General features: G+C 46.0%; 49 protein-coding genes and 1 tRNA gene (2 of these 50 cut by a window edge). 22 read left to right on the top strand and 28 right to left on the bottom strand.

Translation table 11 applies throughout. The features are described 5' to 3' along the window. Positions 1-233: the 3' portion of a hypothetical protein gene (locus tag CSH92_RS08345; protein ID WP_100657149.1), read on the top strand. 175 nt of this gene lie to the left of the window's left edge; 233 of the gene's 408 nt are visible here — the last part of the coding sequence; the start codon falls outside the window, past its left edge; its stop codon occupies positions 231-233. Between the two features lie 10 nt (positions 234-243). Here CSH92_RS08345 and CSH92_RS08340 read toward each other — a convergent pair whose 3' ends face one another. After that, a complete protein-coding gene (locus tag CSH92_RS08340; protein ID WP_100657148.1) occupies positions 244-711 on the bottom strand; it encodes a DUF2919 family protein in 468 nt (155 codons plus the stop codon). A gap of 81 nt (positions 712-792) precedes the next feature. On the opposite strand from CSH92_RS08340, the gene rimO reads away from it, so the two are divergent. Next, positions 793-2205, top strand: coding sequence for a 30S ribosomal protein S12 methylthiotransferase RimO (gene rimO, locus CSH92_RS08335; RefSeq protein WP_100657147.1), 1413 nt, complete (start codon positions 793-795; stop codon positions 2203-2205). A gap of 56 nt (positions 2206-2261) precedes the next feature. On the opposite strand, the gene CSH92_RS08330 is transcribed toward rimO, so the two are convergent. The 7 genes from CSH92_RS08330 to CSH92_RS08300 form a co-directional block, all read right to left on the bottom strand. Beyond that, a complete protein-coding gene (locus CSH92_RS08330) occupies positions 2262-3293 on the bottom strand; it encodes a Kelch repeat-containing protein (protein ID WP_100657146.1) in 1032 nt (343 codons plus the stop codon). Then, the gene (locus CSH92_RS08325; RefSeq protein ID WP_100657145.1) at positions 3287-3946 is read right to left on the bottom strand and encodes an SDR family oxidoreductase; all 660 of its coding nucleotides are present in this window, start codon (positions 3944-3946) and stop codon (positions 3287-3289) included. The genes CSH92_RS08330 and CSH92_RS08325 overlap by 7 nt, the downstream gene beginning before the upstream one ends. 2 nt (positions 3947-3948) lie before the next feature. Further along, on the bottom strand, positions 3949-4716 hold the full coding sequence (gene kdsB / locus CSH92_RS08320; RefSeq protein WP_100657144.1) for a 3-deoxy-manno-octulosonate cytidylyltransferase: 768 nt from the start codon (positions 4714-4716) through the stop codon (positions 3949-3951). Continuing rightward, entirely contained in the window at positions 4709-4909 is a 201-nt protein-coding gene (locus CSH92_RS08315) for a Trm112 family protein (RefSeq protein WP_100657143.1), read from the bottom strand. Before CSH92_RS08315 ends, kdsB begins: the two co-directional genes overlap by 8 nt. Then, positions 4899-5924: a tetraacyldisaccharide 4'-kinase gene (gene lpxK, locus CSH92_RS08310; protein WP_100657142.1), complete on the bottom strand. Its 1026-nt coding sequence runs from the start codon at positions 5922-5924 to the stop codon at positions 4899-4901. Before lpxK ends, CSH92_RS08315 begins: the two co-directional genes overlap by 11 nt. After that, positions 5921-7684 (bottom strand): lipid A export permease/ATP-binding protein MsbA, encoded by a 1764-nt coding sequence (gene msbA / locus CSH92_RS08305; protein WP_100657141.1) that lies wholly within the window; start codon positions 7682-7684, stop codon positions 5921-5923. The genes lpxK and msbA overlap by 4 nt, the downstream gene beginning before the upstream one ends. A 65-nt stretch (positions 7685-7749) precedes the next feature. Continuing rightward, entirely contained in the window at positions 7750-10179 is a 2430-nt protein-coding gene (locus tag CSH92_RS08300; protein ID WP_100657140.1) for a DNA internalization-related competence protein ComEC/Rec2, read from the bottom strand. A 23-nt stretch (positions 10180-10202) separates the two neighbouring features. On the opposite strand from CSH92_RS08300, the gene CSH92_RS08295 reads away from it, so the two are divergent. Beyond that, complete coding sequence (locus CSH92_RS08295; RefSeq protein ID WP_100657139.1) at positions 10203-10733, top strand: DUF2062 domain-containing protein; 531 nt, start codon at positions 10203-10205, stop codon at positions 10731-10733. A gap of 9 nt (positions 10734-10742) precedes the next feature. On the opposite strand, the gene ligA is transcribed toward CSH92_RS08295, so the two are convergent. Genes ligA through smc form a run of 3 tightly spaced genes read right to left on the bottom strand, consistent with a single transcriptional unit; the run spans position 10743 to position 17589 of the window. Next, a complete protein-coding gene (gene ligA, locus CSH92_RS08290) occupies positions 10743-12776 on the bottom strand; it encodes an NAD-dependent DNA ligase LigA (RefSeq protein ID WP_100657138.1) in 2034 nt (677 codons plus the stop codon). Between the two features lie 7 nt (positions 12777-12783). After that, positions 12784-14112, bottom strand: coding sequence for a cell division protein ZipA (gene zipA, locus CSH92_RS08285; RefSeq protein WP_100657137.1), 1329 nt, complete (start codon positions 14110-14112; stop codon positions 12784-12786). An 18-nt stretch (positions 14113-14130) separates the two neighbouring features. Next, the gene (gene smc / locus CSH92_RS08280) at positions 14131-17589 is read right to left on the bottom strand and encodes a chromosome segregation protein SMC (protein WP_100657136.1); all 3459 of its coding nucleotides are present in this window, start codon (positions 17587-17589) and stop codon (positions 14131-14133) included. 213 nt (positions 17590-17802) lie between these two features. Here smc and cysZ point away from each other — a divergent pair, with 213 nt between their 5' ends. Continuing rightward, positions 17803-18564: a sulfate transporter CysZ gene (gene cysZ / locus CSH92_RS08275; RefSeq protein WP_100657135.1), complete on the top strand. Its 762-nt coding sequence runs from the start codon at positions 17803-17805 to the stop codon at positions 18562-18564. Here cysZ and CSH92_RS08270 read toward each other — a convergent pair. Then, positions 18561-20078 (bottom strand): M64 family metallopeptidase, encoded by a 1518-nt coding sequence (locus tag CSH92_RS08270; RefSeq protein WP_164084692.1) that lies wholly within the window; start codon positions 20076-20078, stop codon positions 18561-18563. The genes cysZ and CSH92_RS08270 overlap by 4 nt on opposite strands. A gap of 24 nt (positions 20079-20102) precedes the next feature. Then, positions 20103-20990 carry a lipoprotein NlpI gene (nlpI, locus tag CSH92_RS08265; RefSeq protein ID WP_100657486.1) on the bottom strand — a complete coding sequence of 296 codons (888 nt, stop codon included), beginning with the start codon at positions 20988-20990 and terminating at the stop codon, positions 20103-20105. Between the two features lie 93 nt (positions 20991-21083). On the opposite strand from nlpI, the gene CSH92_RS08260 reads away from it, so the two are divergent. Beyond that, positions 21084-21491 (top strand): cytidine deaminase, encoded by a 408-nt coding sequence (locus tag CSH92_RS08260; protein ID WP_100657133.1) that lies wholly within the window; start codon positions 21084-21086, stop codon positions 21489-21491. On the opposite strand, the gene CSH92_RS08255 is transcribed toward CSH92_RS08260, so the two are convergent. From CSH92_RS08255 to nhaR, 8 genes are all read right to left on the bottom strand, one after another. Further along, a complete protein-coding gene (locus CSH92_RS08255) occupies positions 21488-21790 on the bottom strand; it encodes a DUF1244 domain-containing protein (protein WP_100657132.1) in 303 nt (100 codons plus the stop codon). The genes CSH92_RS08260 and CSH92_RS08255 overlap by 4 nt on opposite strands. Positions 21791-21810: 20 nt before the next feature. After that, on the bottom strand, positions 21811-24723 hold the full coding sequence (locus CSH92_RS08250; protein ID WP_100657131.1) for a TonB-dependent receptor plug domain-containing protein: 2913 nt from the start codon (positions 24721-24723) through the stop codon (positions 21811-21813). 287 nt (positions 24724-25010) lie between these two features. Then, positions 25011-26066, bottom strand: coding sequence for a FecR family protein (locus CSH92_RS08245; protein ID WP_100657130.1), 1056 nt, complete (start codon positions 26064-26066; stop codon positions 25011-25013). Continuing rightward, positions 26063-26632, bottom strand: coding sequence for an RNA polymerase sigma factor (locus tag CSH92_RS08240; protein ID WP_100657485.1), 570 nt, complete (start codon positions 26630-26632; stop codon positions 26063-26065). The genes CSH92_RS08245 and CSH92_RS08240 overlap by 4 nt, the downstream gene beginning before the upstream one ends. A 166-nt stretch (positions 26633-26798) precedes the next feature. Beyond that, positions 26799-29366, bottom strand: a complete 2568-nt coding sequence (locus CSH92_RS08235; RefSeq protein WP_100657129.1) for a TonB-dependent receptor plug domain-containing protein — start codon at positions 29364-29366, stop codon at positions 26799-26801. A gap of 393 nt (positions 29367-29759) precedes the next feature. Beyond that, complete coding sequence (locus tag CSH92_RS08230; RefSeq protein WP_100657128.1) at positions 29760-30353, bottom strand: HD domain-containing protein; 594 nt, start codon at positions 30351-30353, stop codon at positions 29760-29762. A 185-nt stretch (positions 30354-30538) separates the two neighbouring features. Continuing rightward, positions 30539-32674, bottom strand: a complete 2136-nt coding sequence (gene pnp, locus CSH92_RS08225; protein ID WP_100657127.1) for a polyribonucleotide nucleotidyltransferase — start codon at positions 32672-32674, stop codon at positions 30539-30541. A gap of 87 nt (positions 32675-32761) precedes the next feature. Then, a complete protein-coding gene (nhaR, locus tag CSH92_RS08220; protein WP_100657126.1) occupies positions 32762-33664 on the bottom strand; it encodes a transcriptional activator NhaR in 903 nt (300 codons plus the stop codon). Positions 33665-33813: 149 nt separating this feature from the next. Between nhaR and hpf the strand changes: the two genes are divergently transcribed. Then, complete coding sequence (gene hpf / locus CSH92_RS08215; protein ID WP_164084691.1) at positions 33814-34143, top strand: ribosome hibernation-promoting factor, HPF/YfiA family; 330 nt, start codon at positions 33814-33816, stop codon at positions 34141-34143. Between the two features lie 28 nt (positions 34144-34171). Here the strand turns inward: hpf and CSH92_RS08210 are convergent. From CSH92_RS08210 to ftsH, 6 genes are all read right to left on the bottom strand, one after another. Continuing rightward, a tRNA-Leu gene (locus CSH92_RS08210) sits at positions 34172-34257 on the bottom strand. An 8-nt stretch (positions 34258-34265) separates the two neighbouring features. Further along, positions 34266-34619, bottom strand: a complete 354-nt coding sequence (gene secG / locus CSH92_RS08205) for a preprotein translocase subunit SecG (protein WP_100657124.1) — start codon at positions 34617-34619, stop codon at positions 34266-34268. A gap of 24 nt (positions 34620-34643) precedes the next feature. Continuing rightward, entirely contained in the window at positions 34644-35402 is a 759-nt protein-coding gene (gene tpiA / locus CSH92_RS08200; protein WP_100657123.1) for a triose-phosphate isomerase, read from the bottom strand. A gap of 128 nt (positions 35403-35530) precedes the next feature. Further along, the gene (glmM, locus tag CSH92_RS08195) at positions 35531-36874 is read right to left on the bottom strand and encodes a phosphoglucosamine mutase (protein WP_100657122.1); all 1344 of its coding nucleotides are present in this window, start codon (positions 36872-36874) and stop codon (positions 35531-35533) included. A 14-nt stretch (positions 36875-36888) separates the two neighbouring features. Beyond that, positions 36889-37704, bottom strand: coding sequence for a dihydropteroate synthase (gene folP / locus CSH92_RS08190; RefSeq protein ID WP_100657121.1), 816 nt, complete (start codon positions 37702-37704; stop codon positions 36889-36891). An 88-nt stretch (positions 37705-37792) separates the two neighbouring features. Further along, positions 37793-39739, bottom strand: a complete 1947-nt coding sequence (ftsH, locus tag CSH92_RS08185; RefSeq protein WP_240612763.1) for an ATP-dependent zinc metalloprotease FtsH — start codon at positions 39737-39739, stop codon at positions 37793-37795. Between the two features lie 451 nt (positions 39740-40190). Between ftsH and yhbY the strand changes: the two genes are divergently transcribed. Beyond that, entirely contained in the window at positions 40191-40487 is a 297-nt protein-coding gene (gene yhbY / locus CSH92_RS08180; RefSeq protein WP_100657120.1) for a ribosome assembly RNA-binding protein YhbY, read from the top strand. Positions 40488-40522: 35 nt separating this feature from the next. Further along, on the top strand, positions 40523-41302 hold the full coding sequence (locus tag CSH92_RS08175) for an SDR family NAD(P)-dependent oxidoreductase (RefSeq protein ID WP_100657119.1): 780 nt from the start codon (positions 40523-40525) through the stop codon (positions 41300-41302). Positions 41303-41317: 15 nt separating this feature from the next. Here CSH92_RS08175 and CSH92_RS08170 read toward each other — a convergent pair whose 3' ends face one another. Further along, the gene (locus CSH92_RS08170; protein WP_420807499.1) at positions 41318-43714 is read right to left on the bottom strand and encodes a Lon protease family protein; all 2397 of its coding nucleotides are present in this window, start codon (positions 43712-43714) and stop codon (positions 41318-41320) included. A gap of 342 nt (positions 43715-44056) precedes the next feature. On the opposite strand from CSH92_RS08170, the gene leuS reads away from it, so the two are divergent. The 14 genes from leuS to ansA all read left to right on the top strand — a co-directional run. After that, positions 44057-46666, top strand: a complete 2610-nt coding sequence (leuS, locus tag CSH92_RS08165) for a leucine--tRNA ligase (RefSeq protein ID WP_100657118.1) — start codon at positions 44057-44059, stop codon at positions 46664-46666. Positions 46667-46680: 14 nt separating this feature from the next. Further along, a complete protein-coding gene (locus tag CSH92_RS08160; RefSeq protein WP_100657117.1) occupies positions 46681-47202 on the top strand; it encodes an LPS-assembly lipoprotein LptE in 522 nt (173 codons plus the stop codon). Positions 47203-47206: 4 nt separating this feature from the next. Then, positions 47207-48226: a DNA polymerase III subunit delta gene (holA, locus tag CSH92_RS08155; RefSeq protein ID WP_100657116.1), complete on the top strand. Its 1020-nt coding sequence runs from the start codon at positions 47207-47209 to the stop codon at positions 48224-48226. Then, positions 48223-48876: a nicotinate-nucleotide adenylyltransferase gene (gene nadD / locus CSH92_RS08150; RefSeq protein ID WP_100657115.1), complete on the top strand. Its 654-nt coding sequence runs from the start codon at positions 48223-48225 to the stop codon at positions 48874-48876. Before holA ends, nadD begins: the two co-directional genes overlap by 4 nt. A gap of 24 nt (positions 48877-48900) precedes the next feature. Next, positions 48901-49218, top strand: coding sequence for a ribosome silencing factor (gene rsfS, locus CSH92_RS08145; protein ID WP_100657114.1), 318 nt, complete (start codon positions 48901-48903; stop codon positions 49216-49218). Then, complete coding sequence (rlmH, locus tag CSH92_RS08140; protein WP_100657113.1) at positions 49219-49689, top strand: 23S rRNA (pseudouridine(1915)-N(3))-methyltransferase RlmH; 471 nt, start codon at positions 49219-49221, stop codon at positions 49687-49689. Positions 49690-49691: 2 nt separating this feature from the next. Next, positions 49692-51596: a penicillin-binding protein 2 gene (gene mrdA / locus CSH92_RS08135; RefSeq protein WP_100657112.1), complete on the top strand. Its 1905-nt coding sequence runs from the start codon at positions 49692-49694 to the stop codon at positions 51594-51596. Further along, positions 51593-52708 (top strand): rod shape-determining protein RodA, encoded by a 1116-nt coding sequence (rodA, locus tag CSH92_RS08130; protein ID WP_100657111.1) that lies wholly within the window; start codon positions 51593-51595, stop codon positions 52706-52708. The genes mrdA and rodA overlap by 4 nt, the downstream gene beginning before the upstream one ends. After that, positions 52708-53580 (top strand): septal ring lytic transglycosylase RlpA family protein, encoded by an 873-nt coding sequence (locus tag CSH92_RS17315; protein ID WP_100657110.1) that lies wholly within the window; start codon positions 52708-52710, stop codon positions 53578-53580. Before rodA ends, CSH92_RS17315 begins: the two co-directional genes overlap by 1 nt. 178 nt (positions 53581-53758) lie before the next feature. Next, on the top strand, positions 53759-54919 hold the full coding sequence (locus CSH92_RS08120; RefSeq protein ID WP_100657109.1) for a serine hydrolase: 1161 nt from the start codon (positions 53759-53761) through the stop codon (positions 54917-54919). A gap of 32 nt (positions 54920-54951) precedes the next feature. Continuing rightward, positions 54952-55215 (top strand): DUF493 family protein YbeD, encoded by a 264-nt coding sequence (gene ybeD, locus CSH92_RS08115; RefSeq protein ID WP_100657108.1) that lies wholly within the window; start codon positions 54952-54954, stop codon positions 55213-55215. Between the two features lie 3 nt (positions 55216-55218). Next, positions 55219-55881 carry a lipoyl(octanoyl) transferase LipB gene (gene lipB / locus CSH92_RS08110; protein WP_100657107.1) on the top strand — a complete coding sequence of 221 codons (663 nt, stop codon included), beginning with the start codon at positions 55219-55221 and terminating at the stop codon, positions 55879-55881. Then, complete coding sequence (gene lipA / locus CSH92_RS08105; RefSeq protein ID WP_100657106.1) at positions 55874-56836, top strand: lipoyl synthase; 963 nt, start codon at positions 55874-55876, stop codon at positions 56834-56836. Before lipB ends, lipA begins: the two co-directional genes overlap by 8 nt. Positions 56837-56906: 70 nt before the next feature. Then, positions 56907-57671, top strand: the 5' portion of a protein-coding gene (gene ansA, locus CSH92_RS08100) for an asparaginase (RefSeq protein WP_100657105.1). The gene runs 240 nt beyond the window's last position; only the first 765 of its 1005 coding nucleotides appear in the window; the start codon lies at positions 56907-56909; the stop codon falls past the right edge of the window.

The following is a 57671-nucleotide window of genomic DNA, read 5'->3' as shown; positions in this document are numbered from 1 at the left end:
TGGTATTCACCCTGTGTAATATATACGGTGCTTTTATCGGCGAGGTTTTCAAAAGAGTACTCGGCGGCGAATGGCGTTATGATGTCAGTGACCCGACGGCGCCCTATGTAGTGCTGGATTATAATGGGCATTCGTACGCGTTTGCAGGTATCTGTTACGAGCGTTTAGTCAACGATAGTACCGTTAGCGTGTTTGCCTATTTTGAACAAGCGCTCAATAACAATAAGCAATAATTCCAAATATTTACTTATCTCTTAGATACGCACCTACTCGTCGGCTACGCAATAAGTAGCCGATAAGCAAAAAGCTCATCATAAGTGACAGTGCATGAGACCAACTAAATAGTCCTTGATTGTTAGCGATCGCCAGACTTTGAATGCTTATCGTTAATAGCAGTCCGCCGAGTAAAAGCAAGCGGACGCTCCCCTGCCAATTAAACGTATACTGCCGCAACTTATCGCGTAAACTCAGCAATACAAAACCCGCTAATCCAACGATTGCGGGTATTGCATTTACATACCATTGCTGACTATCTGGATAATACAATTTGATCAATGCACTAGGATTTTCTCGCATCGATACCGATATCAACATCAAAAGTAATGCTTTCGCCAACCAAACGCACGTCACATAAAGCAGTAACGGGGGCTTTAAATGCCCGGCTTCATCGTAACAATGCAATGGAAACGGTAGCTTTTTAGCAGTCGACACAGAGGCTCCTTAACGCTTTTGTTTCGCCAAATGGTTTCGGGCAGTATAATAGCGCCAATTTTACCCGAATGGCTCCCTCGTATGACAGTACAAATTGTCGACCCTAAGAAAACAACAACGCTTGAAACGCCGAAGCAAGTCTTGCGTGAACAGGCACAGCAATCTACCTCTAACAGTGGCAGTAAGATTGGTTTTATCAGCCTTGGTTGTCCCAAAAATTTGGTGGATTCTGAGCGGATCCTAACGCAATTGCGCACCGAAGGTTATGACGTAGTCCCGACATACAATGATGCAGACTTAGTCATTGTGAATACCTGCGGCTTTATTGATGCCGCAGTGCAGGAATCGTTGGATACCATCGGTGAGGCACTAGCAGAAAATGGTAAGGTGATTGTTACCGGTTGTTTGGGGATCAAAGAAGATGAAATCCGGGAAGTTCACCCAAATGTGCTGGCAATAACGGGACCGCATGCATACGAAACCGTAGTAGAACAAGTGCATACCCATTTGCCAAAACCAGAGCACAATCCTTTTGTGAATCTGGTTCCGGATCACGGCGTTAAACTCACACCGCGTCACTTTGCCTATTTGAAAATATCTGAAGGTTGTAACCATCGTTGTACTTTTTGCATCATTCCGTCTATGCGTGGTGATCTAGTTAGCCGCCCAGTGGGTGAAGTACTTGACGAAGCCAAGCGCTTAAAAGCGGCGGGCGTGAATGAATTATTAGTCATCTCCCAAGATACCAGTGCCTATGGTGTGGATATCAAACACCGCACAGGGTTTTGGAATGGCATGCCAGTAAAAACTCATATGCAACAATTGTGTGAACAATTAGGTGAACTCGATATGTGGGTGCGCCTGCATTATGTTTACCCTTATCCACATGTGGACGACCTCATTCCGTTAATGGCGCAAGGAAAAATACTGCCGTATTTGGACATTCCCTTTCAACACGCCAACAAGCGCATTCTGCGGCTTATGAAGCGTCCCGGCAGCGCTGATCGCACCATTGAAAGGATCAAGAAGTGGCGCGAACAATGTCCTGAATTAATCATTCGTTCAACTTTTATCGTGGGCTTTCCTGGCGAAACCGAAGAAGAATTTGAAGAATTGTTGCAGTTTTTACGTGAAGCACAATTGGATCGGGTTGGTTGTTTTCCGTATTCAGCAGTTGACGGCGCAAAAGCTAATGATCTGCCTGATCCGGTGCCTGAAAGCATCAAAGAGCAGCGGCTTGAGCGTTTTATGCAAGTTCAAGGAGAAATCAGCGCCGCTCGTCTACAGCAGCGCATAGGGCAGGAATATCAAATCGTTATTGACAGTGTCGATGCCGAAGGTGCTGTGGGACGATGCTATGCTGATGCACCAGAGATAGATGGTGTGGTGCACTTAAATGGCGTGCATGATGTTACGCCCGGTCAAAGGGTCTGGGCTGAAATCATTCATGCTAACGAGCACGATTGTTGGGCCGTATTGTCTGAGGATCAATAAACGTTTAACGTAGGGGCAATTCGATTTGCCCCGTTAAACATATACCCGCAGAATTTTCAGTCTTGTGCAGGCGTAAATACGCTCAAGCGATTAGAGGTTTCTTCACCACCTGCCTTTGCCGCCCCACCCACAACATAAATCCGCTGATCTAACGCAACTGCACCGAGTCCATGTCGAGGAACCGGCATTGTCGAGACCTGCTGCCAACGCTGAAGGTGCAAATCAAAAGCCCAAACATCTGAGTATACCCCCCCTCCTTCAGTAAAAAACTCGCCACCAAACACATAAATCGTTTGTCCGACTGTCGCACATGCCAAACCGCCTTGAGCTTGAGGTAATGGGGGAAGTACAGACCATCGCTGTTGCGCAAAGTCATACACTTCATGGACCGCTAAGTTACCCCCATTAACAGTGCGTCCACCAATCGTATGCCAACGGCCATTGACGTTGACACCGCAGGCACTGTTTCGCGCAGTTGGTGTAGGTGGTAGCTCTTGCCATTTCCCTGTTTCAGGAGAATAGGCAAAGTGGCGATTGGAATCGGTCTGGTCGCGCCATTGAGAATTCTGCTTAGAAGTATGAGGCGTTCTACCGGTCGCTAGGTGAATACGGTCTTGATAAACGCTGATCAATGATTCGGCCAAGGGAATAGGCATTTGTGCGACTTGTTGCCATTCCTCTCCAGTTTCAGGTAGCAACAATACATCAACAGAGTTATGCCATAGTCCGCCATCTCTGGTAATAAATCCTCCAAAAGCGTACAAACCTCCTGCATAGGAGGCTAACAAAGGATGATGCCGGGGTTCAGGCAGGTTAGGACCACTTACCCACTGTTTTGATGCTTCATCAAACAACCATGTTTCATCACTAACACCGATCCATTGTGCCGCCGGATCAGGTGTCAAACCTCCAGCCACCACAATGCGCTGTTGATGCAGCGCAGGATAGATTTCCTGAACCGCGCGTGGCATTGCTGGTAATACGTGCCACGAGTGAGAAACTTGATGATCATCTGCCTGCAACTCACTAACGCAAAGTGCGCTAGTAAGCACTCCGAGCGCAGTTAATATGCGAGCGAAAGCTACCACGGCAAAATTTCCCCGTTGCTATGCCAAAAACTACCAGAGGTTTCCAACGTTAGTTCGTCGAGTCGTTGTTGCAAGCGTTTTGCTGCAGTTGTGGCATCGATATCACCGCCATAGCCAACCATTTCAGTTTGTACATAGCCGGGATGCAATAAAGCAACCGCTATTCCCTGTGCGTGCAGGTCACGAGCCATAGAGACGCCAGCTGCATTTAACGCCGCTTTCGACATACGATAACCGTAGTAACCACCTGAACCGTTATCTTGCATCGAGCCCATGCGCGATGTGATTAGCCCCACTTTACTGCCCGGTGACAAACGCGGCAGCAGAACCTGAGTGACTAACAGCGGTGCCAATGCGTTAACTCGGAATTGTTGTTCAATCGTAGCAGGACTCCAATCCTCTAATGACTCGCGAGCCAAAACGCCAGCATTATTGATCAGCACATCGATCTGAACGCCCCCCAAAGCAGCGAGACGCTCAGGTAAAGCATCGGGATCCAGCATATTGATCCCTTCCACGATGGTGGCTGCAGTATCCTTCAATTCCTCAGAGGCATGACGACATAAGGCATACACGTGATTACCGCGCGCCAAATAGGCTTGTGCTAACGCTAATCCAATACCACGGTTTGCTCCTGTGATCACAACATTCATCGCTATTCTCCAGCTAATAATTGTTGATTTAAACGCGCCAAGTCTGCAGGTGTATCAATGCCCGTCGGGGGTGGTGCCACCGCAACTTCGATGTGAATTTTGTCGCTGTTCCACAGCGCTCGTAATTGCTCCAATGACTCTATCTTTTCCAGATCTGACGCTGGGTAATCAACATAGGTTTTAATGTATCCTGCTCGATACGCATAAATGCCGATATGTCGCAGTGGTGTATAGCCTAAACTCGGCTGTACGTTATCGCGATCAAATGGTATCGGCGCACGACTGAAGTACAAAGCATGTCCATGTCGATCGCTCACAACCTTTACCACATTCGGATTGTTCAGCTCCTCAATACCGTCCAGAGGGGTCGCCAAAGTCGCCATGGCGCATTGTGGTCGCAAAGCTAAATTTTGCGCGACTTGGCGAATATTCGCAGCAGGAATAAACGGCTCATCGCCTTGCACATTAACAATTAGCGAATCCGCAGCAATGCCTTCTGTGTCAATCACCTCTGCGAGGCGTTCAGTGCCTGATTGATGATCACTTCGGGTCATACACACCTCACCACCAAACTGCGTTACAGTCTCGGCAATACGGTTATCATCAGTTGCGACTATAACGCGTGCCGCCTGAGCCTCAAGAGCACGCTCATACACGTGCTGGATCATAGGTTTATTTTGGATATGTGCTAATGGCTTGCCAGGAAATCGTGTTGACCCGTAGCGGGCAGGAATAATAACGATAAACTCAGCAGTATTTGCGCTAGTCATGTTTTAATGCTTCGATTTCATCTAAGGTTAACGACGTAGCTTCATTCTCTAACAATACTGGAATGTTTTCCCTGATTGGGAATGCTAAGCGGTCAAAGCGACAGATCAAGCGCTCCTCGGCACTCCGGTATAACAATTTCCCTTTACAAACAGGACAGGCAAGCACATCAAGTAATTGTTTATCAAATGCCATAATTTTTTCTCTTTAGATTAGTTTCAGCGTGAATTAGGTGACGCATTGTCTGAGTAAAGAATGAATGAGACAATTGTGCATCAATTTGCAAGAACCACCAATCGGGATGCGCAAACGCCTGGCACTTAACCGCGTCTTTTTCTGTCATCACGAGTGCTCCTTGTGGTAAGTCTGACGACCGATAGAGATGGTGGTCATTAAATACCAATTGCCGCTTCAAGGAAATTCCCTGTTCGGCTAACGAATTGAAAAATCGTTGCGGATTACCGATTGCGCACACACCATCAAGCGAAGCATAGCGCTGCTTAAAATCATCCAATGTTAGCGTTAATGAGGAATCGGCAACATTAACCATATGCTGTGTAGTCAATTGCATCGGAATATTTTGCGACACATCCAGCGCCAGTGGCGCTTTTCCATTATGCACCACTCCAGTGACGTGTCTAAGACGCCACACGCCTTCGCGCATAGGCCCTGAAGGTAACAGTCTGCAGTTCCCAAATCCGCGGTCATCAATCACAATCCACTCAATGTCTCTTTGCAACGCATAATGTTGCAAACCATCATCACAAACGATGACATTACAACCTAGTTCAACTAAGTATTTCGCGCCGCGCGTCCGAATTGGATCAATAACCACTGGACACTGTAACCGGCGAGTAATTAACAAAGGTTCATCACCCACTTGTGCCGCCCTATCGTTTGCCTGAACGCAATAAGGAAACTCAGCCTGTTGGCCACCATACCCGCGGCTAAGCACACCTACTTTACGTCCGTGCTGCAGCAAATAATTAGCCAGTGCAAGTACCAATGGTGTTTTACCGTTACCGCCAACTGTAAGATTGCCTATTACGATTACAGGCACACCTGGGTGGTTTGATTTGATTAGCTTGAATCGATAAAAAACGCGACGCAAAGCACTCAGTAACGCAAATAACACACTCAACGGCCAGAGCACCCAAAGCCAAGGCTTATTTTGATACCAACCGGTTTCAATTACTTTTTGGATACTCATTGCTCGGCGTCATTGCCAAATTGCATTTGGTGCAGTTGAGCATACGCACCGCCGCGCTGCAAAAGCTCATGGTGATTACCTTGCTCGACAATCCTACCGTCGTCGATCACCACGATCTTATCGGCGTTTTCAATGGTCGAAAGGCGATGGGCAACAACGATGCTGGTACAGCGCTTTTGTAATTGTTCCAACGCGTCTTGGATCAGTTTTTCACTTTCAGTGTCTAAGGCCGAAGTTGCCTCATCCAGGATCAAAATAGGTGCGTTAACTAGGATAGCGCGGGCGATAGCTAACCGTTGACGTTGCCCACCAGAGAGCATCAATCCATTCTCGCCAATGAGTGTGTCGTAGCCATCACTTAATTGGGTAACAAACTCATCAACATGGGCAATCTTAGCGGCATCGATAATCGCCTCTCGACTAACCTGACCATTTGCGCCATAGGCAATGTTGTTAGCTACGGTATCGTTAAATAGCGTAACCTGCTGCGATACTAAAGCGAACTGACGGCGCAGCGATTTAAGTTCAAATTCATCAATTGGTTTGCCATCGAGCAAAATAGTCCCCTCAGTCGGAGCATAGAAGCGCGTCAACAAGCTAGACAGTGTTGACTTGCCACTGCCTGAACGCCCGACCAAAGCCACTGTCTCTCCTGGCTGAATGGTTAAATTGATGTGTTGCAATGCGGCACGAGATTGCTGTGGATAGAAAAATGTGACATCTCGAATGTCAATATTGCCTTTCGCTCGCTGCATTTCAAAGGTTCCAGTATTTTTTTCCTCTTCTTGATCGAGGATCTCAAAAATACTTGCGCAAGCTGCCATGCCTCGTTGAAACTCATTATTGACGGTAGTTAACTGTTTCAAAGGTTTCAACAGCATCACCATGTAAATCACAACCGAGAGAAAAACACCTGCACTTAGGTCATCAATCATGCCGGGGGTACCAGCGATAAACAACACCACCGCAAGCGCAATTGATGCGATGATCTGGATCAGACTAACACTCAAAATTGAAGTGTTGGTCAATTTCATATTTTGTTGGCGATTATGGTTATTTTTTTCCTTAAAGCGATTGTGCTCGATGGATTGCCCCCCAAACATGAGTACCACTTTATGTCCTTTCACAGCTTGTTCCACCGCAGTTGTAACACTGCCCATTGCCTGTTGAATACTGCGACTCACGGCGCGGAAACGTTTACTCACATAGGAAACAATGATCGCAACCAACGGTGCAATCAGTAAAAAAATGGATGACAGTTGCCAAGAATAATAAAACATGGAACCCAACAAACCGATAACGAATGCGCCGTCACGCACCAATATGAGTAGCGCTTTACCGGCGGCATTAGCAACTTGCTCAGTATCATAAGTGACTTTGGAAATTAGCGTACCGGCAGACTTCTCGTCATGAAAACTGACCGGAAGGTGAATGTACTTATCAAACAACTGCTGACGCATACGCATAACAACCTGTGTACTGATCCAGGCTAGGGTGTAATTACCCATAAAATTAAACAGGCCACGCAGAATAAAGATTGGAACGATCAAGTAGGCCGCCGTTCGCAACATGGCGTAATTTTTTTGCCCCAAACTCTCATCGATAATAGGTTGTAAATGGAAAAACACGAAGGTATCCACACCAGAGTATCCAACCATTCCGAGGATGGCGATAATAAACGGCAATTTAAATTCTTTTAGGTAACCAAAGAAGCGCCTAACATGGCGTGGATCTTGAGTTTTCGCAGCAGCTGTTGTCATCTATCAGACAAATAATAATTTAGATGTTGTTGATTGTACTCAGATTTCATCCTAAACCCCAGCTTTTAGTGTCGATACTGATACCAGCGCGGCGCGAGTGTTTTGAGATAGCTGGTAATTTTTAGCTCACGGGCACACGTTTGCGGCTTGCCAACATCTGCCATGTGTTGGTGCTGGCAGAATGGGATCTGGATCCTTAAATAGCCCGAAGTTGCGGTATTCCATGTCGTAACATTCATTTCTTCATAACGCTGCTCTACACGGGTGTGAGGAAATTTCCAACGATTAAGATAACCTGTCGTGTAAATCACGTGTTCGGGACTAACAGCACCAATAAACGCATAAGAGGAACTGGTGTTACTGCCATGATGTGGCGCCACCAAGACATTTGCTTTGAGTTTCGCCGGGCTTGTCAATTGCTTAGATAATTGCAATTCCCGCCTTACTAGCTCAGTCTCTACCCAACGTTCAATATCGCCAGGCAACAAAATACTGTGATGGCCGTCACTAATCATCACCACGCAGGATTGAGCATTGTCTGAGCGTTGCGAAGGCTGCCCAATGTCGGAGATGGGCCATAAGAACGTCAGTGTCAAATTACCCCAATGAATGGGACTTTTTCCTACACAGGTTGTTGGAACAATTTCTTCGGTGACCACTAGATTGCGCTTGATAACCGCGCGACCACCCGCATGATCATTATCAAAGTGGCTAATGATCAAGTAATCAATACTGGTCCAGCCCTGCGCGTTGAAAAACGGAAGAATAGCCTGTTCAGCGGCTGAACTACCAGTGGGATAAGCAGGCCCCACATCATAGAGTAGAACGCGACGGCCATGAGATACAGCAATTGCTGTACCCTGCCCGACATCAAATAAGTGCAAATACCAGTTGTCATCGTCTTGTCGAAGATTGCATAAATGCATTAGCAATGGAACACAACATAACCCACTGAACCGTCGTTGCCAGCCAAACTTCGGGAACATGAGTAAACTCAACCCTAACGCAAAACTAACAGTGCCAGACTGTGGCCAATACACATCCTCCACAGCTGCAAGCGGCAACTCACTAAATAGCTTTAAAACATACAAACTATGCTCAAACAGTTGATCAAGTATGATAAACAATGCGACGCCCCAATCCGGGACCAGCATAAAAGTTATCAACGCAGTTAAACTGAATGGTAATAACACACAGGAAACCCAAGGAACAAAGAGCAAGTTTGCCAAAATACTAACGAATGAAAGCGTATGAAAGTGAGTCACGATTAGTGGCATGCTGAGTAGCGTCAACATCAATTGCAGCTTACACAAGAAAAATAAGCGGCTGCGCCAATTACGTGAGCCACGCTGATAACGCCAATGCAGGAACATAACTGCTGCTACCGCAAAGAAACTCAACCACAGCGATGAAGAATAAATACTATACGGCGACAGTACTAAAATGAGTGCGAAAACCAACAGTAAAACGCTTGGTGCGTGGAACCGCCATCGCAAGCTAGTGATGATAAGTGTTAAAAGTAAAGCGATGTATGCTCGCTGGACCGGCAATTGCCACCCAGAAAGGTACGCGTAACCAAAGCAAAAAACCACGCAAACCATATATAACAAAGGCTGCACCGCGATAGGAGCAACCTGTTGAATTATAGTTGTCGGACGCAATACAAATGCAAGAATGGACAACAAACAACGCCAAAAAAGTAAGCAAAAGCCTGCAACTATCCCTAAATGTAACCCCGAAATAGCGAATAAATGCGCCACGCCAGTATGCTGCAACATTTGCCAATCATGCGCTGTTAGACCTTCTCGATCGCCAACCGTTAAGGCTAAAATCCAAGCGCTATTGGACAAATCTAAAGCAGCTAGTCGGGCAACTAGATCTGCACGAAACGTATTATTGGCTGACCGCATTTGCACTGGATAGCGTGTGTTAACATAACCCGTTGCTGCAATATTTTCAGCCAATAACCAACGCGTATAATTGAACCCGTGCGGGTTTGCTAAACCGTTGGGTGGTTTTAAAACTACGCTCATTTGCAAGCGATGGCCGATATCGATGTTGGGGATTACCCCATACCAGTGCAGACGCACATAACGCGGTAAGATAAAGCGAGTACTATTTAATTCAGAAACTGCAAGTTGAAGGCTTGCAGAGTCTTTTAACGAGCGAATTTGAGTCACTCGTCCTGAAATAACTACCGTCTGCTGAAAATCGATACCTTGGCGTTGCCAAGTAACATACCAATGGCTTATAACACAGGCCCATAAAAGCCCACATAATGCACCAATTAGGCATAGGAAAAGTCGTGATTTTAGATATAATCGCGTCCACAGAGATAGCGACAGGCAACCAACCGTGAATAAGATTACTGCTTTTAGGTTTGGTAACTGCGGCCACAGCAACGAAGTGACATACACACTAATGAACCCAACCAATAGCGCTTGTAACCTTGAAACTGGCCAACCTTGCCGCTCGTCTCGCGTTGCTCTCTCCATGCTCGTAAAATGGCTGCCCTGCCATGCCTAAAAAGTTTATCCGCCGATTATTGCCCGACCATAAAGCAGTCGTCGAAAACCGCTACATATCGATTTTTGGGAAACTGTTACATGATCCTAACCTCTGGCACTTAAATCGCAGGAGTGCTGCAGGAGCTTTCGCGATTGGATTATTTTTCGCATTTTGGCCTGTACCTTTCCAAATGTGGCTTGCCGCCGCAGCCGCAATCCCTTTTCGGGTCAACCTGCCCTTATCCATCGCTACTGTCTGGATCACTAATCCATTTACCATGCCACCCATATTTTACGGTGCTTACAAACTCGGCAGTACTGTACTGGGGACCGAAATGGATAGTTTTGCATTTGAATTAAGTTGGGCGTGGGTAACAAATAGCCTAACGACTATCGGTCCTGCCTTTCTGCTTGGCTGTGCGCTGTGCTCAATAATGGGCGGGATCGTTGGATATTACGGATTGAATACGTTATGGCGCTGGTCTGTGGTGAAATCATGGCAGGCGCGCCAGCAGCGGCGTAAGAGCGCTGCTAGACGCTAATTGCACAACTTATTCTTGCGATCGCAAAAACTGCAATAATTTTTCTTCATCCCATACAGTAACGCCCAGCGCTTCGGCCTTTGCTAATTTAGACCCAGCCTTTTCACCAGCGACTAAGAAATCGGTTTTACTCGACACACTTCCCGCAACTTTCGCGCCGAGTGCCATTAGCTTTTGTTTGGCTTCATCTCGGCTCATTGCAGCAAGAGTACCTGTAATTACACAGGTTTTATCTACGAGCGGAAGATCGGACTGCGATTGCACTTGAGGTTCAGGCCAATGCACGCCAGCGTCAAGCAATGCTCGGATCACCGCAATATTATGCTCTTCAGCAAAAAAGTGAGCGATATGCTGGGCCACTATGGGTCCAATATCCTCAACTTCGATAAGCTGCTCGACAGTCGCAGTACTAATACTTTCCCATTTACCAAAATGATTGGCTAAATTATTGGCTGTCGCCTCACCCACCTCACGGATCCCAAGCGCATAGAGAAACCGTGCAAACGTGGTCTGCTTAGCTTTCTCAATGGCGGCCACTAGATTACTCGCTGATTTTTCTGCCATGCGTTCTAGACCGATCAGTTCGGCGACCGTCAAATGAAAGAAATCTGCGGGTGTTTTTACCCTTTCAGCATCGACTAATTGCTCAACTAACTTATCACCCAAACCATCGATATCCAGAGCTTTGCGTGATGCAAAATGCTTCAATGCCTCTTTTCGTTGTGCGGCACAAAACAGTCCTCCGGAACATCGCGCAACGGCTTCCCCGTCTACTTTCTCAATATGTGACTGGCAAATAGGACATTCAGCAGGAAACACGACATCTTTAGCGTGCTCAGGTCGACGTTCCATTACGACTGATACAACCTGTGGGATAACGTCGCCAGCGCGGCGCACCACTACCTGATCACCTATCTTCACATTCAAGCGTGCAATCTCATCGGCATTATGTAACGTGGCATTCGACACCGTTACACCACCAACAAAAACGGGGGATAAACGAGCAACTGGAGTAATAGCACCGGTTCTACCCACTTGAAACTCGACATCTAATAATTCAGTAACGGCCTCTTGCGCTGGAAACTTGCGTGCGATCGCCCAGCGCGGGGCGCGGGAAACAAAACCCAATGCTTGTTGCAGGGCAATATCATCGACTTTGTAGACAATGCCATCAATTTCATAATCCAAAGCATCGCGCTGGTTCGCTAAACGCTCGTAATAATCAATACAGCCCTTAGCATCGGCAACCTGCTCAGTTAACTGATTTACTGGTAGCCCCCATTCAGCCAGTTGCTGCAAACGAGCATAATGAGAAGACGCCAACGGTGAGATTTCATCACGACTGATCCCTATCGAGTAGGCATAAAATTGCAAAGGTCGCTTTGCGGTAATGCGTGAATCAAGCTGACGCAAACTACCGGCAGCGGCGTTTCTGGGGTTGGCGAAAACTTTACCACCAGAACTCCGTTGCGCTTGATTTAAACGTTCAAAGCCAGCTTTTGGCATGAAGACTTCGCCTCGAACTTCTAGGCGAGCCGGAAAATCCGTTCCCCGTAATTGCAATGGAATACTGTTAATCGTGCGCACATTTTGCGTGATATCCTCACCCACGCGACCGTCCCCTCGCGTCGCTGCTTGCACCAGAACGCCGTCCTGATAGGTTAAGCTTACAGCTAATCCATCCAGTTTAGGTTCGCAGGTAAAAACCAATGACTGAGTGTTTACTAAGCGATCATTTATGCGCTTTGAAAACGCCCGTAACTCATCATCATCAAAGGCGTTATCCAGTGATAGCATTGGCATTTCATGCTCCACTTGAGTAAATGCTGCCAACGGCATGCCACCGACGCGTTGAGTTGGCGAATCCGGTGTCAAAAGCTCTGGGTTCGACTGTTCTAAGGCGCGTAATTCATGGAACAGACGGTCATACTCACCATCTGGAACCTTCGGATCGTCTTTTACATAGTAGTGATAGTTGTAGTCATTTAATTGCGCTCGCAACGTCTCAACACGACGTTGCAATTGGTTATCAGTGGTGGTCATGGAGGTCCTAACTTCTTGCGATCATACGGCGACGTTCAAACTCGCGAATCTTTTCAACATATTGTTGCAATCCTTGTTTGGTGAGAACACTGCGTCTACCGTCCAATATTTGCCCAGCAAACTCGTCAGCCAACTTACGCGCCGCGTTGTGCATCATATTGAAGACCTGATGTGGATCCCCCTCTATCGGCAAGATCATAAATAACGAAACACCTTGGGTGGTAAAGTTTTCCAGATTATCGATATCGAAAACACCGGGTTTAAACATATTTGCCAAGCTAAACAGCACTGGTCCCTTGCCATTACTATTCACATGACGATGAAAAATATCCTGATCGCCAAACTTAAACCCTAAGGTTAGCAACATGGGTAACAACGCTGCGCCAGGTATTTCCTCGCCTTGAGGTGCACGAACATTAAGCACAAGAACCTCTTGCTCTGGTGCTGGTGAACTGGATTCAACGCTTTGAGTTGCCTCAATCTTCTGCTCATCATCGAACGACATGCGCATTTGGTCTTCACCTAAGGTCGGTTCAATACGCTTGCGAAACATCGATTTGCTGCGCCGCTTCGGTGCCGCACGTTTGCTTTCCTCCACTGTCGAGGTTGAGGGTTCGGCAGCTTCTGTAGTCACATTTAAATGTGGATCGGAAGGTGTTTGGTCGAGGCTAAATGCTTCAACCTCGCTATCACTTGTCGTTTCGGTTGATGATGTTAAGACCTCGCTATCAGCACTTTCAGTCGGTGATTCAACGCTTAGGTCATCCTCCTGCAGAAGAAATGATGGTGGTTCGGGAATAGACTTGTTCGGGATCGGCGTAACTGAGGCTTCTTTGCGATCTTCATTTTTAAACATCGTCGGTTTTGGATTTGATACCACAGACGCATACAGCTTCTTTGGCTTTTCAACGGTTTCTGCCGCTAGCGTTTGCTGTTTAGCCCCTGCATCTGATTCTCGAGGAACATCAACCACATCAGCCAATGATGGAATATCAGACTCTAAATGTTGTGCAATGACGGGATGTTCTACTTCGCTGACATCCACTTCTTCAGTATCAGCGCGGCGCATATCCTCATCGACAATCGGCTCATGTTCTACCTGTGCCGCTTGCTTCGTTGAGTGATCTTGAGACCTCTTGCTTTGGCTCACCACTCGAACTTCGCCCAAGCCGAACTCATCAAAACCTTCAACCCGGTCGCGCGGCTCTGACGGCTCAACTCGAGGTTTAACTGTTGGCTTTGAATTGCCTTTCCGCAAACTCCACAAACCATGAGCCAGGATGGCTAGTATTGCACAACCACCAACTATTAATAGCGCAAATCGTAAGTCTTCCATTCAGACACTCGCCCTTTATTATGCATTTGCGATAGCCACGGCTTCTTCAACATCCACCGCCACCATGCGCGACACACCTGGTTCAGCCATGGTTACTCCGGTTAAATGTTCTGCCATTTCCATCGCGATTTTATTATGGGTGATGTAAATAAACTGAACCGTCTTTGACATCTCAGAAACCAAGCGACAAAAACGCGCGACATTGGCGTCATCGAGCGGCGCATCAACTTCGTCGAGCAAACAAAACGGTGCAGGATTCAATCTAAAAATCGCAAATACTAATGATAATGCGGTTAATGCTTTTTCTCCACCACTGAGGAGATGAATGGTGCTATTTTTCTTGCCCGGTGGTCGCGCCATAATGGTCACTCCAGTTTCGAGCAAATCGTCACCCGTTAATTCGAGGTAGGCACTCCCGCCCCCAAACACTTTTGGAAAAAGCTGCTTTAAGTCATTATTAACTTGGTCATAGGTTAACTTGAAACGTGATTTAGTCTCACGATCAATTTTACGGATCGCGTCTTCAAGGGTGTCTAAAGCCGCTTGTAAGTCATCAAACTGAGTATCCAAGTGCTGTTTACGCTCGCCTTGCACCTCAAATTCTTCCACTGCGGCAAGATTGACGGCACCTAAGCGACTGATGCTGGCCTGCGTTTTTTCAAGCTCTGTCTGCCAACTATCTTCAGCTGCGTCTTCGGGCAGATTTTCCAACGTTTGCTTGAGATTTTGTTGGGTGTCAGCAAGTTGCTCTAACACGCCTGAAGCACGCACTTGGAATCCCTGAGATTCTAGCCTCAAGCTTTCCAATTGCGCACGGCGGTGCGCAATCCTATCGTTAATACCTTGCGAGTCGCGCATCGCATCATTAATCAACATGTCAACTTGGGCAAGCTGCTCGCTTTTTTCGCGTTGCTCTTCAGTCAAACTTTCACGTTGCTTGAGTAACGCTGCAATCCGATCATCTACGTTGTCATCCGGCTGCTGCAGTTGTTCCAATTCTTGCTGTAACTCGGTACAGCGTTCGGCAACCTCATGTAACTGTTGCTGCGTGGTTTGCAGCTGTTGTTTTTGGCTCCCCAATTGTCCATTCAGCTGCTGAGCTTGCATATCTAGTTGATGTTTTTGTTGGGTTAATTGCTCAACCTTTGCGCGAGCATCCTGTACTGATCGCTCAGCTCGTTCTCGACTTTCGTCCGCATGCAATTGAATAGCTTCAAAATCTAATAAACGTTCTTCGATAGTTTCAACCCGCGCCGATAACTCTTCTAACTGTAATTGCTCTTTTTCCAACAGTTGTTGCTGTTGCTCACGATCTTCTGTTAGCTTGCGCTGCCGAGCCGCTACTTGCTCTGCTTGTAATTCCAGCACACCAAGCTGATTTTGTAATTGCTGTTGAGCGAGTGCGGCTTGGCGAACAGCATGATTCGCATCATTCGCGGCAGCCTGCAACTGATCTCGGTCTGCTTGTGCGTCCTTTAATTCATGCTCTGCTTGTTCACAGTCACGGGTAACTTCGCTCAACGTTTGCGTTAATGCTTCCAGTTTCGCGAGCCGGCTGGCACTGCCCTGCTGCACATGTTGCGTCACTTTTAGAGTATCATTAGAACGCCAATAGCCATCCGCTGTGACCAGCCATTCGTGGTCAGCGAGTGTTGCTGCTCGCTCATCGGCCTGTTGACGATTATCTGCCACTAAAATAGAGTTGAACGCGCGTGGCACCCGCGCATTCTCAAACGTTGCCGCAATCGAGCCTGGGCGTTTTTGCTCTGTCCAGTGTTCCGTCAATAAAACCGTCAACTGACCAGACTCTAGCCACTCTGCCTGCATCAGCGTTGCATCTTCGAGTACGCAAGCAGACTGCAAGTTCTTTAAAGCCGTATCGACTAATGCTTCTTGCCCTTGGACTACATTGAGCACTTGCCAAACGCTGGTTAAAGCCAACTGGTCACTGCCAAGCTCTGGTAAATCATCATTAATCAGACTTTGTAGGGCGTGGCGTTCAGCGTCGAAGCGCTGCTGACGTTGACGTAACGCTTCAAAGTGGGTTTGATATTGCTCGCAAACATCCAATTGGGAACGACATTTCTCAGCTAACAAACGCTCATTTTGTTGCGCTTCTTCATACTGTTGCTCACTCATTAATAGCTGTTCTTGCAGACTTTCGATCTGCTCAATCACTTGATCATGAGATAACTGTTCTAACTCACTCTCAATCTCGCTCAAGCGTTGTTGGGTACGCAACTGCATGCTCATCGTCGACTGGATCTGGCTATGGCAACTCTGACTTTGTTGTTTGAGCTGCAAATATTCACTCTCTTGCTGCCGAAAACGCTGATTAAGGTCGGTGAGTGTCTGTTCTGAATCGTCACGCAACTCAATAGCCATTGCTAACTGCTGCTGACACACATCACGGTCCGGTTGCAACAGATTGTCTTGCTCGATTAATTCTTCAACTCCCAGCGTTAAAGCCTCGACTTGCTCGTTCAATGCGGCTCGCTTGGAACTTAGAATGCCCAGTTCATTATTAATTTGCTCAGTGCGTTGGCTGGTATACTTTTGATTTTGTTCCAACCGAGCTATTTCTGTACTGACATCGTAAAGTTGCTTTTGCAATGCATCTAGCGCTTGCTTTAATTCAAATTGAGATTGCCGTTGCTCTATCAATTTGCGCTCGTCACCGCGTTGCTCGGCTATTAGTGACTCTATTTGATTTTCACCCTCATCAATTTGGCGCTGCAAGTCACTGACTTTTTCGCTATAGCCTAGCCAACGCATAGCTGCTAGTTGAGCTTTAAGTTCGCGCTCTCGTTGCTTAAGCTCCTTGTACTTTTTAGCAGCGGCCGCTTGACGCTGTAATTTGTCTAACTGAGTGGCCAGCTCGGCGCGCACATCAGCTAAGCGCTCAAGGTTTTCGCGAGTATGGCGGATGCGATTTTCAGTCTCTCGACGCCGTTCCTTATATTTAGAAATACCTGCGGCTTCTTCAATAAAAACCCGCAGCTCTTGTGGTTTGGATTCGATTAATCGCGAAATCATGCCCTGTTCAATGATGGCATAACTACGTGGACCTAAGCCGGTACCTAAAAATATGTCAGTAACGTCACGGCGTCGGCACTTGGTGCCATTGAGTAAATAAGTGGAAACCGCGTCGCGTGTGACGATTCGTTTAACCGATAATTCGTTGTATTTAGCAAACTCACCTTGTAAACGATCGCTGGTATTATCAAACACCAATTCAACACTGCATTGTGATACAGGCTTGCGTGCACTGCTACCGTTAAAAATAACGTCAGTCATTGCGTCGCCACGTAAGTTTTTCGCAGAACTTTCTCCCAATACCCAGCGCACCGCGTCAATGACATTCGATTTACCACAACCATTGGGACCCACAATAGCGGTCATTTCCCCGGGAAAAGGAATGGTCGTCGCATCAACAAATGACTTAAAGCCTGCCAGCTTTATTCGTTTTAGGCGCATGGTTAAGGGTTTCTCATGCCAATACGGCGATCACTAGAAAAAGAAGTAAAGAATTATCTTCGAATGTAACAAAACTAACGGCTTGTAACAATTCACCATTTCAAGCAAGGCTAATTCTCGATACACTTTGCATAGGATTATTAAAGGTAATCGAACAGGCGACTCCTGTTGGACTTAAATGCAGTAGATATACGCGCAAAAATTTGAGGTGATATGCACAGTCAAACACAGAATATTAGTGGTATGAGTTACTTCATGAGCGGATTTTCGTTGATCCAAACCAAAGGATTAAAACGCTTTGTTTTAGTTCCTTTGGCGATCAATCTTATCCTCTTTATTACCGCCTTTTATTTTTTGTTTGGTGAGATTGGAAGTAGTATCACTTGGTTAGTTGGTTTGATCCCAGACTGGCTTGGCTGGTTAAAAGACGCGTTAGCGTATATTTTATGGCCCCTAGCAGTAATTAGTGTTTTGCTAGTTTTCGCCCTAATCTTTGGTACATTAGCAAACTGGATAGCGGCGCCATTCAATGGATTACTGGCGGAGAAGGTAGAACGCCACCTAACCGGGCAAGATCTTGGTGATGAAGGCTTACTCTCAATCATCAAGGATATCCCTCGCACACTGGGTCGCGAGCTTGCCAAACTTGTGTACTACCTTCCCCGTGCAATTGGTTTTTTCTTGTTATTCCTAATAATCCCGGTGTTTGGCCAAGTCATTTGGTTTCTTTTTTCTGCTTGGATGATGGCTATTCAGTACTGTGATTACCCCTTTGACAATCACAAGATAGGCTTCGCTCAGATGAAGTCAACATTACTTCAACAACGCTCTAAAAGTTTGTCTTTTGGAATGATGGTCAGCGTCACCTCTATGGTACCAATCTTGAATTTTTTGGTTATGCCAGTAGCAATATGCGGGGCAACCGCTATGTGGGTTGACCAATTTAGAGATCAATATAGCCCAGCCGATCGTTAGTTATTAGGTACAACTTCTAGCGAGGAAGCAAAAGGTACAGTCTGCGGTGGCAACTGCGCTTGCTGTTGGGCGATTTCTCGCCATTCTTGGGCTTCAGAGTGGCGTCCTAATTGCTGATACTCCCGTGCTAAATTAATCGCCACAGGATACCAGTGCTTGCGTTGCAATAACTGCTCTTCCCAAAGTTGCAGGTAAATGTCTGGGATATACTCAGTATCATGAAATTCCATAAACGTGCGAGCAGCGGTTAATTTGTATGCTTGTACTTGCGTATTTGCGCAGGTTCGAGCCGGATAGATACCTAATTGGTCGTCAGCATTATTAGTAATTAAGGATTCCCAATATTCAGCGCGGGCGATGGGTTGATAAGTTAATTCACCCGCAAACAATATATTCGGCGCCTGTTGCCGCTCACAATGCACGTCGGCGATCCGCTCTGACATTGGATACTCATCAGCAAAGCCAGCAAAATGGGCCAATTCATGCACGAATACCGAATACGTATCATTACTATCTAAATACATAATGCCGGCATCTACATAGGCACGTGCGGCAGGCGTAAATAGTACAACGTGCGTCGTACCAGTTAGCCTGATTATGCTCGCCAATTGCTGCAAACGACAAACCAAGCGAGCCCGCCCTGCACTATTTAGGTCGCTGCAAGGTAAATCTTGCGCTGACATCCACACCGGCTCAGACACACACAATGGTAATCTCTGTAAACGCTCATCACTAAACAATTGATCTATCATTCGCTTAGCCTGAACAAAATTACTCAAACTTAAAGCAAGCGGGAGTATCTGCATGCTACAGCGCTTATCTTGGGTTTGTACTTGAGTGTTTAAAGGCCGAAATAAGATAGGATTTGAGGATAATTCAGGCAGTGCTTGCTCACCCTCGGCTAGCGCTGACACATAGCGTTGTGCTGCCACATTGTCTGCGTTTGCCGCCTGCTGAAACCACCGCTTTGCCTGCTCTCGCTCCCCCTCTTGCCATTGCAGTAGGGCTAAGGAAAGAGCATCATCTGGAAAATGCGAAGCAGTTTTGAGTAACCAAGGTATTGCCTGCTCAATGTCTGCCTGCATCAAATACCAATTTGCGAGCGCATGCTGCGCGGGTAAAAATGCTTGATTGGCGCTGCTAGTAAGCAAAGACACACGTTCTTCACTCTGGCTCACTTCTAACGCGAGCTGAAATTGAGCTTCTGCTGATCCCAAGGAGGCCGCGCGCGAAAGCCATTCTAAACGCTCCGCAGGATCACCATTTTGTGCAGCCAGAATCAACATTGAGTAGGTATCTTCACGCTGGGCTAATTGCTGCAGCCAATAATCGTCACCTTCACGCACGGCAACGGCACGCAGCCCAGCCATTTCAACATCTGCGTGTTGGTAAAGCCGTTTGAACTGAACGTGATTTCGGGTGACCTTATTAGCATCATTAAGGTGAGCGGAATCGAAACTATCCGACGCAGCCAACAGGAACCCTGCGATTCCTGACAAGAGTGCATAACGCAAAACGTTTATCATTTTTTAGCAAGATCAGGAATCAGTAGCAACTGTGCGTTCTGTTAAACGTTCTAACTCTAAACGCGCATAACGGTGTTCTACAAATTCATAAACGTTAGTGCTGAGCGCTAGTTTAAAATAGTTACTTGCTCGCCCCTTATTACCCAGTGAGCCGTGGTATTTACCAATATAAAAATATGCTTCACAGACACGATTATTTAGCTCAGTTCGATTAGTAATGTTATCAACCAACCTAGCCAGCAGCTGAGTTTCAGTCAGCTCACCGAGGTAAAAATCTACAATATTGTTCGCCCACATATCGGGGTTTAACTGTACACGTAACTCTTTTAATTCAGCTCTAGCTGCGATTGGATCAACCTCACGTTGCACGATATACAGCCAAATTGCTCGATATGGATCGCTACGGTCATTACTGAGAAAGCGTTTAAGATCATCCACAGCTAAACGAGGCTCGCCGCCGTAATACAGGGCGATACCCCGATTTAAAAAAGCAAATTCGTACTCAGGATTTAGGTCTATTGAACTATCAAACGCTTCGTAGGCCTGCAGATACTCTTGCTGCTGAGTGTAATGAATACCTATCGAGTTGTATGCCTCTGCCATGGTTGGCTGAAGTTTTAGTACTTGGCTATAGTCAAATTGAGCAAGGCTACTAAGCCCCATACTGTCGTAAAGCATGCCCCGCTGGTAAAGTAATTCAGCCCGCTCAGACTCAGCAATATCAGCCTGATTTAAAATAAAGTTGAAGCGGGCAATCGCCAATTGTGTGCGCGGATCGGCTGGAATCGGTTCTACCAGTAAAAGATTTCCCATTTGCGCGCTGTGTTGATTAGGTACCTGAGCACACCCCACCGTTAACGCGATAACAGAGATAAAAAGAATTGTATATTTATGCAACATTAACCTTTCAAATTGTGCGCCAGTGCCTTGAAAACTATCGCTTATCACCTAAATCATGATAAAACTAACGGCTAACTGATTAACTGATATTTTATGAATACTAGCAAATTATCTGCGACACAAACAGCACTCCTTAACACAGCTTTACGGGTGCAAAAAAATGCCTATGCCCCCTATTCAAACTTCAAAGTGGGAGCAGCTCTATTGGCCAATAATGGCAAAGTGTACGTTGGCTGTAATGTAGAAAATGCCGCATACCCGCTGGGCACATGTGCAGAAGCTGGAGCAATTAGTGCAATGATTGCTGACGGTGGCACTGCCATTGTGGAAATTATCATCGTAGGGCCTGGCGATGAACCCTGCTATCCTTGCGGTGGTTGCCGCCAAAAGATTGCTGAATTTAGCGAAGCGACAACAAAAGTTGTCATGCAAACAGGTCAAGAAGACGTCACAGCAATGACAATCGCTGAGCTTTTGCCCGCAGCCTTTAAGTTGGGTTAGCAGCCTTTCTTAGCCTGGCGCTGCTCAAACGCTGCTAGCTGTTCTGGAGTCGCTACAGGTTGATGGTTGGCTTTCCACTCACTATACGGCATTCCGTACACTTTTTCGCGCGCAGACTCGTAATCTAGCTCTACTCCAACATCGCGAGCGGCGGCAACGTACCACTTGGCTAGACAGTTACGGCAAAAATCTGCAAGGATCATAAGATCGATATTCTGCACATCTTTGTTGTCGTCTAAATGCTGTAGTAAGCGCCTAAATACCGCTGCTTCAATATGGGTTTCTTCATTTGACTGCATAACAACACTCCCTTAAAAGATTAAAACGTATAGTTGATTTTTGCGTAGTAATAGCCCCCATTTAGACCCAGAGGCGACGTCGGTGGATATAATGCGCCTGCGACTTCGCTATGCGGATTAGCCGAGGGTCGGTTATCAAACACATTTTGCGCCCCAAAAATTAGACGCAAATGCTCCGAGTATAGATAACTAAACTCAACATCTAATACTGTTTCCGAGCTGGCATTTATATCCAGGCCTGCTGAAGCATCTAAATGGTCTTCGTAGAAGCCGGAATAATAACGTAGCCGCCACAACGCAGTTACATTTGCATAAGACTGCGATACTGACAACACAATCCTATTTTCAGGTAAGTTCTCCTCTAGCATTCTGATCCTAGCCGGAGTCAAATTTGACGTTAGTGTTGAAGTTCCGTCAGCAAGCTGTTGTGGATATAAGGTTACTCTATCCACCCGTGTTCGTGTCCAGTTGTACAAGCCTGATACAGTATGATGAATTTGACCTGCATCAAATTCATAATTTAGCACCAAGTCGAAGCCCTGGGTCGTTGTATCAAAATCATTGGTAAAGAACTTAACGCTAGTGAAAATCTGATTTTCTTGCACGCCCTGCTCTGACAATGCCTGAATATCATCCTCGCTTAGCCGAATCGCCGACGTTGTGCTGATCCGGTCGGTTAGCGTTATATGAAAATAATCAAAAGTGGCAAAGAAATCTTCATGCCCATAGAACACCAACCCTAAACTTTTATTCACCGACTCTTCTGGACTAAGCGGAGTCGCCCCCACACGAATTGAAATTGGGTTTGTCGGCGGCAATGTTGCTTGATCTTCCAAACCAATTTCAGAAAATGCAGTAGTCACATTGATAACATTGCTTTGTCCTACCGTTGGTGCCTTAAAGCCTGTACTTATTGAGCTTCTAAGTGAAATTTCTTCACTCAATTCGTAGCGCGCAGTGAGTTTTCCTTCAAACGTAGACCCAAAATCATTAAAGTGCTCATAACGCAGAGCAGCACCAACAAGATAGGCGTCATTAAGATAGCTTTCTACATCAAAGTATACTGCCCAATTACTCCGACTCCAGTGCCCGGCAGCTTGCGGGGTGTAACCGGGGAAACCATTTGACCCAACACTAAATCCTTGGTTGATCCCCGTCGTAGGTTCTTGAGCAAAGAATCCGACTTGGTAAGAGCTTAATTCACCGGCTTTTTGATGGTAAGTTTCCTTTCGCCACTCAACTCCTGCAGCAACGTGTATAGGGTCGTCCATAAAGCCATCAATAAACTTGGTAATATCCAAATTAATACTGCGTTCAACTTGGCTGGCTTCGCCAGGGTTAAAAGAAGAAGGTGACTCTGGACCCAGTGAAGGATTAACCGTATTCGATACCCGATAATCAATATTGGAATAGCCCAAACTTATACTCATGCCATAGGCCCAATCATCACCAATATAACCCGTTACCCCAGTACTAAAGGCGGCATCCTCAATGCGACCACCAAATCGCGGTGCAAAACCACCGGGCAAACGTTCGTTAAAAGCAAAACAATTGCGCCCTAATTCAGTGCTGTTATCGGCGATGAGTCGATAATTGGGGTCATCCAGAATGTTGTTATCATCGATGTAAATATCTGGACATGCGATACCCGAATCAACGCCGTCGAGATCGCCAACCAGAAGTTTTGTTACCCCGTCACTATTCGTCGAGGTGGCAAATACGCCGCGGCGTACTTGCGGGTTTCGGAAATAAAATCCCCCTTCTACTTGTCGTTGTGCATAATTGGCAAACGCGTACCACTGTGTGTTATCTGACAGATCCGCTCCCGCATTGATTGCCGTTTTGACATCCCCATCAACCTCTAAGCGTCCCCAATATTGCGCGGGGTCTGCAACAAAATCATTCCCAGCCGCTATCAATGCTTGCGCGTCAGCGCGTTGAACAGCGCGGTTAGTTGCATTTCGCTGGCGAAATTCACCGCTGAGATTAGCAAAACCCCGAGCTCCCAGTGGTAACCCTAAATTAGCCTGTATCTGCAATTCTTCTCCGTCACCTTGGTAGAACTGTCCTCCACCGATAGAGACTTCCCCACCCGATTTATCATCTTTGAGTACAAAGTTAATTACTCCAGCGATTGCATCCGAGCCATACTGCGCTGCAGCCCCATCGCGTAATACCTCTACTTGCTTAATAGCAGAAACCGGTAACACAGACATATCAGGCCCTTGTGCGCCATCAGATAAACCGCCGCCTAAAAAGGTTATTGCTGCACTACGATGCCGGCGCTTTCCATTGAGTAGAATTAAGGTATGGTCAGCCGCCATCCCGCGCAAGTTGGCAGGCCGAACAAGGCTTGCAGCATCATTGATAGATTGATCATTTACATTTAACGACGGTACAAGATTACTCAACATACCGAGCACATCCGTTTCACCTTGCTGCCCAAATTCAGCGCCGCCAATAACGTCTATGGGGACAGGTGAGGAAGTCACCGTACGTGGTAAACTGCGGCTGCCGACGACAGCAATTTGTTCAATCCTGTTTAGCGCCGGTTTCGCTTCTTCTACTTCTTCTGCAGAAATATCCAAGTCGTTAGCCGTTGGCGAGCGCAGATTTTGCACGCTTAGCAACCCATTGCCGTCTTGTACAACAACCAATTGGGAACCTTGCAGCAAACGCTTTAATCCCTCCAAATGGGAAAATTGGCCATACAGCGGGTTAGCTATTACTTTTTCAGCAGCGTCGAATGGGAATAGTAATGTGATGTTCGCCTGGCGCGCAAATTGGGTGAGCGCTTGATCTGCGCTCTGGGCGGGAATACTAAACACTGTATCTTGAGCCAGTGCGGTACCAACGGAATTAAATACCAATAATATTATTCCAATCCAACGCCTGTTTATGCTGGACTGGAGGCGCGTTAACACCTTAGCCATCAATTAATCTACTCCCAAGGTGCAACTAACATCGCTCTCTCGAAAACAGGCAAGCGAGAGGCTGATAGAAACTATGGTCAAATATACGTCACTGTTCAAACGCATTGTATGATTGTTTTTTATTGTTATTAATATTGTTGACGTAACTGCCAGAAACGCAAGAACTGGCTCATTAATGACTAGTTAACCCTAAACTAGCAAAATATCAAGCCATAAAAAATCAAAGTACATCTTAGGTAAATATGAATAAAGGAAAAAGGCTTTAACGCCAAGGTATAAGAGGCCGTTTAGGCCCCTTTGGAAAGCAGAATGGTAAATTGTGATACTTGCTCATGTTGAATAGAAAATCCATTCTCAAGAGCGTTCAGTAGCCCTGCTGTATCTCCGACTTTAAAATGACCTGCCACGCGGTATTCTTTTAAGCTAGAATCAATGATTTGAAACCGTATGTCTGTATAGCGAGAGATCTCAGTAAGCACATCCTCCAAGGATTCTCCTTTAAACACTAACATACCTTTTTGCCAGGCCAAATCATCATTCATGTCATTTTCACTAATGCTAGAACGTTCAGTGACTTGCTTATCCACCAAGGCTTTTTCACCAGAAAACACTAACAGTCCATCATCAACGATCAGGCTGTCATCTTGCAACACTTTGGTATCCTCTGCAGCTTTCTGCGCGGCCCGGTCTTGGATTAATACACGCCCATCTGTAACCACCAATTCAAATGCTGCATCGTCGATAAGTTGCACGTTAAAAGCAGTACCGATAGCAGTTACTGTGTTCGCGCCTGCTGCAACGACAAAGGGTCTATTCTGCTCATGTGCAACCTCAAAAAATGCCTCACCTCGAGTTAAAGATATTCGTCTCTGAGTGTCTGAGAATGCAATACTTACCGCAGAATTAGTATTTAAATGCAAAATTGAACCGTCAGACAATGTCATACTTCTCTGTTCGCCGATCTGCGTAGAAGCAAGCTGCGTGGTGACAGTTTGAGAATTATCCGGTTGAGGTAATTGGCTGATTACTATAGCGCCCACAGCGAGTACCAAAAATGCAACACTTGCCGCTAATTGCCAACTATAGATAGTAGGCTTCTTCTCACTCACTTCTGCCTTTTGCTCAGGTAACGGGAACAATCCACTAAGCTCTTGCAGCACAGACATGTCATCCCACAAGCTGGCCATTTCGAATAAGACTTCGCGATGCGCATTGCTGCCACTAATCCATTTGGCTAGTAAATCTGTTTCTTGCTCGTTTAGACCACGGTCTATGCGGCTAATCCAAACACACGCTTGTTCTTGTATGTCCTCGCGCGTGTTAAACCTATGAACATTATTCATGGAGTATTTCCATTCTTTTGCGGGCCTTGGCAAGATTCTACTGTCAAGTCTTCAGCCCCTTGTTGTGATAACTGAGTTAAATAGCGTGAGCAAAGTAACAAGCCTTTGGCAACATGTTTTTCTACGGTACTCTCGCTTAATCCGAGCATTTCTGCGATCTCTCGCTGACTCTTTTCGTAAACTTTTTTTAATAAAAACACTCTTTTTACATCAGCGGACAGAGTGTCAGTAGCGCGACAAAAGTTTAAGAACCGTTCCTTACTTTCAACGTTTTTTTCTAGTGAATACCCCACCAACTCATGCGGCAATGTATCCATGTTTTCCATTTGTTCATTACATTGGTTCTCGGCCCTACAAACATGGTTAAGGGCTAAATTACGGGCAGTCTTCAACATATATGTCCGCTCGTAGCGAATCTCTTGTTTCAAATCAGCTTCGTAACTTTTAATAAATGTTTCTTGAACAATATCTTCTATATCTTCAGAGGGAACGATCCCACTAACAGCTCGCATCAATTTCGAACGGTATTTTAAATAAGTTACAGCAAGTGTCGAACGTCGAGTCATATTCATCCTGAGTGCGTCGTATTTGTTAGGTTACCGCATGCTTACTGAACCTATACGAACATGCATACAAACTTACTACACCAATAATCAGCTGTTACCGCAAGAAGTGTCTGGAATGGTAACAATAAAGGGGGCGAAAATCGCCCCCCACGGGCAAACTAATTACTTAAAACGTATACAACGCTCTTACGTAATAGAAGCCACCATTTATCCCAATTGGAGACGTTGTTGGGAATTCTGAGCCGGCAATTTCATTGTCATATAGCACGTTACGATCAGGCTCTTCGTCCAACGCATTTTTCGCGCCAACTACAACCTCAAAGTTATCGCTAACGTTATACCCAAGCTCGAGATCTAAGGTGAACTCTGATCCCACTTTGTCAATCGGTAAACCCGAATCTAAGTGGTCTTCAAAGATGCTCCCTGCATAATTTACCCGACTGAGGAAACGCCAGTCACCATTAGTATGGTTTGCCGTTAGACTATACCGAACGGCCGGCAGGTTATTTTCAATCATACGGATACGGTCAGCCGAAATGAACTCCGAAGCCTGGTCCACCGTAGTTGAGGTCCAGTTGTAAGCCAACGCGAACTTAGTATCACCACCAAACATTTCCATGGAATAGTTTGCAACTAAATCAACACCTTTGGTTGTAGTATCAAAATCGTTTGCAAAATAGCTGACTTCCGAGAAACTGGAAGCATCGCGAATTCCCCGAGCCAATAATGAATCAATATCTGCTTGAGTTAATGCAATACCTGATACGGTACTGATACGGTCAGTCAATTCAATGTTGTAATAATCTGCAGTTACAAACAGACCATTATCAAAACTTGCCACCACACCAAGGCTGTAACTCTCTGATTCCTCGGGTTGCAATGGTTCACCGCCAACCTGCGCTGCAATTGGATCCGTCGGTGGTAATGTTGCACGATCAATTAGACGTCCGTCTGTGCCAAACGCAGTGGTCACATTACGCACATTACTCTGACCAATGGTAGGAGCCTTAAACCCAGTTGAATAAGCACCACGTAGGGCGATATCTTCCATAAACTCCCAACGGAAGGAAACTTTTCCCTTGGTGGTATTGCCAAAGTCAGAGAAGTCTTCATAGCGAATCGCAGCGGTTAGCAATAAATTTTCCGTTGCATACATTTCTGCATCTAGATAAAAAGCAATGTTATTCCGCGAAGCTTTACCCTGGCTGCGCGCTGAAAGCCCAGGGAAGCCATTCGAGCCAATACCAAAACCTTGTGAAGCTAAAGGCCCAATTTCATAGGACGCTGGATCGCCTGCGATACTCTCGTAGGACTCATTTCGATATTGCAAACCACCGGCTAAATAAAGTAGGTCATCTAAACCAATATCAACCCCTTTAGTTACGTCGAAATCAAATGTTTGCTCTGACTGAATATATTTACCAGGGCTAAATTCAAACGGTGTATCTGGCCCAAGTGAAGGGTTAATGGTGTTCTTAATCGCAAAATCAATTTCGTTTCGACCGAGGTTGATACTAATATCATACCCCCATTCGTTACCCCACTCGCCCTTAGTACCAAATACCAAAGATGAATCTTTAACAGTCCCACCGAAGCGCGGTGTGAAGCCGCCAGGTAATAGCTCATTGAACGCAAAACAGTTCGGGTTGTTTGCAACTAAATCAATGTATCTTTGATTTTGTAATACGTTATCACCAACCACGATATCCGTCGGACAGTTGCCACTGCCATCTGCAGTTAAATCCCCGACAAGAAGTAGCTGTTCGCCAGCATCATTCGTGCCGCCATCAAATACTCCACCACGCGTATGGGGGTTACGGAAGTAAAACCCGCCCTCAACTTCTCGCTCAGCGTAGTTACCAAACAAGTAGGCCTCGGCGTCACTACTTAGGTCCAACCCTAAGTTAGCAAATAATTTCACATCATGTTTTATTTCAGGATTACCCCAAATTTGCGCCGGATCGGCAACGAAAGTATTCCCTGCAGCGACTAAAGCCGCGGCATCATCGCGCTGCACACTGCGCGACGTTGCGTCTGCAGTGCGATACTCTGCACTAAAGTTTGCAAAGCCCGCATCTGACAGTGGCAGTCCGACATTCGCGGCCACCTGAAACATATCACCATCACCTTCGTAGTAAGAACCAGTGCGAACCTCAACGGCTCCTCCTTCTGTATTGTCCTTAAGCACAAAGTTAACAACACCTGCGATAGCGTCCGATCCATACTGTGCTGCGGCACCGTCACGCAAAACTTCGACTTGCTTAAGCGCTACCGCTGGGATAACCGAAATATCAGGTCCTTGCGCACCATCTGAAAGTCCACCACCAAGAAATGTAATAACAGCTGAGCGATGCCGGCGTTTACCATTAACCAACACTAATGTATGGTCTGATGCCATACCTCTAAGGTTGGCTGGCCTCACTAATGTTGAAGCGTCATTAATCGGTTGATCATTGACGTTAAAGGACGGAACAATTGTCTGCAGCATCGAGACCATGTCGGTCGAACCTTGGTTGGCAAACTCTTCCTCTCCGATAATATCAATCGGTACCGATGAGTCAGCGACTGAGCGTGGGGCAGCACGAGTACCAACAACTGCTATTTTCTCTACATCTTGCGCCTGTTCATCAGATTCTTGTGCTGTAGCTGGTGCTATTGCAACCAAACTTAATGCCGCAGTCACACCCAAAGCACTGCGTAAATTTTTAGTCAATAATGACACTGAAGTCTTCATACTAGTTTCCATAGATTTTCGATTTTTACTGACCAATACTGCTAATTTTTGAGCAGTCAAATCTGTTCATTTTTTATTGTGTTTAACGTGTACCAAACAAGTTTGGCAATTTTTTATAGCTCTTAAAGCTATTGAAAACAAACGAAAAACATCAAAATAAATATATTTTTTTAGGGCGTAGAGGATTTGCTTTTTTGACTTGTCTATAGATATGTTGAGGGGATTTTTTCAGACGAATTGACGGCTTTTTTATAACAAAAAAAGCTATTACTACCTCTGTATATATCAAACTAGTGAACTTACTTTTGTCACTAATAGATACACACAGCTAGCGGCCGACGCAACTCCAAATACCATAAGTCGCCCCTCCATCATTAGCTGATTAATAAAATCTTATTGTTCGATTAACCAACCGTTGGCACAGGCAATTTCAATTTGCCCCAAAGCATATAGCCATAACTTAGGAGCTGCCTCTTCCAAGTATTGATTGCGCGCTATTACTTGATGTTTAGCGACTTGGTTTTGTGCCCAGCTGCCGCCATTATTTTGCATATTTTGCACCAGTGGTAAGATCCGGTCCATCGCCTTAGCAAATTGTGCATCATCGGTTTGCGCCGCCTCAAACTCCAGCCACAGTGCTAAATATTGCGCCTCTTGCGATTTCGGGAGCAAACCAAATATACGCTCGGCAGCTTGGACTTCTTTGGCTTCCTGTGCCGCTAGAGCATCTTCAGGTGCAAATGCAAACGTATCTCCAGCATCGATTTCAACGATATCGTGCAATAACAGCATTGTGGTAACTCTAGCGATGTTCACTGGCTTTTCTGCGTATGGCACAAGCACTTGCGCCATTAATGCTATATGCCAACTATGTTCTGCACTATTCTCGTAGCGATTGTTATCACATTTAATCATAGCTTTGCGCTGCACTGCTTTTAATTTATCTAGCTCTAAAATAAATGCGAGTTGCTGTTCAATGTCATGCATGTTCATTCCTGCTATTTTTTCTTCTACTTTCGCCAGTGGATTGTTTTAATATTTTTAGGGTGATGTTGTGCACCCACTGCAATTTACATCCACAATAAACACCATAGAAATTGGGCTGACGCGGACTTAGGGCATAAAAAAGCCAGCACACTGGCTGGCTTTTTAGATTGCTTTAGGGACTATGATTACTCGTCGCCCTTATCTTCTTCTGCTGCTGGTTCAGCGTCTTCCTTCACCGGCTTTTCAAGTAGCTCTTTGATACTTAAACGAACACGGTTCTGACGGTCAATTTCCATAACCTTAACGTCAACCATTTGGCCTTCAGATAAATAATCAGAGACTTTCGCAACGCGCTCGTGAGCAATTTGAGAAATGTGTACCAAGCCTTCTTTACCTGGTAACACTTCTACAAATGCACCAAAGTCGACGATACGCGTGACTTTACCGTTGTAAGTCTTGCCCACTTCGATCTCAGCAGTGACCTGTTCAATCTTAGCAATCGCGATTTCCGCTTTAGCTCGTTCAGTAGCAAAGATTTTAATGGTACCGTCATCTTCAATCTCGATGTTGGTATCTGATTCTTCAGTAATTGAACGGATCATCGCGCCGCCTTTACCGATAACATCACGGATCTTGTCTTGATCAATCTTCAAGGTATAGATACGCGGTGCGAATTCTGACATCTCTTCACGGTGACCAGAAATAGCCTCATCCATTACGCCCAAGATGTGTAAGCGAGCTTCTTTAGCCTGCTTAAGGGCTTGCTGCATAATCTCTTGCGTGATCCCTTCGATCTTAATGTCCATTTGCAGTGCAGTAATACCATTGGTAGTACCTGCCACTTTAAAGTCCATATCGCCCAAATGATCTTCATCGCCTAAGATATCTGAAAGAACAACAAAGTTATCGTCAGACTTAACCAATCCCATTGCGATACCGGCTACAGATGCTTTAATTGGAACACCAGCATCCATCAGAGCAAGTGAAGTACCACACACCGATGCCATTGAAGATGAACCATTTGATTCGGTAATCTCAGAGACTACACGAACCACATACGGGAATTCTTCCTCACTTGGCATTACTGCTTGAATACCGCGTTTTGCAAGACGGCCGTGACCAATCTCGCGACGTTTAGGTGAACCGATCATACCGGTTTCACCAACACAGTATGGAGGGAAGTTATAATGCAACATGAAGCGGCTATCACGTTTACCCGCAAGCTCGTCGATCATCTGTGCGTCACGTTCAGTACCTAAAGTAGCGACTACCAAAGCTTGAGTTTCACCACGAGTGAATAACGCTGAACCGTGCGTACGTGGTAACAAACCAGTAGCAACATCAAGTGCGCGGATCATATCTGGGCTACGACCATCGATACGTGGCTCACCCGCTAAAATGCGCGAACGCACAACGTCACTTTCTAAATCGTGCAACAAACCTAGCACTTCGTTACTGTCCTGCTCTGGATCAGCTTCAAGAATTGCGGCCAGCGCTTTCTCTGTAACTGCAGTAACTTCATCTTTGCGAGCCATTTTATCAGAAATCTGATACGCAGCAGTCATACCTTCTTTGGCTAAACCTGCAACTTTTTCTTTCAGTTCAGTGTTTTCTGCTTCTGCTTGCCAGTCCCATTTTGGTGTTGCAACTTCAGCAGCAAATTCATTAACCGCGTTCACTACCGCTTGCAATTGTTCGTGACCGTACATAACGGCGCCAAGCATTACGTCTTCGCTTAGCATGTTAGCTTCAGATTCAACCATCAGTACCGCACTTTGCGTTCCTGCAACAACCAAATCTAACTCGCTTTGCTCTTGCTCAGACGCTCGCGTGTTCAGAATGTATTGACCATCGGTGTAACCTACACGAGCAGCACCAATAGGACCATTAAATGGGATCCCAGAAATAGCTAACGCAGCTGAGGTTCCGATCATTGAAATGATATCAGTCGGGATATCCGGATTTGAAGAGACAACAGTGATTACCACCTGTACTTCGTTTTTAAATCCTTCAGGAAACAACGGACGAATCGGACGGTCAATCAAACGTGCGGTAAGTGTCTCATTCTCTGATGGACGACCTTCACGTTTAAAGAAACCACCAGGGATCTTACCCGCTGCATAAGTTTTCTCTTGATAATTTACCGTTAGCGGGAAGAAATCTTGACCTTCCTTCGCTTCTTTTTTACCAACCACAGATACTAACACTGAGGTATCGTCCATGCTTGCCATAACTGCGGCAGTCGCTTGACGAGCAATTACACCTGTTTCTAAGGTGACCGTATGTTGTCCATACGTAAATGTTTTAGTAATAGGATTCACTATTATTCCTTTGTATTATCTATTATCGCTTTTAAATGCGGCGCATAGTATAACGGTCAACGGCAATAATGGCTACGTTCAAAAGCACTATTTAAAGATTATATCGCGTGCTTTATCACAAATAGCTGCTACTGCAGGATGAGTGACTTTTCGCTCTGCTGAAACAGCATAAAAGCGTTGTTTTATGTCCTCAGTCCGACCTATCACCTCAACTTTGAATTGTTCACACACTTCTTCTTCAATTACCGTTGGCATAAAGAAGGCGCCAAATCCCGCTTGCCCAAAAGATTTCATCAATGCACTATCATCATATTGGCCGCGTAACAGCGGGAAGATATCATTATCATTCGCCCAGCGGTCAAACGATTGTCTGATGGCATACTGCTTCGTTGGCAACAACATGGGCATGTGGTTAAGGTTAAACGGGAACTCACCTTGTAATTTTTCGATCAACTTCGGCGCAGCAAAAAACGAAAGACCGGATTCACCAAGAAAATGATTATAAGCTTTGATACTAAAAGCTGACGATAAAGGTGTATCGGTAAGAACCATATCCACCTCATGCACTGCGAGGTCAGCGAGAATGGCATCAATTGGCCCTTCTTTACTGATCAGATGTATATCATCACTGAGCTTTAACGCTGGCTCAACAATCTTATAAACGATGGTTTTCGGAATAGCGCTTGCGGCACTAACAATAAACTCTGAAGCTCCGACTTGCGGAGCACCGCGCAATACATCGCTTAATTCGCGGCCAAGCTCAAAAATTTCATCCGCGTAGCGCAACACCAAGCGCCCCGTATCGGTTAACTGCAACCCTCTACCCACGCGATCAAATAAAGGCTGCTTCATGCGGTCCTCAAGCATACTCAGCTGGCCGCTAATGGTTTGCGGTGTGATATGAAGCTTGCTGGCCGCTTTAGCGATCGAACCTTCCTTCGCAACAACCCAGAAGTAATGCAGGTGTTTATAGTTAATATTTTCTGCCATCGACTACCCATCCTCAAACAGCGTTCAATTTTTTCCGATGTATATCAATACAAACAAACGAATTTTTTTGTTCAGTTTGAATTGATAATTTTTTATCTGAGAACGCCGATCCCCGATTTTTCCTCATGATTGGCAAAAAGGAGCTATGCATGCATATCAAGATCAATTCCCGAGATTTTACGGTAACCACAGCAATGCGAGAATTTATACAGGAAAAGCTTACGTTTGCCTTGAGTCGATACGCACAGCGGATCCGAGTCGCTGAGATTTCACTTAAGGATATCAACGGCCCACGTGGTGGAATTGATAAACAATGCATCATTAAAATGAAATTAAACCAATTTAAAACACTGGTTGTGGAAGAACAGGCTGATGACGCTTACGACGCGATTGGTAATAGTTGCAGAAAGGCCAAACGACGGGTAGAAAGACACTTCAATCGCTCACGCACGCAATCCAGAAGGGTGAATATGGCATAAAAAAGCCAGCATTTGCTGGCTTTATATATGGTGCGGATGGAGGGACTTGAACCCTCACGAGCATAGCTCACTACCCCCTCAAGATAGCGTGTCTACCAATTCCACCACATCCGCGAATAAACTTAATTTGGTACGTCCGTGTCGTCTGATGCTGGTTGTGACTCTTGCGCTGGTACGTCAGTTGCAGGAACCGATTCAGCCACTGGCACTTCTAGATTTTGCCATTCATCAACTGCTTTCTCACGGTTTGCCGTCATATTGCCAAGGATCAGACTGATCAAGAAAAATAACGTCGCGAGTATCGCTGTCGTACGAGTCATGAAGTTTCCTGAACCCGATGAGCCAAACACGGTGTTTGAACCGCCAGCACCAAACGAAGCCCCCATATCAGCGCCTTTTCCCTGCTGAATTAAAACAATTCCAATCAGTACAAGTGCGACCAACAAATATGCAACAATTAACACTTCATATAACATAGCTTATAACACTCCTACGACCCGTTATGCTTTTGCAGCACGACAAATCGCTTCAAATTCTTCTGGTTTAAGGCTCGCTCCGCCAATTAAACCGCCATCAATATCTATTTGCGCGAACAACTCTTGTGCATTACTGGCTTTAACGCTGCCGCCGTACAGGAGTCTGATTTTTTGCGCTAAATCACTGTCAATTTGACTCAGTAACTGCCGAATAAATGCATGCATCGCTTGCGCTTGTTCAGGTGAAGCTGTTTGCCCAGTACCAATGGCCCAAATAGGCTCATAGGCGATAACAACCTTGGCTAATTCAGCGACTGATAATTGTTCAAACACGGCTTTTAACTGCGCTTCAACATAAGCTTCTTCTTCACCATCCTGACGCACTTCTAAGGGCTCGCCAACACAGACAATAGGAATTAACCCACCATCAATCAACGCCTTTGCCTTCTTGGCAACCAGTGCATTGCTTTCGGCATGATCCGTACGTCGCTCTGAATGCCCGACAATTGCCATTTGGCAACCAACATCCCTCAACATAGCGACGCTGACATCACCTGTATGCGCACCTTCCGAGTTCGCACTAACGTCCTGCGCAGCTAATAACACGTCGGTATTACTTAACTGGCTGCTTGCCTGCCCCAGGTATACGGCCGGTGGGCACAATACAACGTCTGCAGCAATCGGTTCTCTCTGACTAAAGTACTCCACAAATGACTGCAACAATTGTTGGCTGCCATTCATTTTCCAATTGCCAGCGACTAACGATTTACGAACATTCTGCATATTCAATCCTTGTGCCGCTCAAAAGCGGGCGAGATATTAACGATTCCACTCATAATATACAAGTGCTTAACAGACAATTTGCCACAAAATATTGTCTGCTGATTTTATTTTAAACAGGTATCACACTGTCAGGCGGTTACCGCTTTTACCACGTCAGCAATATGGGTTGCCCAGCGGTTAGAGAGTTCGTCGTCGTTTGACTCAACCATGACTCTGATTAATGGCTCGGTTCCACTCTTACGCAGCAACACACGCCCATTCTTTCCTAGTGACGCTTCTGCCTCCTTTACGGCATTTTGCACATCATTATGGACTAATGGATCGACATCGCTGTTTTCAAAACGAACATTGTTTAGTACTTGTGGATATTTCTCAAATCCTGCGGATAAATCGTGCAAGTTCATGTGCGAACGTAGCATAGCGGTAAGGACTTGCAGGCCTGCGATAATGCCATCCCCCGTGGAAGAAGTCGCTAGATTTAACACATGGCCTGAATTTTCACCACCAATCTGCCATCCTTTTTCCTGCAACAATTCCATGACATAGCGATCACCTACTTTGCTCCGCGCAAAAGGGACGCCTAACTTAGCAAGTCCATTTTCAAGACCCAAGTTACTCATTAAGGTGCCCACAACACCACCCGATAAGCGCCCTGATTTAAGCGCATCGCGCGCGATGATATAAATAATTTGGTCACCATCGATAACGTTTCCAAGATGGTCAACCATCATGATCCGGTCGCCATCACCATCAAGGGCAATGCCTAAATCAGCACCTGACGCTTTAACTTCGTCAACAATCGCTTTCATACTCGTGGCGCCGACCTGATGATTAATGTTGGTGCCATTCGGTTTAGTTCCAATCTCAATCACTTCTGCACCCAATTCACTCAGCACATTAGGCGCAATGTGGTAGGTTGCGCCATGCGCACAATCAACTACAATTTTCAGCCCTGTTAGCGATAGATTAGACGGGAACGTTCCTTTACAGAATTCGATGTAACGCCCAGCGGCATCATTGATACGAATGGCCTTGCCTAATTTATCTGACGCCACGCAAGTCATGGGTTCTTTCATTTGCGCTTCGATGGCCAATTCAATTGAATCATCTAACTTAAAGCCATCAGCAGAGAAGAACTTAATCCCGTTATCATAATACGGATTGTGTGAGGCACTGATTACGATGCCAGCTTCAGAGCGGAAAGTTTTAGTCAAATACGCAATCGCCGGTGTTGGCATTGGCCCCAATAGGCCAATATTTATGCCTGCCGCTGAAAGTCCGGCTTCAAGTGCTGACTCCAACATGTAGCCTGATATCCGTGTATCTTTACCAATTAATACTTTATTGGTGCCTTGTCCTGCTAAGACCTTGCCAGCGGCCCAACCTAATTTGGTAACAAATTCAGGGTTGATTGCGCTCTCACCTACTTTGCCGCGGATCCCATCAGTTCCGAAAAATTCTCTTTGCCCCATATCCCTACTACCTTCTACTTGTTATTTTTAACTGCATTTACCACTCGCATAGCATCCATGGTGGCATCTACATCATGCACGCGAATAATCTGAGCACCCCATTCAGCAGCCATAGTCGCTGCTGCTACACTCGCAGCTACACGTTGCTCTATGGGTTTATTGGTTACCGCTCCCAGCATGGATTTACGCGATACTCCAATCAATATCGGGTATTTAAGTTCCAAAAAACGCGGGATAGCAGCAAACAATGCATAATTATGGTCTATTGTTTTACCAAATCCAAAGCCAGGATCCAATGCAATTTCGTTTTTACTCAGCCCTTGTGCTTCGCATGCCTCCACGCGTCGTAACAGGAATTCAATCACTTCTTCAATCACATTACTGTAATCTGGCTTATGCTGCATAGTACGCGGCTCGCCCTGCATATGCATTAAACAAACCGGAACTTGCAGTTCGCCAGCCGCTTGTAATGCACCGGGGGTGCGCAATGCATTGACATCGTTAATCATACTGGCACCAGCGGCCACAGCTGCGCGCATCACTTCAGGCTTATGCGTATCGATTGAAATCGGTATATCTGTCTCACTGCGCAGTTGTTCGATAACCGGTATCACGCGCTCAAGCTCCTGCTCAACGTCAACTGCTTGCGCACCTGGACGGGTGGATTCACCGCCAATATCGATAATGCCCGCACCATGGGTAATCATATCCAATGCCGAGCTGACTGCCTTATCAACACGCATATGATGTCCACCATCAGAAAATGAGTCTGGCGTTACATTTAAGATACCCATGACTGTGGGCGTAGATAAATGAGAGAGAGAAAACATGGCAGAGTCTACTTTAATTACTCAACAGGCTTTTTAATTACCACAAAAAACGCCAGCATTCGCTGGCGCTTTGTAACCTTAATCAAGCTTAGCTTGTCGCATCATTGGGCTTCGCACTGGCACCATCAGACGCATCACTTGCGCTGACATCTTGCTTCACTTCAGCTCCGCCGCTCGGTTTATCATTGTCACTAGATTTACTGCTATCCCAATCGGCAGGCGCACGAACCTCACGACGTTCCATCAGATCATCGATCTGCTTCGCGTCAATTGTTTCGTACTTCATCAACGCATCTTTCATAGAGTGAAGGATGTCAATATTGTCCTTTAGGATCTGCTCAGCACGCTCATAATTGCGGTCGATTAATGATTTGATTTCTGCATCAATCGCTCGCGCTGTGTCATCCGACATATGGCTCGCTTTTGACATGCTACGGCCTAGGAATACTTCACCTTCCTCTTCGGCGTAAAGCATCGGACCCATTTTGCTGGAAAGGCCCCACTGCGTAACCATTTTACGTGCGATATCAGTCGCACGTTCGATGTCGTTTGAAGCTCCGGTCGTCACTTTATCATCACCATAGATGATTTGTTCGGCGATACGACCTCCAAACAAGCTCGAGATCATACTTTCCAAATGTTGCTTACTGTGACTAACACGATCTTGCTCCGGCAAGTACATGGTGACACCCAGCGCACGCCCTCGTGGAATAATCGACACCTTGTAAACTGGATCATGTTCAGGAACCAAGCGACCCACGATTGCGTGACCTGCTTCGTGGTACGCTGTCATGGTCTTTTCGTCTTCCGACATAACCATTGACTTACGTTCTGAGCCCATCATGATCTTGTCTTTGGCCTTGTCGAATTCTTCCATCGACACTAAACGCTTGTTCGAACGCGCCGCAAATAATGCAGCTTCATTAACCAGGTTTGCCAAGTCCGCACCAGAAAAACCTGGCGTACCACGCGCAATCACAGATGCTTCGACATTGTCACTGATCGGTACTTTACGCATGTGAACTTTCAAAATCTGTTCACGCCCGCGAATATCCGGTAAGCCAACAACCACTTGACGGTCAAAACGACCCGGTCGTAATAACGCAGGATCCAAAACGTCAGGACGGTTGGTTGCTGCTATGACGATGATGCCCTCGTGTCCTTCAAAGCCATCCATTTCAACTAGCATTTGGTTCAAGGTTTGCTCGCGTTCATCATGACCACCACCAAGACCCGCACCGCGCTGGCGACCAACCGCGTCGATCTCATCGATAAATATAATACATGGAGCTGACTTCTTCGCTTGCTCAAACATGTCACGCACACGGCTCGCGCCAACCCCCACAAACATCTCTACAAAGTCAGAACCGGAAATGGTAAAGAATGGCACTTTAGCTTCACCTGCGATGGCTTTTGCTAGTAGTGTTTTACCGGTTCCAGGCGGACCGACCATCAGAACGCCTTTGGGGATCTTTCCACCAAGCTTTTGGAACTTTGACGGGTCACGTAAAAAATCAACCAATTCAGCGACATCTTCTTTCGCTTCATCACAACCCGCTACGTCAGCAAACGTGGTTTTAATTTGGTCTTCGCCAAGCAACCGTGCCTTACTCTTACCAAAGGACATTGCCCCACGACCACCGCCGCCTTGCATTTGACGCATGAAGAAAATCCATACCCCAATCAACAACAACATTGGGAACCAGGAAATAAAAATCGTGCCTAGCAAAGAGGGAGATTCAGGCGGTTCACCTAAAACGCGTACATCTTGTTTGATTAGGTCTGAAATCAATTGTTCGTCAAAGTACGGAATATAAGTAACAAACGTATCACCATTACTGCGTGTGCCGCGTATCTCACGCGATTCACTGTTAATCCGAACTTCTCTAATATTGCCCTGATTCACCTGATTGATAAATGTCGTGTAATCTGTTTGTGCCCGCGAAGACTCGCCAGGCGAGAAACTTTGAAAAACGGACATCAAAACCACGGCGATTACCAGCCAAAGGATTAAATTTTTTGCCATGTCGCTCAACGCATTAAACCTCGTAAATAATTGCTAAGACATTCGAGCCGCACAGCAACCGTTTGTTCCGTTGCGGTGCATGAAAATCTCATCGCGAAGTAGTAAACAATACTACACCTTGTAACCTGTCGCCACTAAATAAGCCTCAATAAAACATGCTCTTGACGAACCGGTTCGCACGCTCTCATTACTTTAAACGCACTATTCAAAATCCAAAAGAAATCATCGATTCCTTCGCCCTGAAATACTTTTATTGCAATCACACCATTCAGAATAATGCTGACTGGCGCATCTATAATATTCACTCGCGCACAATTGTGTGTACGTGTTTGCTCAGCGGATGGATTATCGCTTCTTTTTTAATCTTTCAACGCAATCGTTGTCGTATTGCAACCTAGATGGCGGTAGAATATCGTTTTTCAAGTGACAATACGTCATCTAATTGTAAGAAATTGGTACGATGAACTTAACAAACAAACAAAAACAGTTCCTGAAAGGACTGGCACATGACAAAAAGCCGATTGTACAACTCGGCAATAATGGCTTAACCGAAGGCGTACTCGCAGAAATTGATAATGCACTTGGGCATCATGAGCTGATAAAAGTCAAAATCCCGACTGAAGACCGCGATGAGAAAAAACTAATTGCTGATGCAATTGTGCGCGAAACAAAAGCCGCACAAATCCAAATTATTGGACACACGTTGATACTATATAAACCAGCAGATGAGCCCAAAATCATACTGCCAAAACGCTAAACGTTTTTCCCTACAACGACAGAAGAAAAAGAATTATGCAAATAGCGAATGATATGACAGCCATTGTAACTGGTGGCTGTTCTGGATTGGGACACGCAACGGCTATACGTTTGCGCGCCGCAGGATTTAATGTGGCGATTTTTGACATGAATGCAGAAGTCGGCGCACAACGTGTTACAGAGCTAGGGAGTGAGCAAACCCTGTTTTGTGCAGTTGATGTGCGCTCGGCTGAATCAGTGGAAAGTGCGGTCGCAGAAGTCGCCAAAACCTTTGGTAACATCCGCATGTGCGTTAACTGCGCGGGTGTCGCACCGGCTAAGAGATTACTAGACAGAGACAGTAACCCTATGCCTCTGGACAACTTCCAAAGTGTTATTGATATCAACTTAGTTGGCTCATTTAATGTTGCTCGTGTGGTCGCTGCACATATGGCGCAACTGGATACTGTCGGTGAGGCTGAAGAGCGAGGGTTAATTGTTAATACTGCTTCGGTCGCCGGTTATGAGGGGCAAATTGGACAAACCGCATACGCTGCAAGTAAAGGAGGAATTATCGCCCTTACCCTGCCGATGGCCCGTGACCTTGCTAAACTCGGGGTTCGCGTGAACACTATTGCTCCAGGTATTATGGGAACACCGATGTTACTGGCGATGCCAGAAAACGTGCAGGACGCATTAAAAGCGAATGTTCCCTTCCCTAATCGTCTAGGTTTGCCGGAAGAATTTGCTAACCTCGCGGTGCATATGTTTGAAAATGCTTACCTAAACGGCGAAACCGTGCGCTTAGATGGCGCATTACGGATGCCGCCAAAGTGATGGATTTGCGGCGGGCTAATCTTGCCCGCCGGCCACAATATTAGCAATATTGTATAAACGATTGACCGCATGATAATTTACGCTGCCCTTGGGATAGCGCCCTTTGGTGTTCATTTCTCCCGCCTCTTGATGCATCAATAAAGTAATTGCCTCATCAACAGTTGCCACTGGATAAATATGGAATTGCCCCTGACCAATTGCGTCAATAACCGGGCCATCAAGCATTAAGTTCACTTGGTTTGAGGCTGGGATAATTACGCCTTGTTGTCCGGTAAGCCCGCGATGCTGACAAAGATCAAAGAAGCCTTCAATTTTTTCATTAACCCCACCAACCGCCTGTACTTCACCATACTGGTTAATTGAACCCGTTACCGCTAACTCCTGACTCGCTGGGATCTCCGTTAACGCCGACAACAAGGCTAATAATTCACCTAATGAAGCGCTATCACCATCGATGTGGCCATAAGACTGTTCCAAGGCAATATTCGCTGACAGAGTAAGCGGGAAATATTGTGCATATTTATTTCCCAAATAACCGGTCAGTAGCATTACCCCTTTACTATGAATTGGTTGCCCTAATTCTACCTCGCGTTCTATATCAACCACACCAGATGCACCTGCATACACCGTAGAAGTTATTCGAGCAGGTGTGCCAAAAGTTGTATCACCAATTTCTAAAACCGTTAAACCATTAACTTTACCGACCGCTTTGCCTTGGGTATCGATAAGCACATGACCTTCTTTAATGTCATCAAACAAGGCTCCCTTCACGCGTCCAGAGCGACGTTTTTTAGCCTGTAACGCTTCATCAATGTGTGCCAGTTGCAATTGTTCTTGTTGATTTTGACGAGCAAAGTAATTCGCTTCCTTAAGTAGCTCAATAACATCAGAAAAACGTGCCGACAATTTAAATTGGTGCTCGGCCATGCGCATCGAATAAGTTACGAGACGCACCATGGCTGACTCTTCAATGCCCGTTAGTCCTAGGAGTAACAATTGATGTCGCACCCGTCCAACAAAATCACGTAGGTTCTCATCACTAAGTTCAATTTCGTGATCAAAATCCACTAAGACTCGAAACAGTTCATCAAACTCATCATCATAATCTTGCAGCGTGTAATATAAGTCGCGTGAACCCATTAAGATAACTTTAACGTTCAGGTCCATCGGCTGCGGCGTCAACATAATCGAGTTGACCATACCAATATCCTGCTGTGGCGGCTCCATTTTCAAACTTGAAAATTTGAGTGCTAGCTTGAGTGATTCCCAAACAAAGGGCTGTTGCACCATTTTATCAGCGTCCAGCAACAAGTATCCGCCATTCGCACGGTGCAACGCGCCAGCTTGGATCATACTGTAATTGGTATAGGCCACTCCTTGACTACCATTGTATTCAATCTTGCCGAATAAATTCTGATGCGTGGGATTGGGTTCATAGATCACAGGCGCACCATCAGTGATTAAGTGAGACACCATTACATTCGGCAAAAACTGTTCTTCCAAAACCGCGCGACGGTCAAACTCTTCCGGTTTATCTTCTTTATTTTCAACCATCAGCAATTCAAGAACAGCATCTATTAACGGGGTTTTCATTTGGCGCAAATACTTCAAAACCCCTAATTGTGCGGCATATTGATGTTCCAAATGTTTCAATAAAGGTCGGATACCCTGCTCTGCAGTTGAGCGTTTAAGTTCACGCAAACGCTCACTGTGCTGTCGTTTCCAAAGGGGTAATTCAATTAATGCGTCACTTAAACGCGTTTCCAACGTATCGATTAACGCATAAAAGTGTGCTCGCTGTTGCTCATCCAGCTGACTGAACTGTGCATCATTGATGGGTTCACCATTGATGATCGGTGAAAATGAAATACTGCCACTATCCTCATATAGAGCGACGCCCTGTGACTGCGCATATTTTTCCACTTCGTCTATAGCATGGTCATATTGCAACTCAAATTGGCGACCCAATGCGGCCTTTTTACGTTGATATCCAGGGTTATCAAATGCTGCCGGAAATGTATCGAGAATATCATCAATCAGGTTTTCGATATCCTCGACTAAGCGTTTGCTGTCACCCGCAGGTAAACGCAGAATGAAGGGTTGGCGTTCATCGTCGAAATTATTTACATAAACCCAATCCTCAGGCGTGTTTTTGTGTGTGACCGCCTTAGCCACATAGTCATGTACCAGCGTATAACGCCCGGTGGCTTGTTCACCCATAACGTACAGGTTATAACCAGTTGCCTCAATGCCAAGCCCAAAACTCAGCGCCTCGCGCGCTCGCGCCTGACCGACAAATGTGGCTTGCATGGCCGAATCATCCGCTAACGCATGGGTAATTTTTTGTAATTGTGGTGCGGCATTCAATTGTTCAGGGGTCAGCGCAGTGACTCCCTTGGGCATTTTTTTCATTAATATATTTATCGTTATTGGCTGCGCTTTTGATTTTGCAGGGCTTTGTCGAGCATTTCAACAAACCTCTGGACTAATTCTACTTTTAGCCGGCCAACGAGGATTTCAAGTTCTTGGCTGATTCGAGATGTCGGCGAACAGATAGCACCACGATACCGTGAATTATCCAGAACTTTTACTCTTTCCGGATTTGCCGTACTCGGTTAAGTTTTTTTAGCAAATGCCGTGTTTGGATCTGTTGTTGGCAGCCACGTTGAGGTATTCTTAGCGGCTTTATATTAATGCGACGAATACGCTTTGCGTTGTTGCGATAACCCCCATGATTACGGAATTTTAAGCTGCATGTCAGAAAAGCAATACGATCATAAAACCATCGAACAAGAGATCCAGGATCACTGGCAACAAAATGACACGTTTAAAGTCGACGTGGATGATTCCAAGGAAAAATTTTATTGTTTATCCATGTTCCCGTATCCCAGCGGCAAGCTGCACATGGGGCACGTTAGAAACTACACGATTGGCGATGTTATTAGTCGCTATCAACGTATGCAGGGTAAAAATGTTTTGCAGCCCATGGGTTGGGATGCTTTTGGCTTACCGGCTGAAAATGCGGCGATCAATAACAAAACCGCTCCGGCCAAGTGGACCTATGCCAATATTGAGTATATGAAGCAGCAGCTTAAATCACTAGGATTTGGCTACGATTGGTCACGTGAGGTTACTACTTGCAAGCCAGATTATTACCGTTGGGAACAATGGTTTTTCACTCGTTTGTATGAGAAAGGTTTGGTCTATAAAAAGCTCTCAACAGTTAACTGGGATCCAGTAGACCAAACTGTGTTAGCCAATGAGCAAGTCATTGACGGTCGCGGTTGGCGCAGTGGCGCAGTGGTTGAGCAAAAGGAAATTCCACAATGGTTCATAAAGATCACCGACTATGCTGAGGCCTTACTCAATGATCTTGATGGATTAACAGAGTGGCCCGAACAAGTGGTTGCAATGCAACGCAACTGGATAGGCAAATCTAAGGGTGCGAATATACGTTTTACGCTACCTCAAGAAATCGCTGGCATCAGCAATTTAGAGGTTTACACCACTCGCCCTGACACCTTGTTTGGGGTTACCTATGTGGCCGTTGCAGCCCAGCATCCATTAGCCCAGTATGCGGCACAGTCGAATCCCGACGTTGCCGCGTTCATCGAAGACGCTAAACACACTAAGGTCGCCGAAGCCGAGTTGGCAACGATGGAAAAACGCGGTTGTGATACTAGATTAACCGTGGTTCACCCCTTAACAGGCGAAGCATTACCCGTTTGGGTCGCGAACTTCGTGTTAATGGAATACGGATCTGGGGCAGTCATGTCTGTACCTGGACATGACCAGCGCGATTGGGAGTTTGCAACTAAATATCAGTTGCCGATTAAACAAGTCGTAGCCGCAGCGGACGACGCCGAAATTACCTCAACAGAGCATGCTGCGATTACAGAAAAAGGCAAGTTGATCAACTCAGAGCAATTCACAGGTTTGGATTTTGAAGCCGCATTTGACGCTATTTGCACTACCCTTGAGCAACAAAGTAGCGGTGAACGTACGGTTAATTATCGCCTGCGTGATTGGGGTGTTTCGCGGCAACGCTATTGGGGCGCACCCATCCCCATGATCAATCTTCCTGACGGCACAGAAATGCCTGTACCAGCTGAGCATCTGCCAGTGGAATTACCTGAAGATGTGGTTATGGATGGTGTAACCAGTCCAATTAAAGCAGACAAATCATGGGCGCAGATTAATATTAACGGTATTGAAGGTGAGCGAGAAACTGATACTTTCGATACTTTCATGGAGTCAAGCTGGTACTATGCACGCTATGCTTCAGCACCGTCCGACGCGATGCTTGATCCCAAGGAAAGCAATTACTGGTTACCCGTTGATCAGTATGTTGGTGGCATTGAGCATGCAATATTGCATTTATTATATTCTCGCTTCTTCCATAAATTATTACGTGATGAAGGCTTAGTTGATTCCGATGAACCATTTAAGCGCTTGTTGTGCCAAGGCATGGTATTAGCCGAATCGTTTTATCGCGAAGATGCAGCCGGTAAAAAGACCTGGTACTCACCAACAGACGTTGAGTTAACGCGCGATGACAAAGGCCGGGTTGTCAAAGCCGTGTTAAAGACTGATGGCGAGGAGGTTATTGCTGGTGGCATGACCAAAATGTCAAAATCCAAAAATAACGGTATTGATCCGCAGCACGTTATTGATATGTATGGTGCTGACACAGTGCGTTTATTCACTATGTTTGCGGCACCTCCCGAGCAAACACTCGAATGGATTGATTCTGGTGTTGATGGTGCGCATCGCTTCTTAAAGCGTCTTTATCGCTTAGTCATGGATAATATTGAAGCGTTACAACAGTTCACGAATACAGCAGACACAAGCTTTAACGGACTGAATAAAGAACAAAAAGATTTGCGCCGCGAAATCCATAAAACCATCGACAAAGTCAGTGATGATCTTGGCCGTCGCCAAACCTTCAACACGGCTATTGCGGCGATCATGGAGTTACTCAATCGCTTACAAAAAGCACCGACTAACTCTGCAACCGATAACGCCATCCTTGCAGAAGGCTTACAAGCGATGATCCAGTTGTTAAACCCTGTTACCCCGCACATTTGCCAACACTTATGGCAGGCATTGGGGCACGCCGACAGCATCGAATTCGCAGGTTGGCCAAAGGTAGACTCGTCAGCGTTAGTTGAAGATGAAAAACTCATCATAGTGCAGGTCAATGGTAAAGTAAGAGCAAAAATTACGGTAGCAGCCGATAGTGATGAAGAATCAGTGAAGACCGCTGCGATGGAGCACGACAATGTGCAAAACTTTATCCACGATAAAACCGTGCGCAAAGTTATTCTTGTGCCAGGCAAACTCGTGAATATCGTCGCGAACTAGGTTTGGAAAATCGAATGCGTCAGTTTGCACTTTGGATCTGTCTTAGCCTTGGTTTCTTGTCTCTAACCGGGTGCGGATTTGCCTTGCGTGGTTCGCAACAGTTTCCTGTGCACATTAAGCAAGTGGAAGTGCGCAGTTTGTCTGCGCATGATCCGCAAGCCCGCGCTTTGCGCGAACGGTTAGCGGTTTATCAACTCGACTATACACGCGCCGCAACTGAAACTGAGTTGCCAAATACCGTTATAATTGAACTACGCCCAGAAAACTTAACTCGTCGCTTGCTTTCCGTTTTCCGCACCGGGCAAGTCGCAGAGTATGAGTTAATTTATCGCATCGACTATCGGGTCACCTTTCCAGCGTCGGAAGCTATTGATTCAAGCGTTGAAATTCTGCGCGAATATCAAGACGACCCCGACCAAGTATTGGCAAAATCACGTGAACTGGATTTGATCTTGGATGAAATGCGCGCAGACGCTGCCGACAGAATGATCCGTTTAATGGCCAGCCAAGCCCCCACTGTGTTATCTAATCAGTAATCAGATGCAAGTCTATCCCGATCGATTCAACCCCCAAATCCAACAGTCATTACCTAGCATCATTTTACTGTTTGGAGATGAGCCACAGCAAAAACTGGAGTGCATTGACCAGTTACGCGCGACAGCTTTGGCTCAGGGCTTCAATGAACGTCAAACGCTAGTTGCTGACACTGAGTTTGATTGGTCGCAGCTTGCCCAAGCAACTCAATCGATGTCGCTGTTTGCTGATCGCCAATATATAGAGCTGGAAATTCCTACGGGAAAGCCAGGCACAACTGGCAGCAAAGCATTGGTTGAAATAGCCAGCTCTGAACTCACCGATGTTTTATTACTGATCCATGGCGGTAAAGTTGGCAAAGATGTACAAAATGCCAAATGGTTTAAAGCATGCCTGCAACACGGCTTTTACACCCCATGCTTTCCGCAAGAAGGGCAGCGTTTGCAACAATGGATCCGCCAATGCTTGCAGAAAAACCAACTACAAGCTGAGCCAGAAGCGATTGCTCTATTGGCCGATAATTGCGAAGGTAACTTACTAGCGGCGCGCCAAGAAATTGAAAAGTTATCGCTGCTCTACCCCAACGCGCAGTTATCGCGTGAACAGGTAGCAACAGCTACGGTCGACCAGTCTCGTTTCAATGTCTTTCAACTAGTTGATGGACTTTTGAATGGCGACATTCAACGTGCCATCAAAATCCTCTATCGACTAGAGAGCGAAGGTGTAGAACCCAATATTATTATTTGGGCATTGATCCGCGAATGGCAAACACTTTGGGCACTAAAACAAGAACAACAAGCCGGGCAGCAACCCGCCTGGCAAAAACATCGAATATGGCAGAATCGACAGGGATTATATGGTGCCGCGCTAGCCCGCTTGAGTAGTGCTGATCTGCAGCAGATGCAGCAAAAATTAGCGGTAGCGGACTTGCAGTTCAAACAGACTAGTGTCAGCAAACCCTATGTCACACTGTGTCATTTGTGTTTGTTGTTTCTACCTGCGGCATTAACTTCGTATCCATTATGAACACCGATCAAGCACCACTTGCGTTATTCGGTGGCAGTTTCAATCCACCGCATTACGGGCATATTTATCCATTGATCAGTGCTGCAAACGAATTTGATTTGCAGCGCATTCACTTGCTACCAACGCCTAACCCAGCGCATAAGAAAATCATCGGTGCTTCTTTTCAGCAACGGGTCGAAATGCTCGACTTAGTGTGCAATGAATTCCCCTTATTTACCGTTGATTTGATCGAAAGTCAGTTGCCTTCGCCGTCGTACACGATTCAAACACTACGTCATTTGAGAGCGCAAGAAGGCGCACGCAGTATCGTATTTATTATGGGTCAGGATTCATTGCATTCTATTGACCAATGGCATCAATGGGATGCGATCATTGAGTTATGTAATATCTTGGTATTGCCGCGCCAAGATTGCACAGCCGAACCCTCTGAGCGAATAACGCAGTGGATCACTGTGCACCATCAAAGCGACAAACAACAATTGCATACCGCGACACATGGGCAGCTATTTTTTGCAGAAAGCCCCATTACAGAGGTATCATCTACAGCAATTCGCAACATGCTTACGCAATCTGATAGCGGTGACGGGATTCAGCAAATGCTTCCGCGCAACGTTTACCAGTATTGTCTGCGTCATAACTTATATAACTAACGCTTAACTGTGATAGGAGAAAACTTGGACCACACAGAACTCGTTCAATTTGTTAAAGACAAAATTGATGATATGAAAGGCCGCGATCTAATCGAACTCGATGTATCAGGCAAATCCAGTATTACCGATACCTTGATTATATGTTCGGGCAATTCAAAGCGACACGTGATATCAATCGCCGAGAATGTAACCCTCGCTTGTAAACAAGAGGGCAACCCCGCACTCAGCATTGAAGGTAAAGACACCGGAGAGTGGGTTCTGGTTGATTTGGGCGATGTTGTCGTTCACGTAATGCAGGACGAAACCCGCGATTTCTATCAGCTAGAGAAGCTCTGGAGCTAAATGCGCATTCAGATCATTGCGGTTGGGAACAAGATGCCCAAATGGGTGTCGGAAGGATGTAATGAGTATTTACGTCGGTTTCCACCGGATATGCCCGTCACTTTTACCGAAATCCCCCCAGGGAAGCGTGGTAAGAACGCCGATATTCCGCGGATCCTCGAAAAAGAAGGTGAATTAATGCTTAAAGCCGCGGGTAAGAGCACACGGGTAATAGCACTGGCCGTCACTGGCAAAAACTGGAGTACCGGTCAGTTGGCGCAAAATCTGACCGATTGGCAATTAGACGGTCGCGATGTAAGTTTGTTAATCGGCGGGCCTGAGGGCTTATCGCCTGCATGTACACAGGCGGCTGAGCAACAATGGTCACTTTCCGCGCTAACTTTGCCCCATCCAATGGTTAGGGTCATTCTTGCAGAATCATTGTATCGCGCTTGGAGCGTTAATAATAACCATCCCTATCACCGAGAGTAGCAGTGCCGATTAAGCGTCAAACCATTCGTGACCATACCGCTGAGGCGAACCTTTTTACGCGTCGCTCGGTAGTTGCGTTAATCATGATAGCCGCCTTGATTGGCATAGTGATAAGCAATCTTTATCACTTGCAAGTCACGCAATTTGAAGACTATCAAACGCGCTCAAATGGAAATCGTATTAAAGTTTTGCCGGTGGCTCCCAATCGCGGTCTTATCCTCGATCGCAATGGTATTATTCTGGCAGAAAATGTACCTGTTTTTAGTTTAGAGGTGATCCCTGAACAAGTCGAAGATATCGATAAAATGTTGGCTGAAGTTAAAGCCATCATTACGATTACTGATGAACAAGTCGAAGATTTCAAGAAGAATTTAAAGAGCCAACGACGCTTTAAGCCCGTTGCTCTGAAAACTCGTCTCGACCAAGATGAGGTCGCGAAATTTTCAGTTCATCAACATCGCTTTGACGGTGTTAGTATTAACGCCAGATTGGCGCGACATTACCCCTTCGGTGCCGCGTTAACACATGCTCTGGGATATGTTGCCAAGATTAATAAAAACGATCTGAATAAACTCACTGAGTCGGGTCAAGCAGCGAACTATGATGCGACACATGATATCGGCAAACTAGGGATTGAACGCTTTTATGAAGAGCGTTTACATGGCCAAGTGGGTTATCAACAAGTTGAAGTCAATAATCAGGGAAGAATATTACGTACACTTGACTTTCAACCTCCGATTCCCGGTGAAGATTTGGTGTTAAATTTGGACTTGGAGTTACAACTCGAGGTTCAACGACTGGTCGGAAACCGCCGCGCAGCAGTGATTGTAACTGAGCCTAAGACCGGTGCAATTCTTAGCCTTTACTCAAACCCAAGTTATGATCCTAATATGTTTGTGCATGGGATCAGCAGTCGCAATTATAACGCTCTGCTCAACTCGCGAGCACGTCCTTTGATAAACCGTGCCACGCAGGGCCAATACCCGCCGGCGTCGACAATTAAGCCCCACCTAGCGTTAGTCGGATTAGAGCGTGAAGTTATTGATAGTGAGACCGTCATGAAAGATTATGGTCGTTATCGTATCGATAATGTTGACCATGTTTGGCGAGACTGGAAACGCGGCGGCCATGGCGAAGTCGACGTGATAAAAGCAGTGGAAGTTTCCTGTGACACGTTTTTTTACGATTTAGCCTATAACCTCGGTATCGATGCCATCAGTGAGTCAATGAGTGAGTTCGGCTTCGGTGATTATACCGGAATAGATATTCATGAAGAAGCTGACGGAAACATGCCCTCGCGGGGTTGGAAACGAGCCCAAATGAATGAGGCTTGGTATATTGGTGACACCATTCCCGTTGGCATCGGGCAAGGCTTTTGGACTGCAACCCCGATTCAAATTAACGCATCAGTAAATATGTTGATCAATCACGGTGAGAAAGTTCTCCCACAACTATTACGCGGTGTAAGTACCTCAGAAGGTCTACAACTGGAAGGGCTAAAAACAGCGCGCCCAATCGACGTAATCAACGACAGTCATTGGGATATGGCACTTGATTCAATGTATGGCACTGTTAACCGGGAACATGGTACCGCGCGCACAGCTTTTGCAAAAACCCGCTATGTATCAGCTGGCAAGACAGGTACCGCACAGCTTTTTACCGTAGGGCAAGACGAAGAGTATGAAGAAGAAAATGTTGCGTTGCACCTCCGCGATAATGCGATGTACATAGGCTACGCGCCCTATGACAGCCCAGAGATTTCGGTTACGGTTGTGCTCGAAAATGCCGGTGGCGGAAGCAGTAATGCAGCACCATTAGCGCGCCAAATTATGGACTTTTATTTTCGTAATCACGAGTTTGCCCAACCTACCGAGGTTGCTGCCAACGAAGCGGTCAATATACAATGATCCGAACTCCAATAAATCCAAACAAAACCAGCCTCTTGCAGCGCCTGCATATTGATGGCGTATTACTCCTCGGTTTACTTGTGCTGATGGCGGTTGGTTTAGTTACTATTTATTCGGCTGGCGGCCAAGATCCAGCCCTCATCCAACGTCAGCTTATTCGTCTTGGCCTTGCTCTGTTCGTGATGTTTTGTTTGGCACAAATCCCACCGATGATGTATCGGGGAATGGCCATATACTTCTACACCGTTGGCTTACTGATGCTAGTTGGCGTACTGCTGTTCGGGGTTGTTGGGAAAGGTGCGCAGCGTTGGCTAGATCTCGGTTTTATGCGCTTTCAGCCGTCAGAAATCATGAAACTGGCAGTGCCAATGATGGTCGCTTGGTATATCAGTAAATTTACCCTGCCCCCGCGCACCTATCAAATTGTTGTTGGTTTTATCATGGTTGCTATCCCGACAGTATTGATAGCCAAACAACCTGATTTAGGTACGTCTTTGCTGATCGCAAGCTCTGGAATTTTTGCGCTATTTCTCGCTGGCATGACATGGAAGTTAATCACTATCGTATCCGCGTTAGCCGGCGCTTTTATGCCAATCATGTGGTTTTTCTTGATGCAGGATTACCAAAAACAACGAGTACTCACATTCTTAAATCCGGAAAGTGATCCACTTGGCTCCGGCTACCATATCATTCAATCGAAAATTGCTATCGGCTCAGGTGGTATAGAGGGCAAAGGTTGGTTACAAGGCACCCAATCGCAATTAGAGTTCTTACCGGAACGCCATACTGATTTTATTTTTGCCGTTTTCAGCGAGGAATTTGGCCTGTTTGGCGTACTCGGTTTACTCGGGATCTATGCGTTTATCGTATTACGCGGTATGTGGATCGCCGTGCGCGCCCAAGATGCATTTAGTAAATTATTAGCTGGCGCTATCACCCTTACTTTCTTCGTTTATGTTTTTGTGAATATGGGAATGGTTTCTGGCTTGCTACCTGTGGTTGGTGTGCCGTTGCCGCTGGTAAGTTATGGCGGCACATCCATGGTGACACTGCTCGCAGGTTTTGGCATTCTAATGGCTATAAGTACTCAGGCAAGATTATTATCGCGCTAATGAAAAACACGGTTTTATACACAGCAACGCTTCTACTTTCATTGCTTGTTCTGCAAGGTTGCCAATATGGTGGTCGTTACTCGCAGCGCCATGACTCTGCCCCAACCCATGTTCCTTCATCTATTGCGCGAGAAAGCGCAATTCCTCACTACGAGCCCTATCGGGAATGGAACAGTCGCCCTTACACAGTGTTGGGCAAGCGTTATTATCCTCTGCAGACAGGTAAGGGTTTTACTCAATCAGGCTACGCGTCGTGGTATGGACAAAAATTTCATGGCCATCTGACGTCTAATGGTGAAGTGTATGATATGTATGGAATGACTGCGGCTCACAAAACGTTGCCTTTGCCTTCGTTTGTAAGAGTGACGAACCGCGCCAACGGCAAACAAGTTATCGTACGGGTGAATGATCGCGGCCCATTCCACCAAGATCGGATCATCGATTTGTCATTTGCAGCGGCAAAAAAACTCGATTTTTTAAAAACGGGGACAGCAAAAGTCGACTTGGAAGTAATCCATTTTGATGAGCAAAATCGGGTTACTGTCGGAAATGGCCCGACCGTGAGTTATGCCGAGTATGCAGGGATCAGTATTCCTCCGCCACAAGAAGAAAACACCGGTACGGAAACAACCAACAATTCGGTTCAGCCAGGGGTGTACATCCAAGTCGCTGCGCTAAGCGATGAGCGCAAGATTCAAAGAATTTCTGACGATTTAACCCTACGTTATCAAGTACCTACACTTACCTTAAATCAGGATAGTGTAATTCGCTTGCGTCTAGGGCCTATTTCAAATCAGCATCTGGCCGAATTACTACTAGATGAACTGCGCTCAACCGGATTCCCGGAGGCATTTAGTATCTCGGCCCCCTAACCGCGATGTAAAATCTGACATTACACTAAACACTGCTAAACTTTTCATAATTTTTATGGTCTTAGCCTAGTCCCACGGTGGCGTTTTACGATACTATTACGATTGTTCGTTTTGCTAAACGTTGCGCTAATTCAAAGGGTCCATTCCCTAAAACCATAACTAAAAAAACGGTAGTTTCATGCTTTCAAAATTACGTTATTTTTCGGCTGCTTTCTTCATTTCGCTGACGCCATTATCGCAAGCTGCGGTAGTCATTCCTCCGCCACCATCGGTAGCGGCAGAAGGTCACTTATTAATCGATCCGGCTACGGATACAGTGATTACTGAACAAAACGCCGACATGCGTCTAGCGCCAGCCAGTTTAACCAAGATTATGACGGTGTATGTGATTGGCAAAGAAATTCAAGCCGGTAACATTGCCCTTACCGATAAAGTGAAAATTTCAGAAAATGCGTGGGCAAAGAATTTTCCTGACTCTTCAAAAATGTTTATTGAAGTTGGTACCGAAGTTTCTGTGTCTGATTTGCTACGCGGTATCATGGTGCAATCAGGTAATGACGCCTGCGTGGCGATGGCGGAACACGTTGCTGGTAGCGAGAGCGCCTTTGCCAACATGATGAATGCCCATGCCATTAACCTTGGTATGACTGGTACTAATTTCGTTAACAGTCATGGTTTACACGATGCTGACCACTACACTACACCACGTGACATGGCTGTCCTCTCTGCAGCACTCATTAATGAAGTGCCAGACATGTATGCGATTTATAGCGAGAAAGAATTTACCTATAACAACATTAAACAATATAACCGCAACAGCTTATTGTGGGACAAAAGCCTAAATGTCGACGGTATTAAAACAGGCCATACATCGGATGCTGGCTACAGTCTGATTACCTCAGCCACACAAGGTGATATGCGCTTGATTTCCGTGGTTATGGGCACCGATAGTGAACGGTCGCGCAAAGAAGAAAACAAGAAGCTATTGCGTTATGGTTTCCGTTTTTACGAGACTGTGACCCCCTACGACGCTGGTACCAGTTTCGTCGCTCACCGTATATTTATGGGTGATCGTGAAACTGTAGACTTGGGAATTAATCAATCGACCCCAATTACCATCCCACGCGGACAGGTTAAGAACCTAGAAGCCAACTTCGTGCTCGACCAGAAATTAGAAGCTCCACTCGCCAAAGGCGAAGTGGTGGGTAAACTATTTATTCAGCTGGACGGCGAAGACATTGCCGAGTATCCACTGGTGGCATTGCATGAAGTCAATGAAGGTGGATTTTTTGACCGTGCGGTAGACTACATTAAGTTACAGCTCGGTTTTGATAGTTAATAACGCAGATAGCGATAACGCAGGAGTAGACCGTGGACACCCGGTTTGATGAATTATTAGATTTTCCGTGCTACCAAACCTTCAAAGTCATGGGGGTAGCGGACGAGAGTTTACCCGCGGTAGTGATCAATCGACTGCAACAACTCGCACCAGGCGATTATGCGCCGAAGGTAAAGCCAAGCAGCAAAGGGAATTATCACTCCTTGTCGTTGAGTGTAAAGGTAACCAGTAAAGACCATATGGAAACCATTTACACAGAACTCTCAAAGTTAGAATTGGTGCGCGTCGTACTATAATTTATGACAGATAATCGTGGTATTCCTGGATTGATTGTGCGGCAACTAGGGCGTCAGCCTTATTTGCCGATCTGGCAGCGAATGCAGACGTTCACTGACCAACGTAACGAGCATACCCAAGACGAAGTATGGGTACTTGAGCATGCCCCTGTATTCACCCAAGGACAAGCGGGTAAAGACGAGCATATCTTAATGCCTGGAGACATTCCTGTTGTCCCCGTTGATCGCGGCGGTCAAGTAACTTACCACGGCCCTGGGCAAATTATGCTGTACTGTTTGATTGATATTAAACGCGCTAAATTAGGCGTTAGGCATTTAGTAACCGCACTGGAACAATGTGTGGTTAACTTGCTTGCAGCGCACGAAATTCAAGCCTATGCCAAAGCTGATGCTCCGGGAGTCTACGTCGACCAGAAAAAAATCTGTTCCGTTGGCCTACGTATTCGCAAGGGTTGTTCCTTTCACGGTTTAGCGCTAAATGTGAATATGGATTTAGCCCCGTTTCAGCGTATTAACCCGTGTGGCTATGCGGGCTTAGAAATGGTAGATTGTGCCCGTTTAAATGGTCCAGATTCGGTGGCTAACGTAGCCATTCCTCTAGTACAGCATTTTGGTGCACTTATTGGCGTGCATTCCTATGATTATATAGAAGGTTTTGATGAGTAACGTTAAACCCAAAGCAGGAGTGAAACTCCGCGATGACGAAAAAGTAAAGCATATTCCAATCACCATCGTGCCAACTGAAAAAGAGCAGATGTTGCGCAAGCCTGATTGGATTAAAATCAAGCTCCCACGCACCACTGATCGCATAGACCATATTAAGCAAACACTGCGTAAGAATAAGCTCCACTCGGTATGCGAAGAAGCGAGCTGCCCTAACCTTGCTGAATGTTTTAATCATGGCACCGCTACTTTTATGATTTTGGGAGATATCTGCACTCGCCGTTGTCCTTTTTGCGATGTTGCTCACGGCAAGCCATTACCACCGTCCGCAGAAGAACCACTGAAACTCGCAACTACTATCAAAGAGATGGGGTTGCGCTATGTGGTAATCACTTCGGTCGACAGAGATGACCTACGTGATGGTGGTGCGCAACATTTCGTCGACTGTATAAACGCGATACGCGAACATTCTCCAGCGACTACGATTGAAGTACTGGTTCCTGACTTCAGAGGCCGCATGGACCGTGCATTAGAAATCTTCAAACAGGGCGTGCCAGACGTGTTCAATCACAATCTGGAAACCATACCGCGACTTTATCGAGAATGTCGCCCCGGTGCTAACTATCAATGGTCACTCGATTTATTGAAGAAGTTCAAAGCACAACACCCTGAAATCCCTACTAAATCAGGTTTAATGATGGGCATGGGTGAAAACAACGAAGAGATTCAAACCGTACTCGATGATTTGCGAGCGCACGATGTAGATATGTTAACACTGGGTCAGTATCTGCAACCCAGTAAACATCACTACCCGGTCAAACGCTACGTACCGCCACAAGAGTTTGATGACCTCGGCGACTATGCAAAGTCGATTGGATTCTCACACGCGGCTTGTGGTCCGATGGTGCGCTCAAGCTATCACGCCGATAAACAAGCAGCTGGCGAAGAAGTTAAGTAATTATGTTTCGGATTGACTGAGGGTTTAAACACAGCTCTCAGTTGCGCCTTTAAACTACAGGGTGGCTCATATGCGTAAAAAGATTTACATCGCCTATACTGGCGGGACGATTGGTATGCGCCCTTCTGCCCGCGGATATGTTCCAGCCCCAGGTTTTTTGACCGAAACACTTGCCGGCATGCCCGAATTTAATCGCAGTGAAATGCCGGAGTTTCATATTCACGAATATGAAAACTTGATTGATTCTTCCGACATGACGCCCGCTGATTGGCAGAAAATGGCTGATGATATCGCCGCGCATTATGATCAATACGACGGTTTTATCATCTTGCATGGCACTGACACTATGGCGTACACCGCATCAGCTCTTAGTTTCATGTTTGCTGGATTAAGTAAACCGGTCATTGTTACAGGGTCACAGATACCCCTAGCGGAACTGCGTTCTGACGGGCAGGAAAATTTACTTAATGCCTTATATATTGCAGCCAATTTCCCCATCCCCGAAGTCACCCTGTTTTTTAATAATAAACTGTTACGCGGCAATCGCGCACGCAAAGTCGATGCCAACGGTTTCGATGCGTTTGAATCACCAAACTACCCCATCCTTATTAATGCAGGGATCAAGATCCAAGTAACCCAACAGCACCGCTCGGCCCCGTTAGATAACACCCTCAGCGTTAAACAGATATTTCCACAACCGATTGGACTGATCAGCTTATATCCCGGTATTTCTGCAGACGTCATCCAGAATATCCTACAACAGCCGGTTAAAGCTCTTATTTTACTCAGTTACGGTGTTGGCAATGCACCGCAATCAGAAGCCATACTTGACCCC

The organism is Neoalteromonas flava (assembly GCF_002807685.1).
Lineage (GTDB): Bacteria > Pseudomonadota > Gammaproteobacteria > Enterobacterales > Alteromonadaceae > Alteromonas_E > Alteromonas_E flava.
This window is presented reverse-complemented; position numbering and strand designations above follow the sequence as displayed.

Bases quoted from the DNA above. Each gene is read 5' to 3' on its own strand.
- msbA (WP_100657141.1), bottom strand. From the start codon at position 7,684: ATGACAACAGCTGCTGCGAAAACTCAAGATCCACGCCATGTTAGGCGC.
- CSH92_RS08245 (WP_100657130.1), bottom strand. From the start codon at position 26,066: ATGAATAATGTTCATAGGTTTAACACGCGCGAGGACATACAAGAACAA.
- CSH92_RS08170 (WP_420807499.1), bottom strand. From the start codon at position 43,714: ATGAAAAAAATGCCCAAGGGAGTCACTGCGCTGACCCCTGAACAATTG.
- secG (WP_100657124.1), bottom strand. From the start codon at position 34,619: ATGTTATATGAAGTGTTAATTGTTGCATATTTGTTGGTCGCACTTGTA.
- zipA (WP_100657137.1), bottom strand. From the start codon at position 14,112: ATGGAAGACTTACGATTTGCGCTATTAATAGTTGGTGGTTGTGCAATA.
- CSH92_RS08300 (WP_100657140.1), bottom strand. From the start codon at position 10,179: ATGGAGAGAGCAACGCGAGACGAGCGGCAAGGTTGGCCAGTTTCAAGG.
- CSH92_RS08235 (WP_100657129.1), bottom strand. From the start codon at position 29,366: ATGAAGACTTCAGTGTCATTATTGACTAAAAATTTACGCAGTGCTTTG.
- hpf (WP_164084691.1), top strand. From the start codon at position 33,814: ATGCATATCAAGATCAATTCCCGAGATTTTACGGTAACCACAGCAATG.
- ligA (WP_100657138.1), bottom strand. From the start codon at position 12,776: ATGACCACCACTGATAACCAATTGCAACGTCGTGTTGAGACGTTGCGA.
- CSH92_RS08230 (WP_100657128.1), bottom strand. From the start codon at position 30,353: ATGCATGACATTGAACAGCAACTCGCATTTATTTTAGAGCTAGATAAA.
- CSH92_RS08160 (WP_100657117.1), top strand. From the start codon at position 46,681: ATGCGTCAGTTTGCACTTTGGATCTGTCTTAGCCTTGGTTTCTTGTCT.
- CSH92_RS08295 (WP_100657139.1), top strand. From the start codon at position 10,203: ATGCCTAAAAAGTTTATCCGCCGATTATTGCCCGACCATAAAGCAGTC.
- lipB (WP_100657107.1), top strand. From the start codon at position 55,219: ATGACAGATAATCGTGGTATTCCTGGATTGATTGTGCGGCAACTAGGG.
- CSH92_RS08120 (WP_100657109.1), top strand. From the start codon at position 53,759: ATGCTTTCAAAATTACGTTATTTTTCGGCTGCTTTCTTCATTTCGCTG.
- yhbY (WP_100657120.1), top strand. From the start codon at position 40,191: ATGAACTTAACAAACAAACAAAAACAGTTCCTGAAAGGACTGGCACAT.
- nhaR (WP_100657126.1), bottom strand. From the start codon at position 33,664: ATGGCAGAAAATATTAACTATAAACACCTGCATTACTTCTGGGTTGTT.
- rodA (WP_100657111.1), top strand. From the start codon at position 51,593: ATGATCCGAACTCCAATAAATCCAAACAAAACCAGCCTCTTGCAGCGC.
- smc (WP_100657136.1), bottom strand. From the start codon at position 17,589: ATGCGCCTAAAACGAATAAAGCTGGCAGGCTTTAAGTCATTTGTTGAT.
- CSH92_RS08315 (WP_100657143.1), bottom strand. From the start codon at position 4,909: ATGGCATTTGATAAACAATTACTTGATGTGCTTGCCTGTCCTGTTTGT.
- glmM (WP_100657122.1), bottom strand. From the start codon at position 36,874: ATGGGGCAAAGAGAATTTTTCGGAACTGATGGGATCCGCGGCAAAGTA.
- rimO (WP_100657147.1), top strand. From the start codon at position 793: ATGACAGTACAAATTGTCGACCCTAAGAAAACAACAACGCTTGAAACG.
- tpiA (WP_100657123.1), bottom strand. From the start codon at position 35,402: ATGCAGAATGTTCGTAAATCGTTAGTCGCTGGCAATTGGAAAATGAAT.
- rlmH (WP_100657113.1), top strand. From the start codon at position 49,219: ATGCGCATTCAGATCATTGCGGTTGGGAACAAGATGCCCAAATGGGTG.
- nlpI (WP_100657486.1), bottom strand. From the start codon at position 20,990: ATGTTGCATAAATATACAATTCTTTTTATCTCTGTTATCGCGTTAACG.
- kdsB (WP_100657144.1), bottom strand. From the start codon at position 4,716: ATGACTAGCGCAAATACTGCTGAGTTTATCGTTATTATTCCTGCCCGC.
- cysZ (WP_100657135.1), top strand. From the start codon at position 17,803: ATGCACAGTCAAACACAGAATATTAGTGGTATGAGTTACTTCATGAGC.
- folP (WP_100657121.1), bottom strand. From the start codon at position 37,704: ATGTTTTCTCTCTCTCATTTATCTACGCCCACAGTCATGGGTATCTTA.
- CSH92_RS08240 (WP_100657485.1), bottom strand. From the start codon at position 26,632: ATGACTCGACGTTCGACACTTGCTGTAACTTATTTAAAATACCGTTCG.
- nadD (WP_100657115.1), top strand. From the start codon at position 48,223: ATGAACACCGATCAAGCACCACTTGCGTTATTCGGTGGCAGTTTCAAT.
- lipA (WP_100657106.1), top strand. From the start codon at position 55,874: ATGAGTAACGTTAAACCCAAAGCAGGAGTGAAACTCCGCGATGACGAA.
- CSH92_RS08255 (WP_100657132.1), bottom strand. From the start codon at position 21,790: ATGCAGTCAAATGAAGAAACCCATATTGAAGCAGCGGTATTTAGGCGC.
- leuS (WP_100657118.1), top strand. From the start codon at position 44,057: ATGTCAGAAAAGCAATACGATCATAAAACCATCGAACAAGAGATCCAG.
- holA (WP_100657116.1), top strand. From the start codon at position 47,207: ATGCAAGTCTATCCCGATCGATTCAACCCCCAAATCCAACAGTCATTA.
- CSH92_RS08250 (WP_100657131.1), bottom strand. From the start codon at position 24,723: ATGGCTAAGGTGTTAACGCGCCTCCAGTCCAGCATAAACAGGCGTTGG.
- CSH92_RS08175 (WP_100657119.1), top strand. From the start codon at position 40,523: ATGCAAATAGCGAATGATATGACAGCCATTGTAACTGGTGGCTGTTCT.
- CSH92_RS08260 (WP_100657133.1), top strand. From the start codon at position 21,084: ATGAATACTAGCAAATTATCTGCGACACAAACAGCACTCCTTAACACA.
- CSH92_RS17315 (WP_100657110.1), top strand. From the start codon at position 52,708: ATGAAAAACACGGTTTTATACACAGCAACGCTTCTACTTTCATTGCTT.
- CSH92_RS08325 (WP_100657145.1), bottom strand. From the start codon at position 3,946: ATGAATGTTGTGATCACAGGAGCAAACCGTGGTATTGGATTAGCGTTA.
- lpxK (WP_100657142.1), bottom strand. From the start codon at position 5,924: ATGAGTATCCAAAAAGTAATTGAAACCGGTTGGTATCAAAATAAGCCT.